Below are 45,884 nucleotides of genomic sequence, written 5' to 3' on the forward strand. Positions count from 1 at the left end.
GGACAATCCAGTCCGGGACAATCCAGTCCGGGACAATCCAGTCCGGGACAATCCAGTCCGGGACAATCCAGTCCGGGTATTGTATCACCGAATACGGTACGTCCTGAGAGTCGGACCGCAACAGGTGCCGATTCACTACGTTTAGCTGTTCGGGATACAGTTCGAGCCGACTCAGCGGATTCATTTAAGACGACTGTCAAATATCAGGCCAAAGATTCTACCATCTATGCCGCTGATGGTCAAACCGTTGAATTATTTGGTGATGCCAGCGTGATATACGGTGATATTTCGTTGAAAGCAGACTACATAAAGCTCAATTACTTAACCAACGAAGTGTATGCGAAAGGCCGATATGATTCGACGGCAAAAAAACTGATTGGGCGGCCCATTTTTAAAGATGGCGAAGGTCAGTACGACACCAAAGAAATCCGTTACAATTTCAAGTCCAAAAAAGGACGAATTCAGGGCGTTATTACGCAGCAGGGCGAGGGCAATATCCGTGGGCAAACCGTTAAGAAAGACGCTGAAGATAATTTGTACATCGGCAAGGCAATTTATACAACTTGTAATCTAGCGGTTCCGCATTTTCACATCAACGCCAGCAAACTGAAAGTTATCCATAACAAACAGGTTGTGGCTGGGCCGTTTAATCTGGTCATTAATCAGATTCCCTTACCGATTGGGCTTCCTTTTGGTTTTTTCCCGTTTCCGAAACGGAAAGAAATCGGCGTATCGGGAATTCTGATGCCGCAATACGGCGAGGAACCCAATGGACGGGGGTTCTACCTTCGCGATGGTGGTTATTACTGGGCCGTCAGCGAAAACCTGGGATTACAGTTTAAGGGGCAGATTTATTCGCGGGGGAGTTGGGGATTAGGCGTATCGGCGGCTTACAACAAACGGTATCGGTTTAGTGGCGGAGTCAATTTCCAATTCAACCGCAACCGATCGGGCGACCGCGTCGATACAACCCAGACACCACGTAGCGACTTTTCGTTTACCTGGTCGCACTCGCCCGTACCGCGCGGACGAGGTAGTTTTTCGGCCAACGTGAACGTGAGCAGCAACAGCTATAATCAATTTAACTCGTTCTCCACACAGTCGTATATTTCCAACGTAGCGGGTTCGTCGATTCAGTACAGCCGTTCCTTTGGGCAATACGTTCGGGCGGGGGCCAATATTCGTGTCAATCAGCAGTTTGGCCAGACAAACCAGCAGACAGGAGTGAAAGAAAACGGCAAAACCGACGTATCATCTGATTTTAACATTGGTATCAACCAGATTTCGCCTTTCGCGCTCAGAGGGGGTAGTGGTCGCTGGTACGAGAGTTTCCGGGTGGGTCTTGACATCAGTGGTTCTATTGGAATCAGCAACACCATTCGTCGTCAGGTCGATACTACAGGCCTGGGATTTCCGGTCAGTACGAACCTAAAGACAATCAGTACGCTGGAACGTATTCTGGACAGTACCCGACGGGCAAACAACCTACGTTTAGGCATTGTGGAGCAGGACCCAAACCTGATTGCCTTCAGCGGAAAAAATGCGGCACGTATCTGGGAGAATCGTCAGATTACGGCTCGTTATAGCATTCCCATTTCGCTGCCGAATATAAAGCTGCTACGTTACATCAACGTAACACCGGGCTTTTCCTTACAAGGCGATATTTATACGAAGAAACTGAGTTATAATTATGTTCCGGAATTGCAATCAGTACGTATTGATACGATGCCCGGTTTTTTTCCATCGTATAATTTCTCAGTAAATGCCAGTATGAACACCCGCTTTTACGGGACATTTTTTATTCGAGGGAAACGTATCGAAGCGATTCGACACACAGTAGCACCGTCTATTTCATTCAGCTATATTCCTGATTTCACGAATCCGGCCTATGGTCAATTTCAGATATTACCAGCCGAAGGGCCGTTAGCTAATTTGCCACTTTATCGCCGAACGCTGTCCGTTTTCAGAGGTTTAGGAGGCAGTAGTGGCAGTGGAACCAGTACGGAATCAGCGTACATTTCGTTCGGTATTGTAAACCAGCTCGAAATGAAGGTACGTACACGTAGCGACTCGAGCGGGCAGGAATTCAAGAAGATCCCTATTTTCGATAACCTGAGTATCAACGGAAGTTATAACCTACTGGCCCCTGATTACAATCTATCGCCGATTGCCGTAAGCGCTAATACGCAGATTTTCAAGAACATCAGCTTCAACTTATCGTCAACTTTCGACCCGTATGCGTATCGCGCCTACGGCGGAACGCCTTTTTATGCAGTCCCAACAGCATTGAGTTATTCGCCTATAATTCAGAAAGTCGCTGGATATGAAAATCCTGAATATATTCGGGTGCCGAAGTTGTACGCTCTTCAGGCTGGACAGGGTTTGCTACGTATGACCAACATGCAGGCGTACATGAGCGCCCGCTTTGCGCCTAAACAGGCTGACAAACCCAAAACCAGCCCCAACGCTTCGGATGCTACGTTGAAAGCCATTAACAATAATCCAGAGCTTTACGTTGATTTCAATATTCCCTGGTCGATGAATGTCAGCTATACATTTGGGTGGACCCAACTGACGCCCGAACGTTCGCAGGTGATTCAGGCCCTAACGTTAACCGGTGATTTAAGTATAACTCCGAAGTGGAAAATCACGATCAATACGGGTTACGATTTCAACTTTAAGAGTCCTACACTCACTACCATCGGTATCAATCGGGACCTGCATTGCTGGGAAATGGCCTTTAACTGGACACCTTATTCGGGTAATAATTTACGCTCGGGTAACTATTCGTTCGATTTACGGGCCCGCTCATCGATCCTTCAGGAACTTAAGCTGAGCCGTCGCCGTAGCTTTTATGACAGTGGCGGATTTTATGGCCGTTGACCAGTCCAGCGAAAAAAATAGTATCTTGCCGCGTCAATTCATCCGATAAACCGATCAATATGACTGACCGCGATAAGCAGCGCCTTGATGAACTGGAGCTTAAAACAGCGTATATACTGGCTCGACAGGATGAACAGGATGCAAAATTGAATCAGATTATTGCCCGACTGACTTATGTAGAAGCTCGGCAATATCGGCTCATGAAAGAATTAGGTATCGATCCCAACAATGTAGATACCTACCAAACGGCTCAGGATGATGCGAAGGCTTTAACCGCAATGGCTGCTATGGGCCACAGGCTAAATTAAAGCAGCGTGTTTATACGTTTCCATTCCCCAGTTCTCGTTTATCAATCTAGTGTCAATATTAATCCATAGCCAACTGGCGCCACTTTAACATTGTATACGTACCAAGTTTAATTGGATAGGTAGTTAAAGAGTCATCAGTCGCTCCGAACCAGCAGGTGCATGCGTATTTATCGTTCAGGATGGATCAGTATATTCCTTTCTTGTCTTTTCTACGGAAGTATTGCCCAGACTATCCGCCAGCCGAGTCTATATTCAGTTGAAGCAGGTACTTACCTTTCGTCATCTACTGATACGCCTTTCTGGCTCAGAGCAAACCAATACGGTACCGTTCCTAATGAGTCTCCCTTAGCAACGTTCCGGGCGGGTATCTACAGCAGTTACGATTCAAGTCGTCATAGTACCGGACGCTGGAAAAACTCTGTATTTGATGTTAGTTACGGCATTAACGTAGTGGCAAATGCTACGTCGAATCTGTTACCTTACGAGAAAAACGTATTACTGCCAGAAGCCTACGTAAAAGTCCGCCGGGGTATTTTTGAAGCCTATATTGGTCGGGTACGAGAGAAATTCGGGCTGGCTGACTCAACACTGTCGACAGGTTCTTATCCGTGGTCAGGCAATGCCATGCCTGCCCCTAAAATTCAGGTTTCTATTCCGGTTTTTACCCCAATCGGTTTTACAAAAGGTTGGGTATCTATTCAGGGAACGTTTGCTCATGGGTATCTGGACGCTAGAGGATATATACAACGCAAGATGCTTCATCAAAAATCACTGTATCTGCGGATCGGAAGACCAACCGACGTAATACGTGTATTTGGGGGCATTAACCATCAGGCCGTTTGGGGTGGACAGGCCAGTGACCCAACCGGTATTCCAGGCACAATTCCTGTAGGAGGGAAATTGCCCACAGGTTTAGTTAATTATTTTTATGTACTTACTACCCTAAATTCAGGCCGGACTGACACGAATCAATATACTTACTTTGACCTGACAAATCGGGTCGGTAACCATTTGGGATCAGTTGATGCTGCGATCGAAATCGATCTAGTCCGGCATATGCTCTATATTTATCGGCAGAATATTTATGAAGACGGGTCCTTATTTTATTTAATCAATATTGCGGATGGCTTAAACGGAATCCGGCTCCGTCGAAATGATCCGAAGGCCATTTTCCGTGATATTTTATTTGAAGTACTCAACACCACCAGTCAGGGTGGACCAGAATTCATCATTGACGATCCAGACCGCCGTGGTAAAGACGATTACTTCAATCACCAGCAATATCGCGATGGCTGGTCGTACCGCAGCCATACCATTGGAACACCGTTCATTCCACCAGCCTTAGGCCCTCAGAATCAGTACCCTTACGGCATTTTCTCGAGTAACAATCGGGTGCTCGTTTTTCACCTGGGTATGGCGGGTGTATTACCAATCGAGGGTAGCTTACTTTCGGGGCCGATATCTTATCAGACAAAGCTGTCATTAAGCCAGAATTACGGCACTTACGATATCCCTTATAAGCCCATTCGTACCCAGTTTTCGGGTGTTGCAAGTATTGTGGTACCCCTATCGGTATTTGGAGGTATTGACCTGACAGCCAGTCTTGCTGCTGACGCTGGAACATTGTACAAAAGCGGTATTGGCACATTTCTTAGTATACGAAAATCTTGGTTACCAGCACAATACAAATAGCCTATGAAAAACAAACTCGATATAATCCAATTTTTTTAACGGGTTTTTATCTTTAATTTGCGGCCCTGTTCCGTGACCGTTAGATAATATTAGTATCAACTCATCAACCTATATGCTCTAATTTAGCGTATACATTGCAGAAGAGTGCTCAATAGCATTCGATGAGTAAAACTGGAAGATATGAGGCACCGTTATTCGATATTATTTTTTCCGCTGCATGTCTTCGTTGATTTTCTGAGCCTTAACGTAGCCTTTGTAGGCGCTTATTGGCTGAAATTCAAAACGCTTGACGCAGTCGGTGATCCTCCTTATGCATCCATATGGATTTTATTCAACCTAACCTGGTTGGCTGAAATCTTAATTTCAAAACCATATATTTTCCCAAGGCAGTTATTTAAAGCGGGCCATTTACTTAAAAAATTACTTGTTTTAACAGCAATCCATATGGCCATCATTTCGATGTATTGGGTTGCTATAAAAGGATATTATTACTCCCGAGAACATCTATTAATTACCTATGGGTTGTTTTTGACGCTAGGAGCCACTTTTCGAATTGGTGGCTTACTCTTCCTTAAAGAGTATAGGGCTAGAGGTTATAACAACAGACGCTACGTAATTGCTGGGTACGGAAAACTGGCTGAAAATATTCGCAGTTTTTATGATACCCACCCCGAGATGGGATTTAGTTTTCAAGGTTACTTCGATCAGCCAAATTCAGAAAATGAAGGTCTGTTGAAAGGACATTTCAACGAACTGCCAAGATACGTTAAGGAAGCAAGCATTGATTGTATCTATTGCTGTATGCCTTACATTGAAAGTACCCAGCTTAAACGTATCGTTGACCATGCCGAAGAGGCTGATTATCAAGTAAAATTATTAGTTGATTTTAGAGGCTTTTTTAGTCAGGGAATTTCTATTGAGTACTATGATTTCCTGCCCATATTAAATTTATCCTCCGAAGTACTTGCTGATTTTCGCATTAATTTCTTTAAGCGCTGCTTCGATATTCTTTTCGCATCGACAGTGCTTTTACTCGGATCACCCGTATTTATTGGCATCGCTCTTGCCACGAAATTCACCTCTAAAGGGCCTGTAATTTTCACTCAAAAAAGATACGGACGTTTAGGTAAAGCGTTTACAATGTATAAATTCCGTAGCATGTACACTGGCTCGGAATTGATTTTGTCCGGCTCACAGCACTCGCAGGGAAAAGAAGATCCACGCATAACTCCTTGGGGAGGTATTATGCGTCGTACCCGGCTAGACGAATTACCTCAATTTTTCAACGTATTGTTGGGCGAAATGTCTATAGTTGGGCCACGCCCACTTGCCGAATATGACGTTGAAACCTTGATGGAAGAAGTGCCCATCGATTTCCAGAAGATACTAACTGTCAAGCCAGGCATCACATCTATTGGCCAGGTGAAATTTGGCTATGCAGTTAATCTGGATGAAATGCGGCAACGATTAAGTTACGATCTTCTCTACCCCGAACGCAGATCATTCCTCTTTGATATGTGGATCATCGCTCAAACAGTTAAAGTGATGATACAAGGGCGCGGTAAGTGAGTCTACTCAAGTATGAAAAAATACGCCCTGAGCTATTCATATAGTAAAATAAGTCTTCTTCTATTGTGCTGGTTGATGTTGTATTGTCCTGTTTTTGGGCAACATCAGCACAACTTTTCAGTAAGTACAGGTCCAATGCTGACTTCCGGAAAAACCCCTTTCTGGTTACGTGCCAATCAGTATGGTACTGTTCCGCTTCAGAATAGCTTCATGCGGCTGGAAGCGGAGGCCCATGCCGATTATCAGGCGAGAGACAGCACAGGATACCGCCCTAAAATGGATTGGGGATACGGTGCTAATGTTATTGTTAATGCAGGCGCTTCTTCCCAGGTATTACTAACAGAAGGGTATTTAAAAGGACGTATCGGGGCATTCGAACTTTACGCTGGCCGACGTAAGGAGATCATTGGCTTAGTCGATACCTTGTTGACGTCAGGTTCCTACATCTGGTCGGGAAATGCATTGCCCTTTCCCAAAATCCAACTAGCTCTACCTGCGTTTACCCCCATTCCTTTTACCAAAGGTGTGCTATCCGTTATGGGAACTTTCTCTCACGGATGGTTCGAAAATCAGGGGCGCTTAGTGCAGGGAACGTATCTACATCAGTCGTCTTTTTATGGACGTATTGGTAAAGAGTCGTGGCGATTTAAGTTCTATGGCGGATTCAATCACCAGGTTATGTGGGGCGGCTACTCCGATCATCTTGACCCAGGTGTGTCTGTAAATGGTAAGCTGCCTTCTAATATTAAATATTACCCGGCCGTCATTTTAGGCATTCGTAACCCGTTTCCAGACGATCAGACGATTCAAACGATTACCCATTTTGAAGAAAACCGTATTGGCAATCACCTCGGTTCCATCGATCTTGCGGCTGAACTCGATTTAAATACCGTTAATTTCTACGCGTATCGGCAATTCTTTTATGATGATGGTTCGCTCTTTTATGGAACAAATCTGGATGACGGATTAAACGGTTTACGTATTCGTCCAAAGCGCGAAAATGGCCTGAGAAGTAATTTCTATTTGAGCCAGATTACCGTCGAGTATTTATTTACAGGGAGCCAGGGGGGTAACGCTTTTGTGTTGGACGACCCTAAACTTCGTGGACGAGACGATTATTTTAATAATGGCCAATATTTAGATGGCTGGACCTATTTCGGACGTACCGTAGGGACTCCCTTTCTCTCCCCTCAGTCTGAAGTTCGTCCAAACCTACCACCTCGCTCTGGTATAGCCAATAATAGAGTGAGTCTTTTTCACCTTGGTCTTACAGGTGTTTTACTTGATAAGATCAATTTAACAACGAAGCTTTCCGTAAGCCGGAACGCAGGTACTTACCCAATTCCTTATCCCAATTTGCCTACCCAATTTTCTGGGTTGCTCGCAGCTTCCATTCCGCTGAATATTCTGGGAGGTACTGAGATTAAAGCTATGTTTGCTTTTGACGCCGGCGACTTACTTCCCTCCAGTACCGGCATGTTTATTGCTCTTCGTAAATCTGGCGTGCTTAGTGGCAAGAAAACGGTCATTGTCTCGCCCCGAAGTCGGTTTTAAGCATTCGTTCTGGCAGACCATTAGCGAATTTTAACACGTTTTTAGTGGAATTTTCCGTTATGAATCTCAAGCAATCATTATTTTTGTCAGAGTTCACTCCATATCACCCATAGAAAAAAAGCGCGTTAGGATAGTGCGGATGAATACAATGAAGAAGTGGATTAGTATCGTAATCGTACTTGCATTAGCGATCTCATGCAATCAGGAGAAAAAGCTGAATCGCGCCACGAAAGCCCTGCGTAACTGCGCTGATGGCCAAGTTCTTACCTCCAACGAAGAGCAAACTGTTCGTCAGCAGATCAATGCCGACCAGAAAAGCCAGCTTATTGAGGATATTATCCGACAAAAAGTAAGGGGAGGTCTAAATGGGAACGTATTGATCGCCCAAAAGGGCATTATCCTTTACAAAAACTGTTTTGGTTTAGGCCATTTTGAACGTAGCCAGCGCGATACGTTGGTCGAAGATTCGAAATTCCAGTTGGCTTCCCTATCCAAGACATTTACGGCCGTTGCTACGCTCAAGTTGATTGATGCCGGCAAGCTGAAATTTGAAGATACCATCCAGAAGTTTTATCCTGATTTCCCCTATCACGGCATCACGATACGGGAATTGCTGAGCCATAGAAGCGGTTTGCCAAACTATCAGTATGCTTTCGACGATAGCATGAAGGTGAATTTCTACAAGAAAGAAAAACCTTACCCAACCAATGCGACCATCATGCACTGGTTTGCTACCGTAAAACCCACTCCCAGAGCCTATAACATACCGGGTCGGGGTTTCAGCTACAGCAATACAAATTATATGGTACTAGCCTCTATTATTGAAAAAAGTACGGGGCAGAGTTACGAGGCATTTATCCATAAAAACATTTTTGAGCCACTCGGAATGCACCATACGTTTGTGGCTACCACTAAAAACGAATCATTTAACCAACACAAAACGGCGGGCTATCAATGGAACCGGCGAATTCCGAAAGATTATTACGATGACGTAGTAGGAGATAAAGGAATTTATTCGACCACTGGCGACCTTTTCCGCTGGTATCGAGCCCTGAACGGCGATTGCGTGTTACCCAAAAAACGACTGGCTGAAGCCTTCATACCGCGTAGTTTCGAACGTAAAGGCGCCAAAAATTATGGCTACGGATTCCGAATGATGCTGAACGACGAAAACCAACCGGAATTCATTTACCATTCGGGTTGGTGGAAAGGTTACAACACCATGTTCTGGTTCAGCCCCAAAGATGAGTACGTTATCATTATGCTTGGTAACCGGTACAACACGACCGTTTATCGCGTGAAAGAATTGATCGACGTACTACACGGCAGCCCGTCCGATAAAGCGACTGACGAAAGTGGCGAGGTCGAAATATGAGTAGAGCCTGCGGTTAGACTAGCTTTTCCATCTGTTGATTGATTCTTTTCTAAACGTAGTAAATTCTTTATGCGCTCGCTGCTGATTTGTATGCTTCTTGCCATCGTTGCCCCCCAAATTGCCACCTCACAGGATATCATTAAACTCTGGCCGGACAACGCCATTCCGAATGCCATCGCTGGAGCGCAGATTACCGAAAAGTCAGAAACTGACGCCAATGGCATTCTACGCATCAGCAACGTATCAATACCTACGCTTACTGCTTATCCAGCGCCAAAAGATAAATCGACGGGTGCGGCCATAATGATTTGTCCAGGTGGAGGTTATGGTATTCTGGCGGCCAGTCATGAAGGTTCGGACGTAGCGGCCTGGTTCAATAGCATCGGTGTAACGGCTTTTGTCCTGAAATACCGACTCCCGAACCCGGCTATCATGACGAATCAGCAGGAAGTTCCGCTTATGGATGCCATGCAGGGTATGACGCTGATACGGCAGAATGCGGGTAAGTATGGTCTGGACCCGGCTAAAATCGGTGTTATGGGTTTTTCGGCTGGTGGGCATCTGGCTGCTACGTTAGCAACTCATTATCACATGGGTCCCAAAGCCAGTGATCAGGCCAAACCGAATTTTGCCATCCTGATGTATCCAGTAATCACGTTTGGCGAAAAAGCCCATACCGGCTCCCGCGATAAATTATTAGGCAATCTCAATATATCGTCGGAGATGATTACGTACTATTCCAATGAATTGCAGGTAACCAAACAAACGCCACCGACTTTCCTTGTTCATGCCGAAAATGACAAAGGTGTTCCAGTTGAAAACAGCATTAATTTTTATCTGGCCTGCCTGAAAAATGAAGTTCCTGCTGAAATGCATCTGTACCCAGAAGGCGGGCATGGTTTCGGCCTTCGCACGGCAAAATTTGGGTCGTTGAACACTTGGCCAGAAAGCTGCAAGGCTTGGTTGATTAGCCTGGGAGCGGCAAAAAAGTAGGTAAGTAGTTGGTTTTTGTCATCCTTCCGCTCCGGCACGGTCCGCCGTTGCGAGCCCGGCTGCGTCAGGATGACAAAACCTCGACAAGCTTCTATTAATCAATTATTTAATACAACAACTACTTCTCATTCAAAATCAACGGTACGTTACCTCTGCCGCCCATAATGACGATTTTGGCGTTAGGCGATTGCGCCAATTCTCGCTGCGCTTTAATTTGCTCGTACTGCAACTGCTTATCGCTTAAACCTGTAGACAGAATCTTCTGATAGTCGGCAATACCCTGTGCCTCAACACGTTTTCGTTCAGCTTCCTGCCGTTCTTTTTGCAGCACAAACTGCATTTTCTGAGCGTCCTGCTCGGCGTTTATCTTCGACTCGATGGTTTTTTTAACCGATGCAGGCAAGTCGATGTTACGTATCAGCAATTGCTCCAACAATAAACCCCGCTTTCGAAAATCGTCCTCTATCGTTTTATAGATACGTGTCTGAAACTCATCCCGACGCGTCGAATATAAAGCGATAGCTTCATAATAAACCGCGTTATCCCGAATGCGGGTTCGGGTAATCGGCCGTACCACTTTGTCGGTAAAATCGGTACCAATCTGGCGGTAAATTCTGGGTGCATCAGTAGGAACCACCCGATACAATACGGTTAAATCAATAACAACTTCCAATCCATCGGAGGTTAATACCCGAATTGCATCATCGCCCCCCTTGTCACCTTCATCATGTGCAGCCGACATGGTGTAATTCAGCGTTTTAATGTCAAATTCGGTTACGGTTGCCAGCGGATTTACAAAATTTAAACCGGAGTTCAGCGTTCGGTCGCTTACGTTACCAAAAAGCGAAATTACGCCAACGTGTCCAGCATCAATCTGGCGAATACTTGATGTTAAAAAGCCCAGTAAAATCAGAATACCGCCCACCACTTTGGCAGGGCGTGAAAAGCGCGACAGCATCAGCGCAGGTGTATTGATGGCAAATCCGGCAATAAGCAACAGAATGCCAATGATAATCAGTAACATAGTTCAGGTAAGACTAAAAGGTTAGATTGAAATTCAGATAAGTCCGTTCAACAAATGTGTCGGAATGGTAGAAGCCGGAAAAGTGTGCTTATTTTATCTGAAACTGTGGTGGTGTCATGAGTGCTACGTAGCAACGGGGTCAGTAAATGTATTGAATACGTAGTACGAAAGGAAATTGATTAGGTAGGAGCGGGCACAGGCCTAAGTGGCTGGTTACTACGTCGGATGGGATGAACAGGCCATAAAAAAAGGCATCCGGTAAACTACCAGATGCCTTTCATGACCACACTATTAACCCTTCAGTAATTAGCGGGATGTTTTTGTTGCTTTTTTCTTGTCTTTAGCGGCAGGAGCAGCTGTAGCAGGAGCGGCTGCTGTTTCGGCTTCTTTCTGCGTTACCACTTCGCCTTTCAGATACAGAACAATCTGACCTGCTTCGGCGTTGCTCGTTACCGTCACCGATTTGTTGAATGGGCCGGCAGCTGCTGCATTGTAGGTAGCCGATACCGTTCCGGTTTTACCTGGCAGAATTGCTTCGCGAGTCCAGTTTGGTTTTGTGCAACCGCAGGAAGCCTGAGCGTCGCTGATAACAACAGGATCAGTACCCGTATTTTTGAATTCAAAAACGTGAGTTACTGGTTTACCCTGTTCAACTTTGCCGAAGTCATGCGTTTCTTTGGCAAACTTCATGGTTCCCTTCTGGGCGTAGCCAACTGCGACCAACACAAATAAAGCTACGAAAAGTGAAAAAAACTTTTTCATTGGACTAAACGAAATTATGATTTGGTTGTTAAAATACGAATACCTCAGAAAATAACGAAGCAAACTGTTTGCCAAATATTTAACGGTGTCTTTTCCGTTCAACAAAGAAACTGAAAAATTCGTTTTTTTGAAAGCTGACTTGATTTATCTTACTTTTACTTCCGCATGGTAACACGCGTACACAAAACTAGTCACTTCATCGATAAATTAATTGTTAGACGATTTCAATACGTAGCTCTGTTGTGATAGCAAACGAACAACTCCGCTCGACTGATATTCTAAGTCGTGAAAAAATCCTATCTGATTACCGTTTGGCCTGCGAAAGCCGACAGGTGAGTTTGCTGGGTCGGCGTGACGTAATGGGGGGGCGAGCTAAGTTTGGAATCTTTGGCGATGGCAAAGAACTCGCTCAACTCGCAGCCGCCCGCGCCTTCAACCGTGGCGATTTTCGGTCTGGCTATTACCGCGACCAAACGTTCGTAGCGGCTCTGGGCGAATTGACCTGGATAGAATTTTTTGCCCAACTCTACGCACATACCGACCTGGCCGCCGATCCAAATACGGGCGGGCGATCAATGAATGGTCACTATGCTACCCGCTGGCTCGACGATAAGGGTTTATGGCGTAACCAGACTGAACTCTACAATTCGGTTTGTGACATTTCGCCAACAGCTGGCCAAATTCCACGTTCGGTAGGTCTGGCTTATGCCTCCAAACTTTACCGGAATAATCCCGGACTAAACGGCCTGACTAACTTTTCGCATCATGGCGATGAAATCGTTTTTGCGACCATTGGCGATGCTTCTACGTCGCAGGGCATGTTCTGGGAAACTATGAATGCGGCTGGCGTATTGCAGGTCCCGCTCATGATGTCGATTTGGGACGACGGCTATGGCATATCGGTACCAATTGAATATCAGACGGTAAAGGCTAGTATTTCGAAAGCAATGGCCGGTTTTCAGCGCGACGCTGATGATAAAGGCATCGAAATTTTGACTGTGAAAGGCTGGGACTACGTAGCACTGCTCGAAACGTATCAACAAGCCGCCGACATTTGCCGTCAGGAACACGTACCGGTTCTGGTTCACGTTCAGGAGCTTACGCAACCGCAAGGGCACTCTACGTCGGGTTCGCATGAACGATATAAATCAAAGGAGCGACTGCAATGGGAAGCCGAACATGATTGTAACCCGATTTTTCGGAAGTGGATTCTTGAAAACGGTTATGCCACCAACGACGAACTCGATACCATCGAAACCGAAGCAAAAGAAAAGGCCAAATCGGCTCGTGCCAGCGCCTGGACTAGCTTTCAGGAGTCGATGAAAAGTGATTACGACGAAGTACTCGACCTTATTCAACAGGCGGCCCGGCACCATGCTAAATCGTCGGATTTAATGACTATCCGGGAAGAACTACGTCACGAATTCATGCCACTACGTCGGGACGCGACGAGTGCGGTACGAAGAGCGTTACGTGTGCTTCGCCACGACAATACGCCTGCTCGTCAGCAGCTCCACGACTGGCTGGAACGTAGCAATACGGCCAACGCCGACCGATTTCACTCGCACCTCTACAGCGAATCGCCTGATTCGCCGATGCTGATAAAAGGTACACCAGCCCGTTATAGCGATGATAGTCAGGTGGTGGATGGTTACCAATTGCTTCAGCACTATTTCGACAATCTGTTCGCCCATGATCCGCGCGTAGTGGCATTGGGTGAAGATGTCGGGCAAATTGGCGACGTTAATCAGGGATTTGCCGGTTTGCAGGAAAAATACGGCGAGATACGTATCACCGACACCGGTATCCGCGAAACCACCATTATTGGGCAGGGCATTGGTCTGGCGATGCGGGGCCTAAAACCAATCGTCGAGATTCAATATTTCGACTACGTTTATTATGCGTTGGCGACCCTGACCGACGATCTTGCTACGTTGCTCTACCGCACAAAAGGTGGACAGAAAGCGCCCGTTATTATCCGAACTCGTGGTCACCGGCTGGAGGGCATCTGGCACTCGGGGTCGCCATTAGCCGCCATGCTTGGTAGTCTGCGCGGTTTACACATATTGGCACCCCGAAATATGACGCAGGCAGTCGGATTCTACAATACGCTCATCAAAGGTGACGACCCGGCCCTGCTGATTGAATCGTTGAACGGGTATCGACTGAAAGAAAAGCAACCCGAAAATCTGGCTGATTTCTGCGTGCCCCTGGGTGTTCCGGACGTGCTACGTGTTGGAACCGACGTAACGGTCGTTACGTATGGCTCCATGTGCCGGATTGTCTTCGAGGCCGCCAATCAGTTAGCCCAGTTAGGAATAAACGTAGAAGTCATTGACGTACAGACGCTTTTGCCTTTTGACGTTCATCAAACCATCGTTGAGTCCATAAAAAAAACCAATCGGGTAATTTTTGCTGATGAGGACGTACCAGGTGGAGCATCGGCTTACATGATGCAACAAGTGGTTGAAGGGCAGAATGCGTACCGTTATCTGGATTCGCCCCCACGGACTATTTCCGCCAAAGCACATCGGCCACCATATGGCTCCGACGGAGATTATTTTTCCAAACCCAATGTTGACGACGTAGTCGAAACGGTTTACGCGCTCATGAGTGAAGCCGAACCGGAGCGATATCCCAAAATATAGCGAAAGAGTGAAAGACCATCCGGCAAATCACTCTTTCGCTCTTTCACTCTTTAGATAATGTCTTACTTTAAAGATATACAGTCTGGCATTCGCACGACGGTCAAGGGGTTGAGTCTAACCCTGAAGCACCTGCGGAATGCTACGAAACGTCGTTCACCCGAAGGCATCAGCAGTGATACGTATTTCGACCAGCAAAACGGTCTGGTTACGCTTCAATATCCGCACGAGCAGCTGCCTATTCCCGACAACGGCCGATACCGACTACGTAACGAAATCGATGATTGTATTGTCTGTGACAAGTGTGCCAAAGTTTGTCCCGTAGATTGTATCACCATTGACGCCATCAAAGCTACCGAAGAAGTCGGACGTGCTTCAGATGGCTCGCCAATACGTCTATACGCGGGTAAGTTTGACATTGACATGGCAAAATGCTGCTACTGTGGCCTTTGTACCGTAGTATGCCCAACGGAGTGCCTGACAATGGACAAAAAGTTCGACTATAGCGAGTTCGAACTTGGCAAATTAACGTATCAATTTTCTAACCTTACCACCGAACAGGCCGACAAAAAACGGTCGCTGTACGAACAATTTCTACGAGAGAAAGAAGAAGCGAAACGCCAGTCTGCCGCTGCTAAAGCACCTGCTGATAGGTCGGCAAATGTTGATTCCAATCAATCTGCACCAGTTGACAAACCAACGGCCCGACCTGTGTTTCGGCCAACGGCCCGCCCAGCAACAACAGCATCGGATAAAAAGTCAGAAAACTCGGAAGGTTCTGCCGTTGAGCATCCATTGACCGACGCGACACCTGACGAAATGGAACGTATCGCCCAGGGCGGAATTGAGTCAACGAAACGCCCTGTGTTCCGGCCAACCCAGAAACCGAAAACCGACGTACCGAAGTCTCCCGTAGAAGCAAATCCAACCGAAACTCCATCTGTAGACAGTGCTGCCGAAACACCCGAAACCGAAGCGCCGAAACCCAAAGCGGCTCCCTTCCGGCCAACCATGAAACCGGGAGCAGCAAAGCCGACAACCGACGTAACTCCAGCAGATTCTAAGACTGATACGGAGCCAAACGCTACGTCCAGTTCACCAACACCTGCACCGAAACCAGGCGGCTTCCGGCCAACGATGAAGCCGGCGATCATGGAAACCAGTCAACCCGCAGAGGACGTAACACCTGTATCAAAACCGGCTTTCCGGCCGACGATGAAACCGGCGAAACCAGTTGAACTGCCAACGGACGAACTCAAAGCCGACACAACCAACATACCAGTTGCGGCAGAACCGCCAAAACCCAAACCAGCTTTTCGGCCAACCATGAAACCAGTGGCCGCTGTACCAGCTAAACCTGCGGAAACTGAACAGGAAAAGCAATCCGACGTAACAGATAAACTTTCATCGGCAGAAACTCCAGTGACCGAGCCAGTAAAGCCCAAACCTGCTTTCCGGCCAACCATGAAACCAGCCACGGCAGCACCCAAACCGGCTGAGGACGTAACACCAGAATTATCACCCAATGACGCTACGTTTCAGGCAGAAGCACCTACTGCGGAGCCCCCCAAGCCAAAGCCTGCGTTTCGGCCAACGATGAAACCCAAACCGAAGGCCGACGAAAATCAGTAAACCATAAACCGACAGAATTTTGGTTCAGATAGCTTTTTACGCATTTTCAGCACTCACAATCATCGGCGGACTAGCGGTTTTGCTCACACGCAACGTATTGTATGCCGCCTTTTTTCTGTTACTAACGTTATTAGGTGTAGCAGGCTTATTTGTGCTGGCCAGCGCTGATTTTCTGGCTATTGCGCAGATTATGATTTATGTCGGTGGGGTGTTGGTGCTGGTAATTTTTGGTGTGATGCTCACGCATAGACGCCAGCTTCCGGGCGAGGCAGGAAGCCAGCAGGCAAACACAATTTTATCGCAGAACCGGGGCGATAGCTGGAGTTGGGTAGTCGCGCTGGCGGTGGCTGGCAGTTTATTTACGGCACTATACGTACTGATTTTTCGAGCTAATTTTACGTTACTGGCTAATCCGGTAGGTTGGCAGAATACCACGGGTATTATTGGCAAACAGCTAATGACCGAGTACGTAGTTCCCTTCGAAATAGCAGGGATTCTGCTGCTGGCAGCACTCGTAGGCGCTGCTTATTTAGCTTCTCCACAATCCAAAAACGCTCAGGATGCAGCCCGTTGACAGTCATTTGTTTTTGCTCGTCGGAGCGGCACTATTTAGCATCGGACTAGCGGTGGTTATGCTGAAAAGACATGCCATTGTTGTGCTCATGGGCATCGAACTCATGCTTAATGCCGTGAATATCAACCTCGTTGCCTTTAGTCAGTACGACCCCGACCGGTTGCAGGGGCAAATGCTGGCTTTATTCGTGATGGTTGTGGCGGCTGCTGAGTCGGCGGTGGCGCTGGCTATTGTACTGCGCGTGTACCGGCATTTCAGAACTGCCCAGTTGGATGAATTGCGGGAGTTGAATGATTAGATTCAACTAAAACGCGCTCTGCAATCGCTGCCTTATTTCCAGTAAAAGGAGTGCATACTCCAGCGACGTTTCAGGGAAATGGGCAGTTTTGTGTGCCACTGCCCGGCTTTATACGCTACGTACTTGGCAACGGTTCTGATAAATTGCTCTGGTATCAAATAGGCTTTTGCGTTTCGAATAAGGTAGTTGACTTCGTCAATTATATAGGCAAAACCTTCTGATTCAGCGCGCGTGTAGTGTGATATGAGTGATCGCTTTTCATAGTGAAACACCCCAATATCAAAATAACGCTTAAATTCTTCACCAATCGTATAGTTATGTGAATGATACACTTCGGCATCTCCACAGTAGCCAAGTATCTGACCTTCAAGAATTAATTTAGCCGCTAACGTTACCTCTTCGCCAAGTATCGCATCCGACGGAAACCCGCCATGCTCAATTAACTTGTCTTTACGATAAGCAGCAAAAGAGTTCGAACAATTGCAGGTCTTTATACCTAATTTTGGAATTAATGCTTTGGTTTTCAATAGGCTTTCGGGCGGATAATTGGATAAACGCGCGAACTGACTTAGGGTGCTGGCATCTGGATAAGGCAGTTGCCGGCCATAAACCATGGGCATATCATCCCGGCTAAGCAGCATTTTAACTATGTTTTCCAGCGTGTATTTATTGGCCGGAAGCGCATCCTGAGTAAGAAAAACCAGAACATTATGCTTAGCCAGCGAAGTACCTATATTTCGAGTTGCACCGTGATTAAAAGTGCCTTTTGGAATAGTATGAACTGAAATATTATTGTGTGCTAATATTGCTTTCGTTTCATCACTCGACTCTGAATCAAGGATTATTAATTCGTGAGGGAGCGTTTGTTCTTCTAAGGATTTGAGCAAAGAAGGCAAGTACGATGCAGCATTATAAGTTGGTATTATTACAGAAACCATTCGAGCAATACGTTCATAAAATGAACAAATTTACTCAATTGCTCTTTTAATAAGACTTTCCATTGAATAAATGTCGCATAGGTTCACCAGCCTGGTACTTAAACTGGACTGAATCATAAAAAACTTATAATAAACCAGTAGTATAGAGAAACTCCCTTACCAAACTGTTCATTTTTCACTTTGGAAACCGCCGTATTTTTCCCTTCACCCGACCAATTATTTGGGTCGTTGTTTCGTGACGTACAGCTCGGTCATGTTTTTTCTGACTCAAAAACTTTTGTGGATTGTATCCCCAAACTCACACCCGCAGATATCATCGCGCTCTACGAATCTGAAAAAACAAAGCCCGATTTTGACTTGAGCGCGTTCGTTCACGATTATTTCATACTGCCCGAAAACATAAGCAGCGATTACGTCAGCGATACAAATTTCACTACGTATGAACACGTGAGTCAGTTGTGGGACCGCCTGACGCGACCAGCCGACGTAGCAGTTGAAGGCAGTTCACGTATTGCCCTCCCCTATCCATACATCGTACCCGGCGGACGATTCCGCGAAATTTTCTACTGGGACAGTTATTTTACGATGCTGGGCCTGAAAGAGTCGAAACGGGGCGATTTGATACGTGGAATGCTTCTGAATTTCGCTTATCTGATTGATACGTTCGGTTTTATTCCGAACGGTAACCGGACGTATTTTCTGAGCCGGTCGCAGCCGCCCTACTTTGCATTGATGGTCGATTTACTGGCTGAAATGGATGGTGAAGACGTACTGAAACAGTACGAACCGCAGCTTCGGCGCGAGTACGATTTCTGGATGGACGGTCAGGATGAGCTGACGCCGACGCAACGTATCAGCAAACGGGTCGTTACGTTTAAGGGGCAACACGTAATGAACCGGTATTGGGATAATACGCCGACTCCGCGACCCGAAGCGTATCGACAGGAAATTGAACTGACCGAAGAAGCCGAGCTGCTGGGCGTGATACCCGAAGAGCTTTATACGCACATTCGGGCGGCTTGTGAATCGGGCTGGGATTTTAGCAGTCGCTGGTTCGGCGATGCTAAAACGATGGCCTCCATTCGGGCTGCGGATATTGTACCCGTCGAGTTAAATTGCCTGCTGTATTTTCTGGAACGTACGCTGCTACGGGCCTATAACGTACTGGAAATGCCTGAGAAAGCACAACTATTTGAACAGCGTGCTACGTCCCGGAAAGAACTCATCCAAACGGTCTTCTGGAACGAAAACACGCTTTTCTTCCACGATTTTGATGCATTAGCGCAGAAACCAACGTTGGCCGTTACGTTGGCAGGCGTGTTTCCCTTGTTTTTCAACCTTGCCACGCCCGAGCAGGCAGTTCACATTCACGACCGGCTGAAAGCTGACTTTTTACAGGCTGGCGGCTGGGTAACAACCCTAAATAGAACAGGTCAGCAGTGGGATTCACCGAACGGATGGGCACCCCTGCAATGGATTGTCTATCAAGCGTTACATCAGTATGGATTTACCGAAACAGCCAACGAAGGCCGCGACCGATGGTTATCTCTGAACGATAAAGTTTTTCAGGCTACGGGAAAGATGATGGAGAAATACAACGTAGTAGATGCAGCCCTGACCACCGGCGGAGGAGAATATCCGAATCAGGACGGCTTCGGGTGGACTAATGGCGTATATCTTCGGCTACTGGCTGATAAAGTAGTAGCATAGAGCAAAGGGGTAAGGGCAAAGGGTGAGCGATTTGTCGATAAGGAAATCCTGCCCTTGCCAGCTTAGAAATTAAAACACATCTGTATGTCAGTTACTTATGAACAGCTACATGCTTGTAGTAAGCTGCCTGTTTTTATGGATAGCTTGTAAAAAAAGCACCAATGATGGCACTACTGGACCGCAAACGGCTACGCGTGACAGTCTTTTTACAGAGCATTTTCGGCGCACAAAAGGCTGGATAGCGGGTGATGACGGTTACTCCATCCGACTGACCGACGGGCGCACGCTCTGGCTCTGGGGCGACAGCTATATCGATAATTACGATGCCGCTACCAGAACGATTCCCTGTTTATTTCAGGTCAATAATGCGGGTTTATTACAGAATGCAACTAATCCCGCCGATATGGCTACGTTACTGGGTGCTGGCAAACCCGCTTCTTATTTTCTGCATCCAGGTGGCTGGCCTACTTACTGGTTCTGGCCCGGTAGTGGTTATCAGCAAGGCAACACGGTTTATTGCTTTCTGGATAATATCAAAACAACAGGCGCGAACGGTTCTTTCGGCTTTACTTCTGGCGGTCCCAATTACGTAGCTACGATTCAATTCCCAGCCATGACGGTACAGGGATACAAACAATTGCCTGCACAGAATGGAATTAATTTTGGTGCTGGATTCGTGCCTCATCCAGATGGTTTTATGTATGTCTATGGCTATAAAGGCGATGGTTTCGTAGGCTCTAAAATGTACGTAGCACGTATCAAACCCGACGACCCTATAACGAGCTGGCAATATTACGATGGCGCAAACTGGATTACCGATCCTACGAAAGCCGCGCCAATCGCTTCAGATGGCACCAGCAGTTTTGCCAGCGGCTTCAAGGTCGGCAATAAGTTTGCGCTGTTATCGAGTGAGTTCAGCTTAGGCTGTACGGGAAAAGAAATTTACGCCTTCACCGCCGACCAGCCACAGGGGCCATATAGCTCTCGAAAATTAATCTACACAATACCCGAAAAGGCGGGCGATAAATATCCATTCTTCTATTTTGCTATCGGCCATCCTGAATTTATCGATAATCAGGGACTGCTCGTTACGTATTCTGTCAACGGATTTCTGCAATGTGGGCCTGAGGTTTGCATCAATAACCGTAGAGACCCCGATACGTATCGACCAAAAGCCTTTCGGGTGCCTTTGTCAGTGCTGGGCGCTCAGTAAGTTCGATTTGCCTAGTTAAGGAACGTATCACTACGTTCCCGACTACCAGCGGAGGAGAAAATCATAGTCAGACTGATTTCGACCAGGCAAATGATACGTATCTTCGGCGACCGATCAAGTCGGCCCATCTGCCTGTTTTATGCTTACCAAAGTTCTGTATCGAATTACCCACCTTAAGGCCCAGCAGCGCTTGTTCATCGGCCTCAGCGCAGCATTAGCCGCTTACCTTGTTTCGAAACCAGCACACTTCAGTTTTCCCGCGCAGCTAACCAGTAGTTGGGTAGCTTACGTAATTACGCACCTGTCCATTATGTGGACTTCCATATTACTCACGCATCCGAAAGATTTGCCCAGAATTTCACGTATTGAAGACTCCAGCCGAAGCCTCATTCTGCTCTTAATCGTAGTGGCGGCCATAGCCAGTCTATTTGCAGTGCTTGCGCTGCTTGGGTCAACAAATAGCCACGACCCCATGCAGGTTGAATATAACGTACTGGCAATTTTGGCGGTGGCTGGTGCGTGGGGGCTGGTTCATACAGTATTTACGTTTCACTACGCCCATCGCTACTATGGCAACGACGGCCGAAAAGATCGTCGTCCGGGTGGGCTCGACTTTCCCAACGACCAGGAGCCTGACTACCTCGACTTCGCTTATTTTTCTTTTGTGATTGGTATGACCAGCCAGGTATCCGACGTAGCAATTCAGTCGAAAACCATGCGTCGGCTGGCACTCGTTCACGGCATTCTTTCGTTCGGTTTCAACGCGGTTATCATTGCGCTGACTATCAGTGGGCTGTCGGGTATCACCAGATAAATCTACCGCTTGCTGGCTTGTTTTTTCGCCTTCTCAGCCTGTTCTTTCTCGTAAATTTCACGTTGACGTTTCTCGGAGAGCAGATTTCGGTAAAGACCATTTAATACGTATATATCGTCAATGTCATCGATGAGACGATGCAGTTGTTCGCGCACTTGATTAATGTTCATTGAAAAGAATTTTAGAGAAGCTGAGCTAATTGGATAACCGTTTTTCTACGCTTTTCGCTCAATGAAAGAAGAAATAACCAAGCGCAATTCCTGCAACAACACCAACGAAATCAGCGAACAAACCATACGGAATGGCGTGTCTTGAATTCCGAATACCGACCGACCCAAAATAGAGCGCAACGATGTAGAACGTAGTATCGGCCGAGCCCTGGAAAATACATACCAGCCTTCCGACAAAGGAATCCGGCCCGAATTGCTTCATGGCGTCAATCATCAGCGCTCTCGCTCCGGCTCCGCTGAGTGGCTTCATCAACGCAACGGGCAGCGCATCGGTAAAGTCGGTGTTCATACCAGTCAGTGCAAATAGGTATTTCAATCCGCCTACCAGATAATCCATCGCTCCGGCATTGCGAAATGCGCCAATGGCAACAAGCATACCGACCAGATAGGGGATAATTTTAACCGTCGTTTCAAAACCACCTTTCGCGCCTTCGATAAACGTCTCGAAAATGGGCACTTTTTTATATAACGCACCCAGCAGAAAAGCCACAACGATACTCAACAACACTACGTTGCCGAATACTTTCGAAAACGTTTCGATTTCTTCTTTCGGCCTTCCTGCCAGCATCCATAAAGCAATTCCAATAAAGGCTGTTATACCGCCCAACCAGCCAATTACAGTGCTGTTCAACAGATTGATACGTTGCTTTATACCCACGGCAACCAGTGCAACTACCGTTGTTACGTACGTACCGATTACACAGGGAATAAATACGTCCGACGGATCTTTGGCGCCTAGAATGGCCCGTTGAGCCATGATGCTGAGCGGTATAATCTGCAATCCGGATGTATGCAGCACCAGAAACATGATCTGTGCGTTGGAAGCGGTGTCTTTACTCGGATTGAGTTCCTGCAAACTGGCCATTGCCTTTAGACCAAAGGGTGTAGCGGCATTATCCAATCCAATCATGTTGGCCGAAAAATTCATGATCATTTGCCCATTAGCCGGGTGATTTTTAGGCACTTCCGGAAAAAGTTTATGGAAAAATGGCCCAATGATACGTGCCAGAACGTTGATAGCACCCGCTTTCTCGCCGATGTTGAGCAGTCCTAGAAAAAACGTCATGACGCCCGCTAGTGGCAGCGCAATATCCATCACCGCCACTTTTGACGATTCAAACAATCCTTCGACAATGATCTTAAAAATTTCGGTATCACCCAGAAAAATCAGTTTAGCGAGTGCCACCAGAAAGGCAACAACGAAAAAAGCAACCCAGATGTAGTTTAGTGCCATAATAAGGCGAACGTAGCAACTTTTCGTTTTATTTACGGTATGATCGCAAAAAAAGCTATGACGCAGAGATTCGCGGAGACACACAGAGATACACTGAGAAAAATCTTTGTGTATCTCTGTGTTTTCTCTGTGCATCTCTGTGTCCCAACCCTGAAAGCCCAATCCGCAGAAGCCACGATGCAGAAACAAGGGTTAGTCGACGTGCAGAAAGTGGACCCGTCAATCCTCGTCGAGTTAAAGTATTCAACGACCGACAATTTCGTAGGCAAAGATGTATATGGCGAGTTGACGCGGGCGTACATGCAGCCGATGGCGGCTCAAAAACTAGCCGAAGCCAGCAAATACCTCCAGGCGCATCATCCTGATTTACGACTGCTTGTCTATGATGCCGCCCGGCCCCGCTCGGCGCAATGGAATCTCTGGAATGCCTTACCCGACCTACCCGAAAAGGAACGCCGGAAATACGTAGCAGATCCACGAGAGGGTTCGATTCACAACTACGGTTGCGCAGTTGATTTAACCGTAGCCACAAAAGATGGAAAACCGCTCGATATGGGCACCAAATACGATTTCTTCGGCGAATTGGCCTATCCATCCCGCGAGGATGAATTACTGAAAGCCGGAAAGCTTACTCAGAAGCAAATTGACAATCGCCTGATTCTCCGAACAGCCATGCGACAGGGCGGCTTTTCCTCAATTGAGTATGAATGGTGGCACTTCAACGCCCTCTCCCGGGAGAAAGCCAAAATGGCCTTTCGGATTGTGGATTAATCTAGCCATATAAAGCAAGGCAATTCCTTATTAGAATGGCAGCCAATTGAATTTGCTATATCAATGTACTGGATACATCGTCATTAGTGGATTTTCAATTGGGCAGTACTATCAATAGTTAACTTACCTCCTGGTGAATACTGAATAATACGGGCTTTACCACTTGTACCGCTGAGTACTGTAACAGCATGATGAATTTCAACCAGATCCATTTCTGTCGGAACACGATTGACAGACCAGATGGATGGATCTGTCCAGACTCCCGCTTTGATAGTAACGACAGAAGGTGCCAAGCCGGTTGTGAATGAGTTAATTTCCGAAAAGTCTGATTGATTAGTATCGTGACATAATGTCTGAACTCGCCACTCATAATTTGTTTCCGGAAGTAACTTATTCAGTTTATACATACCAACAGCCGTTGTGGTAGCACTTTGTGGCCATCCTTCAGTACCAGAAGGCCGCCATTGTATTTTGTAATTAGTGTTATTATCGAACGCTTTCCATTGAATCTGTGCAGATGTTGAAGAAACCCCAGTTGTACTCAGATAATGGACTGGATAACAATAGGCAATAAATAAGTTATCACTTGAGTAGCTTCCCGGTCGATCATTGCAGATTCGCTGTACTTGCCAGTAATGGATACCAGGTTGCAGTGAATTTATATCGTAGTAAGCATTACTTGTCGGTTGGCCCTCTGTCCAGGTGTTAATTTCTTCTCTACGCCAACGCACTCTATATTGTGCATCTGGACCAAGATAAGACCACATGACCCGAGCCGACGAACTTGTAGAATAATCAGTAAAACAATTACCGGGTGGAGCGCAGGTTGTTGTAAATGAGCGCGGTTCCGTATACGAGGAACTACTATTAGCAGAGCAGACAGTCATTATTCGCCACTCATATTCTTCTCCCGGAGTAAGCCCATTAAATAGATGAGTTAATATGCCAAAGCTCTGCATAAGCTGATCGGGCAAGGTCTGCCAGGCGTTATTAGCCGGATTTTTCGATCGCCATTGTACACGATAACTAATACCGTATACTGCTCTCCAATAAATTTCGGCACTTGTGGGCTGAATCTGGAACTCACCCATAAAGTCTACCTTTCCACAAATAGCTGTAAACGTGCGTGGTGCTGTGAAAGAGGACTTGCTTTCAGAACTACAAATTGACTGCACTCCCCATTCATAAACAGCATTTGGGGTTAAATTATCAAGAATATAAGAGCCAGTAGCTTGGCCACCCCCTTGGTTGGGGTTTGGTGCGGGTAAATTTTCAATAACTGTCCACGTCGGAGAGCCAACTAATCGCCAATGTAGATCAACTATCTGGTCGTAATTAACTAACCAGGCTAACTGAATCTGTGTATTAACGAGATCATATTCCTTTACACTAAGCGGTAAGGGACAATTTGTTGTTCTAAAGAAATAACTGGTTGAATAATCAGAAACATTGCCATCAGAACACCGGGTCTTTAATTGAAATTCGTACGATGTTTCGGGGGCTAAGTCCGTAAACTCATAAGATGTTGTTGCTAGAGTAAAATTATTCGGCCAGGTTTGAGCGCCTACAGGACGCCACCGGATTTCATAAATAACTTCAGGGCCGTAGTTACCCCACAAGGCCAACGCAGAGGTCCACTTTACTTCATAAACGTCAATTGATAACGGAGATTGACACATTGTCGTGAATGTGACGCTACTTGAGTAACCTGTGGGTTGGTTATCGCATAGAGTTTGTACCTGCGCTTCATAAGTTACTCCGTTCGTTAGTGCCGTAAGTTTAGTATGTGGATTAGGTGTGATAGGCTCTTCAATCCAGTCCGCATATCCAAGTGACCGGTAGCGTACTCGGTAGCGAATCATTGAGCCAATTACGATAGTCCAATTTAGGTAATAGGTTGTTGACGTACCATATGAAGCCTGAAAGTTTTGGGGTATATCACAATTGGCAGTTACAACTTGAGTAGTCAAAGATGAATCTTTGGGTATTGTCAAAGCTAAACTACTCTCGGTTGATAAAATTAATAGTGTAAGTAAAGTATGAAGTAAGAAAATTTTCATATAAAATATACTAGTCAGGATTCACTGTTAAATCCAGCCCAGTAAAATATAAATTTTTAAATAAATGATACTATTTAGGTGAAAATTCCCCTCAAAACACCAGATTATCAATCAGTCTCGCTTAGCTGTTTCTAAAACCAAACTTTCATAAACAGTTGATTAAGCTCAATAACGTTCGCCGTTTCCAATTCCTGGAGAAGTTGATTGATGGAGATTCTGAATAAATCAAGTAAAGGACGATTACGTAAATTACCTGTAGTCAGGTAGATAAGTTTATATGGCTGTTGTTTGATAAGATATGTATTCAGAAAATCAACATCTTTGGTGATAACAATCCGTTCCTCCGTCATACTACGTTCGCAGATATACCCATCCAGAATGCGTGTATTCGTTTGCAAAGCAGAAACATGAACGGCATCATGTCCCTTCATCTGTAGCCACTCGGCTAACAAATAAGGAAGCTGTTCATCGATCAGGAACTTCACGCGGCCAAAGGATATGATTTGAAATGGGCCAACTGAACAGCGTAATCAAGGCAGCCTTTAATATCGTCGACTTCAAGATTTGGGTAATCCATTAGCAATTCATCCCAGGTCGCCCCACCCGCCAGCAACTCAAGTACGGTTGTGACCAGTAATCGCGAGCCACGGATTGTTGGCTTACCATGACAAATTGCGGGATCTATAGTGATTCTTGGACTCATACTTTATTTTCATCAAAATTACTCAAAACACCAGATTATCAATCAGTCTTACCTTTCCCAGGTGAGCAGCCAAACAAATGGCGGTTTGACCTGGGGCCAGCATTTCCTGAGCCGAGTGTAACGTATCAGCATTCACTACGTCGACATACTCAAGTCGAAACTCCAGGCGGCTAGTAAAAAAGTTTATGACGGCAGCTTTGGCCTGTACTACGTCCTGTCCTTCTAACAATAAATCGCGCGCCATTGTCAACGCCTGAAACAGGGCCGGTGCTTGTTGTCGCTCGTCGGGTGTGAGGTTGCGGTTCCGTGACGACATCGCCAGTCCGTCATCTTCACGTAGCGTTGGGCAACGTATCAATTCAACCTGAAAGCTCAAATCCTGAACCAGTCGACGTATCACGGCTACCTGCTGCAAATCCTTTTGACCGAAATAAGCCCGGTCAGGTTGTATAATATTGAATAGTTTGGATACCACGATGCCAACTCCATTGAAATGTCCGGGACGGAAAGCGCCTTCGAGTACGGTTTCCAGCTCACCAAAATGGATACGTAGCAAGGGCGGCTGCGGATACATCTCTTCTACCGATGGCGCAAATACTACGTCGCAACCGGCTAGTTCAAGCTTCTGGCAGTCTTCTTCCAGCGTGCGGGGGTAGCGGGCCAGATCGTCGGGATTGTTAAATTGGACGGGGTTTACGAATATACTGCTCACCACTACGTCGTTTTCGCGACGGGCCGCTTCAACCAGTGCCAGGTGGCCTTCGTGCAGGGCACCCATCGTTGGTACGAAACCGATAGTTTGCTCTGCACGTAGCGTGTGCAGGTACTGGCGAACGGCGTCTATTTTGTCGAACCGGTTCATAACGTTCCTATTTTTTGCGGGTGCAATGATACGCGATTCGTCTATTTTTTACGGGAAAATGTATTGAAATATGGGAAAAATTTGTTTAATTTTGCAAGTTTTTCGGTTCTCTTAAGCATCACACGCTTCTCCTTCTTATGAGCAAATTACGTATCCTTTACGTCGCAAGTGAAATCAATCCTTTTTTGAAAACGTCTGATGTTGCTGACTTTGTCCGTAAGTTACCGCAGGCCATGCAGGAGCGGGGAATGGAAATCCGGATTCTGGTACCGCGCTTCGGCTTGATTAACGAGCGCAAAAATCGATTGCACGAAGTAGTGAGGCTGTCGGGTATCAATATTGCCGTCGGCGACGATGAAAAGCCCCTGATTATTAAGGTGGCATCTATTCCAACGGCGAAATTACAGGTGTATTTTATTGACAACGAGGATTATTTCCAGCGCAAATACGTCTTCCACGACAAAGAAAATCGCTTCTACGAAGACAACGACGAGCGGGCTATTTTCTTCTGCAAGGGTGTACTGGAAACCGTTAAAAAGCTAGGTTGGGCGCCCGACATCGTTCACTGCAACGACTGGATGACGTCGCTGATTCCGCTTTATCTGAAAACGACGTACAAAAACGACCCGATGTTTAAAGACACCAAGTCGGTTTTCACGGTTTACAACAACTCATTTGAGCACCGTTTTGAAGGCGACATTATTGAGAAGGCCCGGATGATGGACATCGACGATGAAATGCTGGCCGAACTAAAAACCGCGGATTTCAACGGTTTTATTCGGATTGGATCAGCTTATGCCGATGCCGTAGTACGTGCCGAAGAAGAATCGAGCGAAAGCCTGAACGCCATTCTGAACGACCTGCCAGAGCATAAGTTCGATGGTGAAGATGAGGACGTAACGAATCGGTATTACAACCTGTACACACAGTTGGCTGGATAGTACTTCTAACTGAAACAGTTGGATACAACGTATCGTTTTTTAAAATCGAGTTGCAAAAAGCCGGAATCTCCGGCTTTTTGCGTTTACTTTACCTCCAGACAGCTACTGCTACGTTGACTAAGCAGGAAGCCGTTTAATGTTAGTAAACAAGTTCAAAATGAGCGCTTTGTCATGCTGACGCAGGAAGCATCTTAAGGCTTCCTGCGTCAGCATGACAAAAACGGCTCCTGAAAGTTATTTCGAACAGGTTTTAGATTAATAAAATAATTACTTAATAGACAGCATATTATGTGCGGTATTGTGGCTTACGTTGGGCATCGGGAAGCGTGTCCATTAGTGATAAAGGGATTGAAACGGCTCGAATACCGGGGTTACGATAGTGCTGGAGTAGCACTGATGAACGGGCATGGGCTGAAAATTTATAAGAAAAAGGGAAAGGTTGCCGCTCTGGAGCACGAACTGGATGGGAAAGAAACGCATGCGACCATTGGTATGGGGCACACACGATGGGCTACACACGGTGAGCCAAACGATGTAAATGCGCACCCACATTACTCATTTCACCGCAAGCTGGCCATTATTCACAACGGAATTATCGAGAACTATGCTGCTATCAAGCAGGCGCTGCTTAAAAAAGGGCATACGTTTAGCAGCGATACGGATACTGAAGTTCTAGGGCAGTTTATCGAGGATATTTGGGAACACCAAGCCGGGGCATCGAATGCCGGTACGTTGGAAGACGCTGTTCGACTGGCGTTGCAGGAAGTAGTTGGTGCGTACGCTATCGTAATTATGAACGAAGCCGACCCAACCCAACTGATTGCGGCACGTAAAGGCTCGCCATTGGTGATTGGTGTGGGCGAAAACGAGTTTTTTCTAGCCTCCGACGCTACACCCATCGTTGAATATACCAAAGACGTCATTTACCTGAACGATTACGAAATCGCAGTCATTAAGGACGGTACGTTAAAAGTTGTTACGCTCGACAATACGACCACGACGCCCTACGTCCACAAAATTGAACTGGAACTGGAAGCCATCGAAAAAGGCGGTTTCGACCATTTCATGCTGAAGGAAATCTTCGAACAACCGCGCTCCATCGCCGATTCCATGCGGGGCCGCGTGCAGGCCGATGATGCTACGTTGCAACTAGGTGGTCTGCGTGATTATCTGGATAAACTGGCCAAATCGAAACGTATCGTCATTATCGGCTGTGGTACGTCGTGGCACGCGGGGCTGGTGGCGGAGTATATCTTTGAAGAACTGGCCCGAATTCCGGTTGAGGTTGAGTACGCGTCTGAATTTCGCTACCGGAATCCGATTATTAAGGAAGGCGATATTGTAATTGCCATTTCACAATCGGGCGAAACGGCTGATACGTTGGCAGCTATCGAACTGGCGAAGTCGAAAGGGGCTACCATTTTCGGTGTTTGCAACGTAGTGGGTTCGTCTATCGCACGCGCCACCGACGCAGGTGCATACACACACGCGGGCCCCGAAATCGGAGTTGCCAGCACGAAAGCATTTACGGCGCAGGTAACCGTGCTGACGCTGATGGCTCTGGCTGCTGCCAAGCGAAAAGGTACTATTTCGGATTCGTTGTTTCGGCAGTTACTGGCTGAGTTGGAAAGCATTCCGGCAAAAGTTGAAAAAGTGCTTCAGGCGGCCGATAAGATCAAGGAAATCGCGTACATCTTCACCTACGCCCGTAATTTCATTTATCTGGGTCGGGGGCTCAACTTCCCCGTTGCGCTGGAAGGAGCGCTGAAACTGAAAGAAATCAGCTACATCCATGCTGAAGGTTATCCGGCTGCCGAAATGAAACACGGCCCCATCGCCCTCATCGATGAAGACATGCCGGTAGTCGTAATTGCGACTAAAGATTCGTCTTACGAAAAAATCGTCTCGAACATCCAGGAGGTAAAAGCCCGCAAAGGCCGCGTTATTGCCATTACCACCGAAGGCGATACGCATCTGCCGGGGATAGTCGATTTCACCATCGAAATTCCGAAAGTCCATGAAGTGCTGGTTCCATTAGTGTCGGTTGTGCCCCTTCAGCTACTTGCCTACGATATCGCCGTGATGCGCGGACGTAACGTCGATCAACCCCGCAATCTGGCGAAGTCGGTTACGGTGGAGTAATACCAACTTAGAATAGCTTCTACAGAACTCTATGGATACGTATCAGGCTTCTTCGGTTCGGATGAAAGTTGGTTTTTATAAATCTAACCTGATACCCAGACATTTACTCATACGAATGATCTCCAGCAGGCGCTTTTCTAAGCATTGAATAACGAAATGCTGAAAAAGTCCTGATTGATGAAACCGAATTTTAAGCCATTATTTTTTGGCTTAAACATCAGATGATAGGATGAATAAATCGATTAGTCAGTTACTACCGGGCGTTTCCAGACAAACCCAGGGAACCGTTTACCCAATTCTGATAGCCACTAGTATTGCCCATTTACTCAATGATATGATGCAAGCCGTCATTGCGGCAATTTATCCTCTATTAAAAGCGGATTTTCACCTGAGTTTTTCCCAGATTGGTTTAGTCACCCTAACGTATCAGTTAACTGCTTCTTTGTTACAACCCTTCGTTGGCCTCTACACAGATAAACACCCCAAACCTTTCTCCATTGCCGCTGGCATGGGCTTTTCCTTCATGGGAGTGATGCTCTTAGCTTGGGCCTGGTCGTTCGGCTGGGTTCTACTGGCCGTCAGCCTGATTGGAATTGGCTCCTCCATTTTTCACCCTGAGTCGTCCCGGATTGCCTATTTGTCATCCGGAGGAAAACGAGGACTTGCTCAATCGGTTTTCCAATTGGGGGGCAACAGCGGTAGCGCTTTGGGGCCCTTACTGGCGGCCCTGATCGTTGTACCTCTGGGCCAGCATGGACTCATGTGGTTCACCCTGGCAGCAGTACTAGGTGGGGTTTTAGCGCTGGCCATCGGCAAATGGTATCAGCAGGCAGCTTTGCCCAGGACGCTCAATTTAGGCTCGTCGATTCATCCGCTGGCAGGTCGCAATCAGGTCATTTTTGCGCTGGTGATTCTGCTGATACTAATCTTCTCTAAGTTTGTTTATCTGGCTGGCATGAGCAGTTATTATACGTTCTTTCTGATGGACAAATTTGGTCTGAGCGTACAGGATGCACAGATTCGCCTGTTTATTTTTTTAGCCGCGGTTGCACTTGGTACCGTAGCGGGCGGCCCATTAGGGGATCGGTTTGGTCGTAAGTATATTATCTGGATTTCGATATTGGGAGCCGCCCCGTTCACTCTACTGCTTCCTTATGCAAACCTGTTTTGGACAACAATGCTGTCGATTTGTATCGGCCTGATAATCTCGTCGGCCTTTTCGGCCATTGTGGTTTATGCGCAAGAGTTAGTTCCGGGCAAAGTAGGCTTAATTGCAGGGTTGTTTTTTGGCTTATCGTTTGGAATGGGGGGCTTGGGTTCGGCCTTACTGGGCAAACTAGCCGACCACACCAGTGTCAGCTATGTATTTCATCTTTGCGCCTTTCTACCCTTGATCGGGATTATCACCAGTTTTTTACCGAAGCTCAAAAACACGTAACGAACGTGAGTAATGTTCAAGTGAATGTATTGCTGATGCAAGGAGCTTCGAAGCGATTCAACTCAACTAATTCGTTTACAATGCATTGCTGCCGCATGGGGCTTCGACAGGCTCAGCCTGACAGGTAAGCTTGAGTCAACAAATTAAGTGACTTGTCAGGCTGAGCCTGTCGAAGCCCCATGCGGCAGCAATATGTTGGTTAATTCATTATTCACGCTAAATTATAGATCTCAAAAAGACGTATTTTTAAGTCTGATCAGTTTCCCGTTCAGTTCATCAGAAAGTAGGTACAATTTTCCAGCAGGGCTTTGCACCACTTTACGTATCCTTACCCGGCTATCAGTAAAAAGCTCCTCAACGCTTTTTATTTGTTCGCCGTCAACCACCATACGCCACAAACTACCCCTGGACAATCCTCCGACAAGCAGGTTACGGTTCCACCCCCCAAATTCGCCACCTGAGTAGAAATGTAAACCGGTAGGCGCCACCGTTTGCAGCCAGTGCCAAACAGGATCTGTAAAATTCGTAGCCGGATCAGGTTGAGGAGCATAGTCCAGGTAACGGTATTTACCGGTTGTTTTTACCGGCCAGCCATAGTTGGCCCCGGCTTTCAACAGATTGATCTCGTCGCCCTGGTGCGTACCATGTTCACTAAACCATATGTTACCAGTATAGGAATCTAACGTAATACCTTGTGCGGCCCTGATACCCGTCGCATATAAGCCCGGCGTGGCTTTGGGGCCAAAATTAGGGTTATCACCAGGGATCGTTCCATCAGGATTGATACGGTAAATTTTCCCTCTCTTATCTTGTATATTCTGCGCTATCGGAATAGCGGGCTGATCTTTTTCCGTGAATAAACGTTCGCCAATCGTAACATACAGTTTGCCATCTTTTCCGAAAACCATCCCACCACCGTAATGATATCGCTCCGTCGTATAAGGCTCTGCTACAAATAACGGTTTAATGTGTTGTAACGAATTATTTTCAAGTACGGCCCGGATGATCTTCGTCGTTCTCAGGTTTCCTTTTTGGGCGGCATAAGAAACATAGATGAATTTATTGTTCTTGAAATCGGGATCAAGCAAAACCTCGAATCTGCCTGTATTATCGCCGAACCCGATCAGACTATCAGCCATATCGGAGGGAAATCCGCTAATCTTTGTTTTTGCTTTATTGAGTAAATTGATTCGCACCAGATCGCCATCTTTCTCCGATACCAGGGCTTCGTCTTCTGTTAGAAATGCAAGGCTCCACGGGCGCTTTAATCCCTCCATAATCGTTTCTTTCTCAGGGCGTATGGCGTTGATATCGAAGACTCTGTGAGCTATCCGGGTTGAAACTTTGTCGGCGATTACCCAGCCTTCATTGGTCTTCATCAGATTGAAGTAGTCGGTAAACAAGTCCCGCTCCGTACTGATTTCTACTTTTGCACTTCCCATATTACCCGTAATATCAACCGACACAATACGGGTACTGAGGTTTTTGGGCCTTGCGTGTGGTTTAAACAGGCTGAGATACTGATTGCGGGGATAGTCAATGAATTTTCCATCCCGGTAATTCTTCAGATGGCAGGAAGCATGCATCGCTTTACCCAGCTTCGTGGTATCGCCGGTTGCCCAGCCGTCGAAATACAATTGGATCGTATTTTCTATTAACTGCCTTTCGGTGGACGCGTCCTGTGAAAATGTAGGGATATAGCTGATTAACAACCCAATTAACAAAATCAGTCTTTTCATGAGAAATAGTTTAGCTGTCCGAAGTTGATGATACGTTCGGTTGGCCAAAACTATCTACTGCTCTGAAAATGAAAGTCGTATAAACCGTATTCAGTAGTACGGATTTATAAATCTGGAGTAACGGACTGTTGGTAAACGCTTGGCGTAGTGCCTTTGATCTTTTTGAACGTAGCAAAGAAAGTAGACTTGGAATTGAACCCTACTTCGTCACCTACCGCTTCTATAGTCAGGTTTGTTGTTTGAGACAGTATAGTGCAGGCTTCCTTGATCCGGTATTCGTTCACAAAAAGTGTAAAATTCTTTTCAATATTGTCATTCAATATACGGGATAGATAATGTCCGGAAACATTAATCTCCCGGGCAACGTCATTGACCTTAAGATTCGGATTTTTAAAAAGCTTTTCTTCAGTCATGATCTTCTGTAGTCTCCCAATAATTAGGTCAACGTCTTCTTGTCCAGGCTTTTTGTCTGCATATCTATTGGTAGGAGAAAAAAGGTCATTTGTTTTTTTACGATACAACAGTGTAAACATCACCAGGTATATAATCAGGGAAAACCAAAGTGCACCATTGATGTAACTGCCTTTGGTAATATTGAGAATCGCCCAGACATAAGACACGAATAGTATGGTGATGGCTCCGCAGATCGTCAGTACCCACGTTTCATTCGGTTTTATGGATTCGTGCTTGGTTATTTTTTTCAGAAGCGGGATCACTGAAACTATGGATAATGCCACATACACCCCCCAATGCAGGTAGATTAGCGGAATTATCACCCCCCTCCAACGTTGCGGATGATCCGCATAAGGATAGATTATTCCCACCGATACGATAACAATACTCCACAGAAAAAGCTGCCAGAGCCAGGAGCTGGATAATTTCCGGATCTGGCTTGTTTCTGCCTTTATAAAAAAATACAGAAATGGCCCTATGAAAAAGCAGGCGGTGAGACCGATCTGCAAATAGATTTTTGGCAAACTGTAATCAAAAAAATAAGCAACTGATTTGCCAACCCTGATACTGACTACTAGCAGCAGCATAGCTAACAGATAGCCTGACAAATGTTTTTTAGTTGTAAAAAAGAAAAAATAAATACTCAGCATGAAGCCATTGAAGGCCCCAAGGCAGCTAAAAAAGAACAGAGCTTTGTCACTGAAGTTCATAATAAATTATTGGGCTGGTCACATCTTTCCCTGACAGAAAGAACACTCAGCATGACCCTGTAAATTTAGTTATGTAGCCTAATAAAATCCTTCCTAAAGTGATGAAAGGACGGTCGTTGATTAATTGCTTGATTGACCAGGGAGGGGCACAACTGCTACGTAGACGCGGGCGTTTTCCGAACGGTTAGAGTCCTTACAGTAATGATCCCGAAGGTATATCCTGGAGCATGATACGTTCAGCTTTGTGGGGATCTTTGATCGCTTTACTCTGCGGCAGGTCAAAGATCATTGTTGTCCGCTCAGACAGGGTGTAAGACGGCCAGACAAGCCCCTTCTGACTGGGATTTCCAGTTCGGGCGAAAGCTGCCCAGGCACCACTTAGCTGTTTGGAGAGCAACTCAGCCTGAGAATAACGTACCAGTCGCATGGTCAAGGGCAAATCGGCCGTGTGAAACGAGCGAATCTTGCCATCGACCAGTGGCGTATTCCATTGAAAATAGTACAGAAATACAGGCGATTTGGCACCAGCCAGTTGACGTTCGGCCTGTTTAACAGCGTTCCAGCGCGCTCCCCGGTCCGTCGAGATGCGGAAATATAAATCACTAGGGTTTTCTTTGGGATACTCTTTTTGGTATAAAGCGATCAACGTATCAACCCGTTCCTGAGGCACGTTTACCTTCAGCAAGGCTGATCGTAATCCCGTATTGTCCAGGCTAAAAAGCGATTCATTTTGCAGGGAAAATAACGACGATTCATCTTTATCGTTACCAATCAGCAGGGGTATATTTGCCGCTAATGCGGGCGCAACCGGGTCCCAGGTTTGCTTTGGCAAGGAATGACTATCCACCACAGGACCAACTTCCGCTAGTCCTTTTGGACCAGCTTTAAACAGGTCACTGGCTGGCACCTTAACCAAATCCTCAACTTTACTCAAACCGAGTTTGCGCATAAGGTCTCTGGCACTCCTGGTAGCGTCTTCTGCATTGGCCACTCGTATCAGACTACCACTTTGTATGGCCGCCTTATGAAAAAGTCCTTTTGCCGATGGCATCGCCAGCAAGGTCGAAATTTTAGCCCCGCCCCCCGATTCGCCAAAAATCATTACGTTCCCCGGATCTCCCCCAAATTGGGCGATGTTATCCCGTACCCATTCCAGAGCAGCTACTAAATCCAGTTGACCAGGGTTACCCACTACGTATTTCTCGCTCAGGCCACCCAGATACGTATAGCCAAATACGTTTAGCCGGTGATTGATGCCCACTAACACTACGTCCTGTTCTACTACGTGACGATTCGCAAATACAGTCAACACGCCGGAACCTCCGGAAAACCCACCGCCATGAATATATACCATTACCGGGCGTTTGCCCGTTAGAGCAGGCGTTGATACGTTCAAATTCAGGCAGTTTTCACTATTCGTTTCGCTGGCAATGCTGGCTGCATCCGACCGGCCTCCGCTGAAATACGCACCAATATCTTTCGAGGTAAAGATGTTGCCCGATCCTTGAAAACATCGGTGACCAGCTACGGTTGTGTCGAGTACGCCGGTCCATTTTTGAAGCTTGGCTGGCGGCAAAAACCGCGCATCTCCTTCCGTAATGCCGCCGTATGGAATGTTACGAAAAATGGCCACACCTTTGAAGAGGTATCCCCTAACTCTTCCATAGATGGTTTCCGCTTCCAGGGTTTCCGCTTGTGACCCGAACGTAGCAGGCAGCCACAAGCGAGAGCCCGCCAGTGATGTTTCACGTATCATCAGAGCAGGTATTGTAGAAAGCGTACCAAGAAGAAAGGAACGTCTGTCAAATGGCTTCATTACAGGAATAGTGGTTTAGACATAATAAGATTCAGTGTCATTATAAGCAGGCAGGAACGTAGTGCTCTGACAATCTATAGTATAAATTCGTGCCGGGTGATACGTAGTGTTATCCCGCTAGTAATGGTAAAACTTTATTCGAACAATGCTGTAGTTATCGCCGGCATTTTTTTGAAAACGTAGTGTTCCGGTCCGGTTGTTTTTAATGGCAAAGCTACCGATGCTTCCTCCACCCGTGCCTTCGTCTCCATTAAGTCGTCGGATAGTTATCCATTTGCCACCCACAAAGTTGCCTTCATCCATATAAGCGACATCCACGTGCGATTGCTGAGAATCATGTTTTACCGGCGTAAATGTGAGTTCATAGTCTTTGCCTACCGCCAGAAATTCGTCGGGGCCGATACCAAACACAAGCCCGCCCGCCAACGTAGCACCGGGAAATCGTCGGGGAACTACCAAATCCGCTTTCACGGTATAGCCGTTTAACGTAACAGTTTGCGACTTAGACGTTGTGTCAACAAAGATGCCCGCCATGGTGCCTTTGCCCTGGTATTGAAGAATCAAATCCTGCACCTGCGCTAATGCCGCAAAGGTTTTGGCAAATGGGTCCTGCTCCGCCGACGTAGCATCGATACCAAAGGGTGCTACGCCCATTGCATCGTGCTGACCATAAATCCAGAAGGTTAGATTGGCAGTTTCTACCCCTTGAGCTTTCTGGTAGTTTCTAGCACCACCTGAAGCCAAAATTTGGGGTTTAATGGCTTATTTGAGACAGAATTAACAATTTTTGAGATAAAATCAACACTGTATTTCCTGATGAATTCCGACTTTTGAAGGACTAAATGCACCCGTTATCAACGTATCTGATGACTAAATTCTAATATTAATGGCTGACAAGACTCAACCGTTTGATACCCTTCTGGAAAATTACGTCTTCATGGTTGCCACTCAGTATATTGACCAGGTAGATACCGAGTTGCAAACAAAGTTGGTAAAGTTGTTGATCGAGGTGGGGCGGGAGCCTCGCCAGGACGATCCTGCCAGTTCAGAAGTTATTCTCTACAAATGAAAGCTAGCTTTCTCGATTTTTCCTGTATTTCGTCAGCAAGCAAATTCGGAATCTGGGCGGAAAAGAAATACGGCTATGTTGGCTTTTTATTTGAGGTCTGGCAAGAACGTATTAATTTATTTGGTGACGCTGGCTCATGAACTCGGAAGGGGTGAGCTGGTATAGCTTACGAAAACACTGGGAGAAATAGGATGCATTCGAAAAACCAACTAAATAAGCCGTTGCCGTTATCGTTTGGCCCTGTCGTAAGTATTCTGTCGACCGCTTCAATCGGTAGTTTTGAATCAATTCACTAACTCCTAAACCCGATATCGCTTCAAGCTTACGATACAGGCTAGCCCGACTCATGCCGATCTCACGAGACAGTTGGTTAATCCCAAATTCTGAATCGTCAAGATGTTCATTCAGAATGCTATAAAATTGGATCAGGAAGGAGTCGGATTGGGCCAGCTCGTGATCCGATAGAATCTTATCTGGCTCAGCTAGACTTTGCCGTACCCAGTCGCGCAACTGGCGCCTGCTATCAAGCAAATTCCGAATTCGAAGCTGAAGCTCGGCCAGATGGAAAGGCTTCGTAATGTAATCATCGGCCCCGAGCCTTAGCCCGTTCACCCGATTTTCCAGCGTACTTTTTGCCGTCAGTAAAACCACGGGTATATGGCTGGTGTGGGGGTCCGTCTTCAGCTTCTCGCAGAGTGTGTACCCATCCATAACAGGCATCAGTACGTCACTAAGAACCAAATCGGGTATGCGCTCAATCGCTATTTCGAGCCCCTGTGCGCCGTCGCTTGCCCGAACAACCTGGTACCAGGTGGGTAAACTCTGGATAATAAATTCGGCCAGATCAGTATTATCTTCCACCAGCAGGATGAGTGGAGATTCGGCAGTTGGTTGCGACGTATCAAGTTGTTGGCTCCCCTGATTGTCGTCAATAGGCTTTGGTACCACTTCCTCACGGAAGGCCAGTTGATATGGAAGCCGAACTGTAAAGGTCGTTCCTACGCCAGGCTCGCTATCGACCGAAACGGTACCAGCCTGTACTTCGACGAGTTCTTTTACCAGGGCCAGACCGATACCAGTTCCTTCCTGCGAACGGGTTGGGGAGTCATCAGCCTGATAGAAGCGATTGAAAATAAAGGGTAATTGTTCAGCAGCAATACCAATCCCAGTATCAGCCACTATGATCTGTACGAAACCGTCAGTTGCTTCCTGTAACGTAACAGTCACACGATCATCCGCTCGACTAAACTTTATCGCATTGGATACCAGATTATAGATGATACGTTCCAGCTTAGCCCGATCAAACAAAAAATCGCCCGTGAGCTGCGGCTGATAGCTTAGTCTAATACGTAACCGTTCGGCCTCTTCCCCAAACGAACGTACTGTCTCATCGATAAACTCGCTCAAATTACCGACCGACTTCTGAACCGGCATGGCGTTCGCTTCCAGTTTCGATAGATCGAGCAGTTGGTTAATGAGTTCCAGGAGCTGATAGGCGTTACGTTCGATAACGCCTAGTCGTCGCTGATCGTCGGTGTCGACGTATTTTTGTTTTAACTGCTGAGCAGGCGTTAAAATCAGCGCCAACGGGGTTCTGAACTCGTGCGTTACGTTCGAGAAAAAACGGGTTTTCATCTCATCAATCCTCCGCAACTGCTGCGTCTCCCGTTCCTGAAAAGCCAGATTTTGTTGCTGGAGAGCAATTCTCTGCTGTAAGCGTAATCGGTTGGTGTACGAACGTAGTACTACGTAGGCTATGCCAAAAACGATGAATCCGTATAGGGTATACGCCCACCAGGTTGCCCAGAAAGGCGGATGTATACGTACTGACAAGGTACGTATGTGCGGGCTCCATTGGCCTGACGTATTGGTTGCATTAAGCTTAAGAACGTAATGGCCGGGACTTAGATTCGTATAGATGGCTTGTGGCTGACTCGTCTCAACCCATTGGTCGGTAAGCCCTTCTAACTGATATCGAAATCGGTTCTTTTCGGGTTTGTTATACTGTGCTACCGCGAATTGAACCGTTAAGAAATTTTGGTTATAAGGCAGATCTAGCTTTTGTAAAACCTGTACAGGCTGGTAAGGTACGGTAGCTGAATCACCAGGACTGCTCAGCGACAGTGGGTGGTTATTAATCTGAATCTGAGTGATTTCAACGGTAGGTGAGAACGTATCATCGTGAATCTGGCGTGGTGAAAAAGCCGTGATACCTTCCAGCCCTCCCATATAAATTTGTTCGTCAACTGTTCCGCGACGTGGCAGGTGCAAAAAATGAAAGCGATTGAACTCGTCGGCCAGTAACCCATCCTCATGGGTGTAGGTGCGCAACTGAAATGTTTTCCGATGCATACGTACCAGCCCTTTGTTGGTTCCCATCCAGAGATACCCTTGTTGATCAGGAATGGCGGAGTAAATTACATCATTGGGAAGCCCATCAGCTTCCGTAAAACGCCGACATTGGCCGGTACGTTTGTCAAAGGCGCAGAGTCCTCCACCAAACGTACCTATCCATAAGCGATTAGGGTCGGTCGGATCGGCTGACAAACAATATATATGATTACTGCTAATCGACGCCGGATCAGCAACCACATGGGTAAATCGCCGATGCTCTCCCGTCCGTCGGTCAACCCGAACCAACCCCTTGCCTAAACTAGCTATCCAGAGCGCCTGCTGATCGACGACCAGGTCTAGTTGAACGCTCAAATCGGGCATATGTATCTTATGCGCAAACGGAACCCATTTATTCGTCTCTGGCTGGTAATGCCAGGCTAACGAATCATGTGACACCCATACCTGCCCGGCTGGATCGGTAGCCATTGGATAAGGGCTAGACCATTTCGGCCTCACTGGTGCTGGAATGGACGTTAACTGGCCACTGACTAGGTCTAGCCGTTGAAAGGGTTCACTTGATACGTTAAACCAGAATTTATGTTGTTGATCGACAGTGTACCGAAAGTCATAACTAGTGCGATTAGTGAGGTAGGATTGTGGCAGGGGCTGCTGAACACCTAACCAACGCCGAAGCAAATCAACATGGAAGGAAACCTGATAAGGTTCCGTTTGAAAAGGGTTCCCTCTCAAATCATACGTTTGGATACCTCCTCCATTGGTCCCTACCCAAAGTACATCTGAGCGATCCAACCACAAACTTCGTCCCTCCTCTGTACGAGAGTTCGTAGTAGGAGTGCTAAGTAACCGAGGGCCTTCCCTGGTGGTGTATTGATACAATCGGCCTTCTCGCAGAAAATAGATTACGCCTTTGCTATCGACCGTGAAATGCATTTGATTCCATATGTACTGCAATCGGGGAAGGGGATACCGCTGCGTTTGGCCAGTGAGCGGATTGAGCCGGATCAAATGCTTGCTGGTGCCAATCAGAAACTGCCCATCCGGAGTTCGGTAGAAGCCGTTTAAGTCGTCATGAGGGACCGGAAAAGTAGGTACCACAAAACGCTGCTGTGCTTCATCAAAATAGGTAAGCCCTAGCCTAGTAGCGACCCAGCAACGACCCTGGTTATCTTCGGCAAAACCGATTCCCTCGTTATCGGGCAACCCATCAGGTTGATCTTTCTGATGACGATAAAGCTGACCCCGACCAGTGCGTGCATTATAAAAGCCTACTCCCTGATCAACGAGAGCAATCCAGAGTCGATCCTGTCGGTCCAGCCAGATAGTCCCAGGTTGCTGGAATACTTTTTTATAGGCAGGTAGTTGCGAGACGTTGGTAAACGTTTCGGTACGTGGGTCAAATCGATCCAGATCCCCTCGTTCGCTCACAATCCAGATCATACCGTGACGGTCCAGGACCAGTCTGATTAAGCCGGGAAAGGAAAGCGATGGTTTGCCGGTAGATGATGGTCTGAAAATTCGAAATGTCCGGCCGTCATATCGGCAAAGCCCGTCGCGGGAAGCGATCCACATAAACCCCTGCTGATCCTGAACGATGCCTGTTATATAAGCCTGTGGTAACCCTTGCCGATCATTAATTACCCTGGGTGGGGGTAACGAAGAAGACTGGGCTAAGGAAGAATTACCAGGTAGGTTTAAACACCAGCTTAATACTAGAAAAAGACAGTACTGTGATTTGTTATACAGGCCCATACCAGGTCTGATTATGTTGAGCAATTAAAAAGAGAAATTAACTAGATGTAACCGACTAGCTGACCTTAAATGTACAATCAAACCGGTAAAATCATTAACAAATTATAGAGTCATACGTGACAAGGCATATTCAAAAAAACGACTTTTCGGCCTCCAATGGCTTATCTGGGAAAGTATGACAGTTTTTGAGACGGGATAGACAGTACTCTACTTGACAAGTTCAGACCTTTAGCGGGCAAAGACAATATATTTTCATTTTTTCTAAAAAATAAACTATTGCGATTCTATTTTAATAAAAAATCAACTTTATAGTCAGTAAGTCTAAAATGAACCTATCACGATGTCGCCTGATGTCGCTTCCTGTATCACCAAGACAACTAGCAATGAGCATGCCAGTTAGGAGTACTAATTCGCTGAGTTAAAAATTCGGTTAAACCATTAATTATTCATTGATAAAGCACCTTTCTACTCAATCCCTAAGGCCATACCTGCTTGTGTGTAGCCTGCTGCTGACGACCATTAGCCTACCCGATACTGCCCAAAACTGGAATCAGATTATTAATGCGGCTGCATCCGGCCCAGCAACGGGTGACCAATTTGGCCACAGCGTATCGATTTCGGGGAATTATGCTATCGTAGGGGCCTTTCGGAAAAACGATAATACCGCTTATGTCTTTATTCGCTCAGGGGAGAATTGGGTCCAGCAAGCTAAACTCACCGCATCCGACGGGGCCAGTGGCGAATACTTTGGAACCAGCGTATCGATTTCGGGGGACTATGCCATTGTGGGAGCTCCTGATAAAAATACCAATACGGGTGCAGCCTATGTGTTTGGCAACTGTACTACTGGCATAACCGGACAACCCGTTGCCAGCTCAGCGGTGTGTGCGTGCACCACCGTCACCGCTTACGTCAGTACGACGGGTACCTTCGGCAGCTACCAGTGGTATAAAGGCACCACCCCAGTGGCGAGTCAGACGGCCGCTACCCTGTCGATTCCCTCAACTATCACGGCCGACGCCGGTATCTGCTCGGTGGTAGTGACGGGCGGAGTATGTAGCTACACCAGTACCATCTTTACCCTGACGGTAAACCAACAGCCGACTGCCACTATCCTTACCCCAGCCAGCACGGCACTCACCTGTAGCACGCCGAGTATAAGCCTGACGGCTACCGGTGGGGACGTATCGCTGGGATAATAACACTACGGATGCGGTGCGTAGCGTTACGGCTTCCGGTACTTACTCGGTGACGGTAACTTCCCCCAATGGCTGTACGGCGGTTGATTCTCAGGTCATCAATAGAATACTACTCCTCCCACGGCCAACATTCTTGTCCCGGCTAGTGCTACGTTGACCGCACTGAATTTGACAGCTACGGGTGGAGGAACGTATCGCTGGGATAATAACTCCACCAACGCCGTATGTAGCGTCACCAACTCAGGTACGTATTCAGTAGCAGTAACCTCGACTAATGGCTGCACTGTCGCGGCTTCGATTCAGGTCTTTCAGGATAATTCATTACCCTCGGTCAGTATCAGTCCGTCGAGTGCTACGTTGAGTTGTACGACCTCTTCAGTGAGTTTGAGTGCAATAGGTAGTGGTACGTTTGTCTGGAGCACCGGGGCTACTACGTCCTCGATTTCAGCCACGGTTGCAGAACCGTATTCCGTAACATTAACGGGAGGAAATGGCTGCAAGGCTACGGCCCCCGCCCAAGTCACGCAGGATAACTTGGTGCCTTCGGTGAGTATTAGTGCCGCACCGTCGCTGACGATTGCATACGGGCAGAGTGCTACGCTTACGGCCAGTGGTGCCACTACGTACCTTTGGTCTACGGGAGAAAGTACTACGTCGATTGTTGTGAATACCGCTGGTCCGTATTCCGTGACGGGTACGACGGGCAACTGCTCGGCTCAGGGGGCTATCGCCTGTTACGAGTATAACTGGTTAGCAGCTTGTAGTACGCCTGCGCGGCAGGATGTATCCGAAGCCGGTATGGGTTTGCAGGTGAAGGTGCTGGGTAATCCAGTAACGGGTCCAGAGGTGGACCTCGAAATCAGTGGTATTACAGGTCAGTTGGTAGTCGTGCAGTTGGTGGATCTACAAGGTCACCCGTTAGCGGAAAAACGAATCGAGCGGGCGGGTGAGACGGAGCACCTTCGTTTGCTGGTTGATCGATGGGCGGGTGTACTTCTGCTGGAAGTGCGCACAGCGGCAGAACGTCAGGTAATTCGACTAGTACAAAAATAGGGTTCAGGTACCCTCCTGTAACTCACAATGACAGCTAGATCAGAGATGGTCTGGCTGTTTTGCTTTCAATCAAATCGGCTCTACACCTGTTCTTACGTATTCTCAAAATGGCTTTGTTGCAGGGCAATAGAAGCTTTATATAGTTCCTTCTAAATTGGGTCGTTTAAAAACTGCTAGCATATTAACTCAATTATTAACTCTAATATGCCCGCATGGAATTAATACAGAGTCAAAGTGAGGCACTATACTAATTTTATAAAAAAGATCATGTTCTTTTAAGACAAGACCTATTCGTACGGGGCTGCTCCAAGGCGTCGTTTTCCGCTTCCAGAGCCTCCTGCGATAGTTGACGCGCATCTCTTGAACAGCCACCAATGCTAATTGGTGCACATGGAACCGGTCGGTAAATTGGGTAGCCTGGGAATAACATTTTTTGCGATCAGGGCCATATTACCCACCATATCTAGGGTAATCTCCGTGAATTTTTGCGAAGCTTTTGGGGAATCCTACGCAGAATAACAATGATTGTCTGGGCCTTGGTACCAGCCATAATAGCCACGATACTCCATTTTCAGCCTTTATTAGTCAGAATCTTATACAACTCTCCATTAGACAGGAAGGTCTAATAAATCGACAACTGTGGACCTAAATTATGAGGATAGATCAGCCATTGTGCAGTATGCAACTTTTGATCCCAATCGGCAAATCCACTTTGAAAATCACGGTATTGACGCAATGATGCTCAGCCATCAACCCAATAAAACCCGCCGATAGATCGGATACTAGTCGGGTTGGTATCGACTAATGTCATTTAAAAAAGCGGGGAACTTATTGATTAGCCGCGTCCCGTTTCCTACTTCTGCCCAGTCTCGATACACGACTTTTCCAGTTTTGGTATTGAGCCACCGACGGCTTCTGATATGCAGGAAAATCCGATGGCCACGGATGGGAAAGTCCTGGGTGATGATCGTGGTGAAAAAGCCTTTGAAGAGCAGGTTTTCCGTTCCAGGTCATGTTGGTCGACATTTTTTTACTCGATATGCATCTGGAAGACACCATCCGCGGTTGATGGAGATCAATTCGAAATTCTCTAGAATAAACTCGGGCAATAGAAACTGAACGAGGAGTAAGATACTCCCCAAAACAAACTAGCCTTTGGTGAAACCACAAACCTAGAAAAATGCAATGCCCTCCACAACTTTTGGTATTGATCCCAAAATCTCGCTTCTCTACTCAGTTGCCCGGCTCATAAAGCAGAAAAGGTCGTTGATACACATCAACGACCTTGTTTCTACTTCAAGATCAACGGTGGCACCTACCTACTCTCCCACCTTTGACAGCAGTACCATCGGCAGTACGGGGCTTAACGGCTCTGT

The 45,884-nt window shown here is 46.7% G+C and carries 37 protein-coding genes; 22 read left to right on the plus strand and 15 right to left on the minus strand.

The genetic code is table 11. The features are described from left to right. The 7 genes from IC229_RS31055 to IC229_RS31085 form a co-directional block, all read left to right on the plus strand. Positions 1 to 2,883: putative LPS assembly protein LptD (locus IC229_RS31055; RefSeq protein ID WP_223834296.1), on the plus strand; the 2,883-nt coding region annotated here is incomplete at its 5' end. Positions 2,884 to 2,942: 59 nt separating this feature from the next. Then, the gene (locus tag IC229_RS31060; RefSeq protein ID WP_190892229.1) at positions 2,943 to 3,191 is read left to right on the plus strand and encodes a hypothetical protein; all 249 of its coding nucleotides are present in this window, start codon (positions 2,943 to 2,945) and stop codon (positions 3,189 to 3,191) included. A 159-nt stretch (positions 3,192 to 3,350) separates the two neighbouring features. Then, the gene (locus IC229_RS31065; RefSeq protein ID WP_190892230.1) at positions 3,351 to 4,883 is read left to right on the plus strand and encodes a capsule assembly Wzi family protein; all 1,533 of its coding nucleotides are present in this window, start codon (positions 3,351 to 3,353) and stop codon (positions 4,881 to 4,883) included. A gap of 180 nt (positions 4,884 to 5,063) precedes the next feature. After that, complete coding sequence (locus IC229_RS31070; RefSeq protein WP_190892237.1) at positions 5,064 to 6,452, plus strand: exopolysaccharide biosynthesis polyprenyl glycosylphosphotransferase; 1,389 nt, start codon at positions 5,064 to 5,066, stop codon at positions 6,450 to 6,452. 135 nt (positions 6,453 to 6,587) lie between these two features. Then, positions 6,588 to 8,006, plus strand: a complete 1,419-nt coding sequence (locus IC229_RS31075; protein WP_223834297.1) for a capsule assembly Wzi family protein — start codon at positions 6,588 to 6,590, stop codon at positions 8,004 to 8,006. Positions 8,007 to 8,154: 148 nt separating this feature from the next. Then, positions 8,155 to 9,381 carry a serine hydrolase domain-containing protein gene (locus IC229_RS31080; protein ID WP_190892239.1) on the plus strand — a complete coding sequence of 409 codons (1,227 nt, stop codon included), beginning with the start codon at positions 8,155 to 8,157 and terminating at the stop codon, positions 9,379 to 9,381. A 69-nt stretch (positions 9,382 to 9,450) separates the two neighbouring features. Beyond that, positions 9,451 to 10,374, plus strand: a complete 924-nt coding sequence (locus IC229_RS31085) for an alpha/beta hydrolase (RefSeq protein ID WP_223834298.1) — start codon at positions 9,451 to 9,453, stop codon at positions 10,372 to 10,374. 118 nt (positions 10,375 to 10,492) lie between these two features. On the opposite strand, the gene IC229_RS31090 is transcribed toward IC229_RS31085, so the two are convergent. Continuing rightward, positions 10,493 to 11,398, minus strand: a complete 906-nt coding sequence (locus tag IC229_RS31090; RefSeq protein ID WP_190892241.1) for a prohibitin family protein — start codon at positions 11,396 to 11,398, stop codon at positions 10,493 to 10,495. A gap of 306 nt (positions 11,399 to 11,704) precedes the next feature. Beyond that, entirely contained in the window at positions 11,705 to 12,160 is a 456-nt protein-coding gene (locus IC229_RS31095) for a DUF1573 domain-containing protein (protein WP_190892242.1), read from the minus strand. Positions 12,161 to 12,402: 242 nt separating this feature from the next. Here IC229_RS31095 and IC229_RS31100 point away from each other — a divergent pair, with 242 nt between their 5' ends. Genes IC229_RS31100 through nuoK form a run of 4 tightly spaced genes read left to right on the plus strand, consistent with a single transcriptional unit; the run spans position 12,403 to position 17,309 of the window. Next, positions 12,403 to 14,808 (plus strand): alpha-ketoacid dehydrogenase subunit alpha/beta, encoded by a 2,406-nt coding sequence (locus tag IC229_RS31100; protein ID WP_190892244.1) that lies wholly within the window; start codon positions 12,403 to 12,405, stop codon positions 14,806 to 14,808. A gap of 57 nt (positions 14,809 to 14,865) precedes the next feature. Continuing rightward, positions 14,866 to 16,437 carry a 4Fe-4S dicluster domain-containing protein gene (locus tag IC229_RS31105; RefSeq protein WP_190892246.1) on the plus strand — a complete coding sequence of 524 codons (1,572 nt, stop codon included), beginning with the start codon at positions 14,866 to 14,868 and terminating at the stop codon, positions 16,435 to 16,437. Positions 16,438 to 16,456: 19 nt separating this feature from the next. Beyond that, positions 16,457 to 17,011, plus strand: a complete 555-nt coding sequence (locus IC229_RS31110; protein ID WP_190892248.1) for an NADH-quinone oxidoreductase subunit J family protein — start codon at positions 16,457 to 16,459, stop codon at positions 17,009 to 17,011. Continuing rightward, positions 16,998 to 17,309, plus strand: a complete 312-nt coding sequence (gene nuoK, locus IC229_RS31115) for an NADH-quinone oxidoreductase subunit NuoK (RefSeq protein ID WP_190892250.1) — start codon at positions 16,998 to 17,000, stop codon at positions 17,307 to 17,309. Before IC229_RS31110 ends, nuoK begins: the two co-directional genes overlap by 14 nt. A 32-nt stretch (positions 17,310 to 17,341) precedes the next feature. On the opposite strand, the gene IC229_RS31120 is transcribed toward nuoK, so the two are convergent. Further along, positions 17,342 to 18,247 carry a glycosyltransferase family 2 protein gene (locus IC229_RS31120; protein WP_190892252.1) on the minus strand — a complete coding sequence of 302 codons (906 nt, stop codon included), beginning with the start codon at positions 18,245 to 18,247 and terminating at the stop codon, positions 17,342 to 17,344. 180 nt (positions 18,248 to 18,427) lie between these two features. On the opposite strand from IC229_RS31120, the gene treF reads away from it, so the two are divergent. From treF to IC229_RS31135, 3 genes are all read left to right on the plus strand, one after another. Further along, positions 18,428 to 19,957: an alpha,alpha-trehalase TreF gene (treF, locus tag IC229_RS31125; protein ID WP_190892253.1), complete on the plus strand. Its 1,530-nt coding sequence runs from the start codon at positions 18,428 to 18,430 to the stop codon at positions 19,955 to 19,957. A 97-nt stretch (positions 19,958 to 20,054) separates the two neighbouring features. Next, positions 20,055 to 21,170 carry a hypothetical protein gene (locus IC229_RS31130; RefSeq protein WP_190892255.1) on the plus strand — a complete coding sequence of 372 codons (1,116 nt, stop codon included), beginning with the start codon at positions 20,055 to 20,057 and terminating at the stop codon, positions 21,168 to 21,170. 139 nt (positions 21,171 to 21,309) lie between these two features. Further along, positions 21,310 to 21,984, plus strand: a complete 675-nt coding sequence (locus tag IC229_RS31135; RefSeq protein WP_190892257.1) for a DUF1345 domain-containing protein — start codon at positions 21,310 to 21,312, stop codon at positions 21,982 to 21,984. A 2-nt stretch (positions 21,985 to 21,986) separates the two neighbouring features. On the opposite strand, the gene IC229_RS31140 is transcribed toward IC229_RS31135, so the two are convergent. Then, on the minus strand, positions 21,987 to 22,154 hold the full coding sequence (locus IC229_RS31140; protein ID WP_190892258.1) for a hypothetical protein: 168 nt from the start codon (positions 22,152 to 22,154) through the stop codon (positions 21,987 to 21,989). A gap of 58 nt (positions 22,155 to 22,212) precedes the next feature. Beyond that, positions 22,213 to 23,448: a nucleoside recognition domain-containing protein gene (locus IC229_RS31145; protein WP_190892260.1), complete on the minus strand. Its 1,236-nt coding sequence runs from the start codon at positions 23,446 to 23,448 to the stop codon at positions 22,213 to 22,215. Between the two features lie 177 nt (positions 23,449 to 23,625). On the opposite strand from IC229_RS31145, the gene IC229_RS31150 reads away from it, so the two are divergent. Continuing rightward, positions 23,626 to 24,219 (plus strand): M15 family metallopeptidase, encoded by a 594-nt coding sequence (locus tag IC229_RS31150; RefSeq protein ID WP_223834301.1) that lies wholly within the window; start codon positions 23,626 to 23,628, stop codon positions 24,217 to 24,219. Between the two features lie 83 nt (positions 24,220 to 24,302). Here IC229_RS31150 and IC229_RS31155 read toward each other — a convergent pair whose 3' ends face one another. The 4 genes from IC229_RS31155 to panC form a co-directional block, all read right to left on the minus strand. Further along, positions 24,303 to 26,279, minus strand: coding sequence for a fibronectin type III domain-containing protein (locus IC229_RS31155; protein WP_190892262.1), 1,977 nt, complete (start codon positions 26,277 to 26,279; stop codon positions 24,303 to 24,305). A gap of 131 nt (positions 26,280 to 26,410) precedes the next feature. Further along, positions 26,411 to 26,764, minus strand: a complete 354-nt coding sequence (locus IC229_RS31160) for a DUF5615 family PIN-like protein (RefSeq protein WP_190892263.1) — start codon at positions 26,762 to 26,764, stop codon at positions 26,411 to 26,413. Beyond that, on the minus strand, positions 26,761 to 26,982 hold the full coding sequence (locus IC229_RS31165; protein WP_190892264.1) for a DUF433 domain-containing protein: 222 nt from the start codon (positions 26,980 to 26,982) through the stop codon (positions 26,761 to 26,763). Before IC229_RS31165 ends, IC229_RS31160 begins: the two co-directional genes overlap by 4 nt. Positions 26,983 to 27,004: 22 nt before the next feature. Further along, a complete protein-coding gene (gene panC / locus IC229_RS31170; protein WP_190892265.1) occupies positions 27,005 to 27,844 on the minus strand; it encodes a pantoate--beta-alanine ligase in 840 nt (279 codons plus the stop codon). Positions 27,845 to 27,981: 137 nt separating this feature from the next. On the opposite strand from panC, the gene IC229_RS31175 reads away from it, so the two are divergent. The 3 genes from IC229_RS31175 (at position 27,982) to IC229_RS31185 (ending at position 32,365) form a co-directional block, all read left to right on the plus strand. Further along, positions 27,982 to 28,785 carry a glycogen/starch synthase gene (locus tag IC229_RS31175; protein ID WP_190892266.1) on the plus strand — a complete coding sequence of 268 codons (804 nt, stop codon included), beginning with the start codon at positions 27,982 to 27,984 and terminating at the stop codon, positions 28,783 to 28,785. A gap of 288 nt (positions 28,786 to 29,073) precedes the next feature. After that, positions 29,074 to 30,927, plus strand: coding sequence for a glutamine--fructose-6-phosphate transaminase (isomerizing) (gene glmS, locus IC229_RS31180; protein WP_190892267.1), 1,854 nt, complete (start codon positions 29,074 to 29,076; stop codon positions 30,925 to 30,927). Positions 30,928 to 31,156: 229 nt separating this feature from the next. Further along, positions 31,157 to 32,365, plus strand: a complete 1,209-nt coding sequence (locus tag IC229_RS31185; RefSeq protein ID WP_190892268.1) for an MFS transporter — start codon at positions 31,157 to 31,159, stop codon at positions 32,363 to 32,365. A gap of 230 nt (positions 32,366 to 32,595) precedes the next feature. Here the strand turns inward: IC229_RS31185 and IC229_RS31190 are convergent, their stop codons facing one another. The 4 genes from IC229_RS31190 to IC229_RS31205 form a co-directional block, all read right to left on the minus strand. Then, positions 32,596 to 34,104, minus strand: a complete 1,509-nt coding sequence (locus tag IC229_RS31190; RefSeq protein WP_190892269.1) for a PQQ-dependent sugar dehydrogenase — start codon at positions 34,102 to 34,104, stop codon at positions 32,596 to 32,598. 104 nt (positions 34,105 to 34,208) lie between these two features. Next, positions 34,209 to 35,267: a helix-turn-helix domain-containing protein gene (locus tag IC229_RS31195; protein WP_190892271.1), complete on the minus strand. Its 1,059-nt coding sequence runs from the start codon at positions 35,265 to 35,267 to the stop codon at positions 34,209 to 34,211. 193 nt (positions 35,268 to 35,460) lie between these two features. Further along, the gene (locus IC229_RS31200) at positions 35,461 to 37,023 is read right to left on the minus strand and encodes a carboxylesterase/lipase family protein (protein WP_190892272.1); all 1,563 of its coding nucleotides are present in this window, start codon (positions 37,021 to 37,023) and stop codon (positions 35,461 to 35,463) included. 177 nt (positions 37,024 to 37,200) lie between these two features. Beyond that, positions 37,201 to 37,827, minus strand: a complete 627-nt coding sequence (locus IC229_RS31205) for a DUF5597 domain-containing protein (RefSeq protein ID WP_190892274.1) — start codon at positions 37,825 to 37,827, stop codon at positions 37,201 to 37,203. A 142-nt stretch (positions 37,828 to 37,969) separates the two neighbouring features. On the opposite strand from IC229_RS31205, the gene IC229_RS31210 reads away from it, so the two are divergent. Continuing rightward, complete coding sequence (locus IC229_RS31210) at positions 37,970 to 38,152, plus strand: hypothetical protein (protein ID WP_190892276.1); 183 nt, start codon at positions 37,970 to 37,972, stop codon at positions 38,150 to 38,152. Between the two features lie 111 nt (positions 38,153 to 38,263). Here the strand turns inward: IC229_RS31210 and IC229_RS31215 are convergent, their stop codons facing one another. Then, a complete protein-coding gene (locus IC229_RS31215; RefSeq protein WP_394355992.1) occupies positions 38,264 to 42,256 on the minus strand; it encodes an ATP-binding protein in 3,993 nt (1,330 codons plus the stop codon). 494 nt (positions 42,257 to 42,750) lie between these two features. On the opposite strand from IC229_RS31215, the gene IC229_RS35965 reads away from it, so the two are divergent. Beyond that, positions 42,751 to 43,455 (plus strand): FG-GAP repeat protein, encoded by a 705-nt coding sequence (locus tag IC229_RS35965; RefSeq protein WP_317171672.1) that lies wholly within the window; start codon positions 42,751 to 42,753, stop codon positions 43,453 to 43,455. Positions 43,456 to 43,608: 153 nt separating this feature from the next. Beyond that, positions 43,609 to 44,508 (plus strand): hypothetical protein, encoded by a 900-nt coding sequence (locus IC229_RS31225; RefSeq protein ID WP_190892279.1) that lies wholly within the window; start codon positions 43,609 to 43,611, stop codon positions 44,506 to 44,508. A 782-nt stretch (positions 44,509 to 45,290) separates the two neighbouring features. Here the strand turns inward: IC229_RS31225 and IC229_RS36330 are convergent. Then, on the minus strand, positions 45,291 to 45,503 hold the full coding sequence (locus IC229_RS36330; RefSeq protein WP_449451366.1) for an ISAon1 family transposase N-terminal region protein: 213 nt from the start codon (positions 45,501 to 45,503) through the stop codon (positions 45,291 to 45,293). Positions 45,504 to 45,693: 190 nt separating this feature from the next. Here IC229_RS36330 and IC229_RS35525 point away from each other — a divergent pair. After that, positions 45,694 to 45,884 (plus strand): hypothetical protein (locus IC229_RS35525; RefSeq protein ID WP_223834299.1); only part of this gene is annotated, 191 nt, incomplete at its 3' end.

Origin of the sequence: Spirosoma profusum (genome assembly GCF_014699005.1) — a bacterium.
Taxonomy (GTDB): domain Bacteria; phylum Bacteroidota; class Bacteroidia; order Cytophagales; family Spirosomataceae; genus Spirosoma; species Spirosoma profusum.

Coding starts and splice junctions, on each gene's coding strand:
- IC229_RS31060 (WP_190892229.1), top strand. CDS start 2,943: ATGACTGACCGCGATAAGCAGCGCCTTGATGAACTGGAGCTTAAAACA.
- IC229_RS31065 (WP_190892230.1), top strand. CDS start 3,351: ATGCGTATTTATCGTTCAGGATGGATCAGTATATTCCTTTCTTGTCTT.
- IC229_RS31070 (WP_190892237.1), top strand. CDS start 5,064: ATGAGGCACCGTTATTCGATATTATTTTTTCCGCTGCATGTCTTCGTT.
- IC229_RS31075 (WP_223834297.1), top strand. CDS start 6,588: ATGCTGACTTCCGGAAAAACCCCTTTCTGGTTACGTGCCAATCAGTAT.
- IC229_RS31080 (WP_190892239.1), top strand. CDS start 8,155: ATGAAGAAGTGGATTAGTATCGTAATCGTACTTGCATTAGCGATCTCA.
- IC229_RS31085 (WP_223834298.1), top strand. CDS start 9,451: ATGCGCTCGCTGCTGATTTGTATGCTTCTTGCCATCGTTGCCCCCCAA.
- IC229_RS31090 (WP_190892241.1), bottom strand. CDS start 11,398: ATGTTACTGATTATCATTGGCATTCTGTTGCTTATTGCCGGATTTGCC.
- IC229_RS31095 (WP_190892242.1), bottom strand. CDS start 12,160: ATGAAAAAGTTTTTTTCACTTTTCGTAGCTTTATTTGTGTTGGTCGCA.
- IC229_RS31105 (WP_190892246.1), top strand. CDS start 14,866: ATGTCTTACTTTAAAGATATACAGTCTGGCATTCGCACGACGGTCAAG.
- nuoK (WP_190892250.1), top strand. CDS start 16,998: ATGCAGCCCGTTGACAGTCATTTGTTTTTGCTCGTCGGAGCGGCACTA.
- IC229_RS31120 (WP_190892252.1), bottom strand. CDS start 18,247: ATGGTTTCTGTAATAATACCAACTTATAATGCTGCATCGTACTTGCCT.
- IC229_RS31130 (WP_190892255.1), top strand. CDS start 20,055: ATGAACAGCTACATGCTTGTAGTAAGCTGCCTGTTTTTATGGATAGCT.
- IC229_RS31135 (WP_190892257.1), top strand. CDS start 21,310: ATGCTTACCAAAGTTCTGTATCGAATTACCCACCTTAAGGCCCAGCAG.
- IC229_RS31140 (WP_190892258.1), bottom strand. CDS start 22,154: ATGAACATTAATCAAGTGCGCGAACAACTGCATCGTCTCATCGATGAC.
- IC229_RS31145 (WP_190892260.1), bottom strand. CDS start 23,448: ATGGCACTAAACTACATCTGGGTTGCTTTTTTCGTTGTTGCCTTTCTG.
- IC229_RS31150 (WP_223834301.1), top strand. CDS start 23,626: ATGCAGAAACAAGGGTTAGTCGACGTGCAGAAAGTGGACCCGTCAATC.
- IC229_RS31155 (WP_190892262.1), bottom strand. CDS start 26,279: ATGAAAATTTTCTTACTTCATACTTTACTTACACTATTAATTTTATCA.
- IC229_RS31165 (WP_190892264.1), bottom strand. CDS start 26,982: ATGAGTCCAAGAATCACTATAGATCCCGCAATTTGTCATGGTAAGCCA.
- panC (WP_190892265.1), bottom strand. CDS start 27,844: ATGAACCGGTTCGACAAAATAGACGCCGTTCGCCAGTACCTGCACACG.
- IC229_RS31175 (WP_190892266.1), top strand. CDS start 27,982: ATGAGCAAATTACGTATCCTTTACGTCGCAAGTGAAATCAATCCTTTT.
- glmS (WP_190892267.1), top strand. CDS start 29,074: ATGTGCGGTATTGTGGCTTACGTTGGGCATCGGGAAGCGTGTCCATTA.
- IC229_RS31185 (WP_190892268.1), top strand. CDS start 31,157: ATGAATAAATCGATTAGTCAGTTACTACCGGGCGTTTCCAGACAAACC.
- IC229_RS31190 (WP_190892269.1), bottom strand. CDS start 34,104: ATGAAAAGACTGATTTTGTTAATTGGGTTGTTAATCAGCTATATCCCT.
- IC229_RS31195 (WP_190892271.1), bottom strand. CDS start 35,267: ATGAACTTCAGTGACAAAGCTCTGTTCTTTTTTAGCTGCCTTGGGGCC.
- IC229_RS31200 (WP_190892272.1), bottom strand. CDS start 37,023: ATGATACGTGAAACATCACTGGCGGGCTCTCGCTTGTGGCTGCCTGCT.
- IC229_RS31210 (WP_190892276.1), top strand. CDS start 37,970: ATGGCTGACAAGACTCAACCGTTTGATACCCTTCTGGAAAATTACGTC.
- IC229_RS31215 (WP_394355992.1), bottom strand. CDS start 42,256: ATGGGCCTGTATAACAAATCACAGTACTGTCTTTTTCTAGTATTAAGC.